Origin of the sequence: Arthrobacter sp. UYCo732 (assembly GCF_040547265.1) — a bacterium.
Taxonomy (GTDB): domain Bacteria; phylum Actinomycetota; class Actinomycetes; order Actinomycetales; family Micrococcaceae; genus Arthrobacter.
Genome location: NZ_JBEPPJ010000002.1, coordinates 1 through 56,095, shown reverse-complemented (window position 1 = coordinate 56,095; position 56,095 = coordinate 1). Strand labels below are relative to the sequence as shown.

Sequence of the window (56,095 nt, the reverse complement as noted above, 5' to 3'; positions counted from 1 at the left end):
CAAAGACGGAGCCACCGTCCATCAGGACGGGCCCGAAGAGGACCGGCTGCCCGTCCAGCGTCCCGCCATCTGGTGGTAGCCGCACACAGACAGGGCATGACCGAAAACATCACGCGGCAGCCCGCCGGCATTCCCGTCGGCGGGCAGTTCGCTCCTTCAGCCCACGCCGAGGCATCCATCACTTTGACGAAGCCGCCCGGCTACGACCCCGAGCAGGTCGCCAAGGGCATCCTCAATGACCTCCGTGACATCCCCGAGGGTTGGACGCGCGAGCTGTTCTACGGCACCCATGAAGCGGTCAAGGCCGGCAAGACCACCTACCCGCACTTCCTGGACGGGCTGATCGCCAGGAACCGCGGCGGCCGCTGCGAACGGCACGAACACGATTCCGGCCACTCCCCCGAGCAGTTCTGCCACGACTGCCACATCTCCTTCATGGTGGAGGCCCGTACCAACCCCAGGCCACTCCCGGTCCCCCGCGGAGTCATCCCTGTCCGCCAGGAAAACCACCGCCTGGAAGGCCAGGAGATCAGCTCCGACTACGACGAAGAGTTCCGCATCTCCAACACCACCAGGAAGATGACCGGCGACGAACGCTTCGAAGCTGCGGTCCGGCGCCTGTTCAAGGCCCCCGCCGACGCCGAAGTCGAAGTGATCGAGCAAGAGACGGAATCCGGGACCGACTGGACGAGGGAGACCTCTACCGAACTCACCGTCAAATGCGGAGACCGTAAAGCGACCTACGAATACATGGGCTCCTTCATGCGGGCCCTTGACCGGGCTGAGCAGAACCCCCAGGCAATGGCATTGCGTTTCATGCAGGCCACCTCGGCTGAACGGCCCCTGCTGAAAGGTATCGCCGCCGTCTACGTCTCCAAAGGCGAATTCTCCGACCCCGTCCCGGTGTACGGGAAGATCCGCAACGTCTTCGCCGGCGGCTCAGACCCAAGCATGGACTTCCTGCATCTTGACGGCCGCCAGGAGTACCTGAGCTTCAACCGCGTCGTGGACATTCTTGAAACCGACCATTCCAGCCAGTACATCGAGAAGGACTCAGAATGAGCCCTGAGCGCCAGCCCAAAGGAATACCGGCCGGCGGCCAGTTCGCCGCGACCGCCCACACCGAGGCGGGCATCGTCCTGGAAGAACAGGCCGGTTCGCGACTGGAGTTGCCGGACGACGGCTTCCTGGGCCGGCACGCCCGCTGCCCCGAACCCCGACCTGCGGAATGGGTCTTCGGTGAGGATGCATCCGTCGACGCCGCTGTCGGAACCGTCATGGACGGACCGCTCTCCCGAGGGGTCGTCAACGCCCAGCGCCGCGAGGCCTTCCAGGCCTGGCATGAGTGGGCCATGAACCGCTACCTCGAGACCAAGAGCCCGGACTACATGCAGTTCGCGATGGGGCTGCGCACCGGCGTCAGCTCCCTGTATGAGCGGCGGCTGGCGCACTATGAGCCCGGTCTTGACCGGTTCAACCAGTCCGGGACCCCCGTGTACGTTGCCGACCATGCCGTGCAGATTTCCGGAACCAAACGCGCCTCCATTGAAGATCGTGAGCACTGGCGCAAGCTGCTGAAACTCACCCCCGATGAAGCATGGCACCGGGGGCATCTCGCGGCTGGCCTCATTGTCTCGGGTGCGGAGGGATATTGGGGTCTTCGCGGTGACCCGGACGCCGCAGCGCTCGGACCAGAATGCACTGGCTGACAGAGGTCGTGGTGCCGCAGTTCCTTCGAGCTGGAGGGCCGGGCAAAGATGGCTCAGTCTGGACTGGCGCTACATCTGTCGAGCCGCACACAAACTGGGCATGAGCATATCCACAGCACGTCAGCCCAAGGGCGTCCCGGTCGGCGGACAGTTCGCCGCCACTACCCACGCCGAGCCCGGCATTGTCCTGGCCGGCGGCCGGGCCGAGTTCGTCACCGAACGCCATCTCTACGCACGCGAGCTGGAAGCCCTGGCTGGCCCCGATGCGGACATCGAGGAGAGGTACCCGGACACCAAGTCCGAGGCACGCCGCCTGCTGAAGAACACCCGAGGTGAAGCAGACGGCAAGATCCGGATGGTCCGCTTGGAAGCTTACAGCTCCCCTGACACGGAGCCCGGAGAGCGCGTGGACGTTGTCGGACCAAAGGACGGCCGCCCCATCATTGTCGACGTCCGCTCGGGTATTCCCAACCTGAAGGTAGTGTCGGGCACGGCAATCATCCGTCCCCTTTCCAACTGGGGGAACTCCGTGGATGTCGGCCCGGGTGCCGAAGCAGTCATCATCGCCGATTCCTCCTACAAGATCACCACCAGGTGTGACAAAGGGGGAAAGGTCACCTTCGTGTGCCCGACCGAGAAAAACTGGTTCCGTCCTTTCGGCGAGGGAGAGATCTACCTCTCTACCGGCACGGACATCGACCGGATCCCTTACGAGCGCCCGGTCTACGAGTAGACCCTCACGCGTGGCGAACTGGCCGCACACAGATTGTGTATGACCGACACCATTGCACGCCAGCCGCAGGGCATCCCTGTCGGCGGCCAGTTCGCCCCCACCACCCATGCCGAACCAGGCTTCGACCTCCACGACTCATCCCCCGCTGTACCGGTTGCTTTCCAGGGCTCCATCGACTTGCGTGAGAGCGCCTACGGCAGCCTGCCGCCCCTGCCGGCCAGCGTCGGCACCCCGGAGGTCACCTTCGATTTCAACATCGACGGCAAGCTCGAAACCCACGTCACGGTGGACGGCAGCACGCTGACGTTCTGGAACGACGACATGGCCGACGAGATTACGAACACCATCGAATCCGGCCGCAGCGGCGAAGACGAATCCGCTCCCTGGTCAAACATCGCCGAATACGAGGACTGGGAACAGGCCCGCACCTGGGCCGAATCAGTGCACGAGCGCATCTACGGAGCGAACCTCGACGTCATGACCACGGCGGCAACCCAGGACGCAGCCCGCGCCTCCATCATCAGCTTCGCCACCTGCCGCAGCAAGCCGGCGCCCGACCTGACCCCGGAGCAGTCCTCCGCGAAGCGCGCCGCTGCGGCCGTCGCCATTGTGGATGAAGGCCAAGGCAAGGAGTACGCGATGCGGGATCTGTTCACCGATCTGCGCCACTACGCCGACAAGCACGGCATCGACATATACAAGGCCATGGACGATTCCCTCGGGCTCTACCAGCACGAGACGACCGACCCTTCCTTCAAGGAAGGTTACTGATGGGGACCGCTCGCCAGCCTGCCGGCATCCCCGTCGGCGGCCAGTTCGCCGCCACCACCCACTCCGACCCGGCTGTGACTCTGGACGAACCGGCTGCAACCCGCCAGCACAACCCGGACCATCACGCTTTGCTGATGAAACAGGCATGGAAACGTCAGGTGGAGGTCGCCCATCTGCTCAGAGATCAGGACAGAATCTCAATGGAGGCCGTCAGCTCGGCGATCCTGCGTGACTTTCCAACCGCCACGGAGCTGCGCGTCAGGCAGAACTTCGGGGAGAGGGGTAAGAGGTACGACTCGACCATTGTCTGCGTCCGCGACAAGGATGGGGTCAACATCACCGAAGGGATCAGGGCGTGGGACCTCGAGCCTGGCCCCACCGGGGGTGACTCCGCAGCCAATGCGTTCAGTCTTATCCGTTCGCAGTTCTTTGACTACGAGAACGACTTCGACTTCGACCGGGACAACGGCGAGATCATCGTTCCGCTGAACCGGGACTACGCCCTGGGCATCCCGCTCATCTGATGCCAAGTGTGCGGCCGTCGCCAACACGGGCCGGCCGCACACACATAGGACATGACCGAAACGATCGCACGCCAGCCGGCCGGAATCCCCGCCGGCGGACAGTTCGCCGCCACCGCCCACGCCGAGTCACACATCACCCTCCCCGCTGCGCCGCCGGAACTGGCCGCACTGGGCAGCTATCAGGTGTCCGCTCCGGCGCTCCAGGCCGCCCGCGAGGTGGAGTCCGCCCTCGAAGGGGTTCCGGACTGGAGGCGTCACGAGGCCGCCGAGGCATGGGCCAAGGAGCGCGGCTTCGAGGCCGACACCTGGGACCACTACCGGGAAGCCGATCAGGCCCACGGGAACGGCGTCGTGCTGGTCCACGACTGGGGAGCAGCCGTGACTTTATCAAGCCAGGGCAGGCGGAATTTCTCCGTCGACCTCGACGGGGAAGACGACACCCTCGACACCGGAGACGACGACGGCTCCATCTCCCCTATCACCTTCATCTACGTCCAGCCCTAAGGAAAATTATGCAGACCGCCAACCGTCAGCCGCAGGGAATTCCCGTGGGCGGCCAGTTCGCCGCCACCACCCACGCCGAACCAGGCGTGTCACTGGATGCCGGGGTACCGGCCTACGACGATGACGCCCAGAAGGCGCGCCTCGCAGCCATTGCCGAAAAGAGCAAGGCCATTAGCAAACTGCAGGCCGAAATGGATCTCCTGAACATCGACGCTGCCATTGGATCTGTCCGTAAGCACTTCCCCGATGCGGCTTACCTCTGCGTTGACCGTGCCCGGCACGGCTGGACCGGCGCAGCGCTGGACGAGTACGCCCCGAAGAGCCTTCAGGACAAGGAAGGCAACGAGATCACCGCAAATGACCCGAAGTGGTTCTACCGTCGAGATCCAGGCGACGACAACATCGACCCCGGAGTCTCTATCCACATGTCAAGGCTCGGCAGGAGCTTCTTCAGCTACGAGCACGAAGGAATCCGCTACGACCCGGAAACCGGCAACCACGTCATCGACATGAACCACAAATTCGCCGCCTGAACAGCACCGCCACCACAGAAAGAAGCACCATGACAGCAATTCCAGCCCGCCAGCCCCAGGGAATTCCCGTCGGCGGACAATTCGCCGCAACCACCCACGCGGAACCTCAGATCACGCTTCCGGCCGGTGCTTCCAGCGCCGAAGACTTCGTGGCTCGGCGTGATGCCGTTCGGGAGCGCCGCGACGAAGCCCATGACCAGCATGAGGCCCTTGACCAGCTTTCCCAGCGGCTCTCTGTCATTGGCGTCGCGGCAACCATCCTGACCAAGTACCCGGACGCCGCCACCCTTAGGGTCGTCGAAAACCAGGATGGCGAAAACCAGTTCGACGCCATCTCCATCACCGACACCGACGGGTCAATCCTCGAGCACACCGATAACGACGGCGGCGAATGGGCCGGACAGGAGATGACGCCTAATGGGCCCAGCATCCAGGAATTCGTCTGGGACTTCGACACGCGCGATGACAGGTGGGCCCACAAGGTCGCAGAAATCTCCGGCAGCCGCCGGCACGGCAACCGGTCCATCGACATCGACCTGCAAGCTGCACTGAACGCCTCGCTCCCCGAGGAGCAGGTAGTCTGACCGGCAACCGGGCATAAGTGCCGGGGTGTCCTCGCCCCGGCACTTTTCCCACCCGCCGCACACATTCCTGGCATGACCACAGACATCGCCCGCCAGCCAAAAGGCATTCCCGTCGGCGGCCAATTCGCCGCCACCACTCACGCCGAACCTTCCACCTCGCTGGTCCCGCCGAAGCGGAAGACTGTCACCGAGCATTTCCTGGACCGAGAATCCGTCCGCAATTGCCGGGAGCGCCTGTACGAACAGCTGGAACGGACCGAAAGGATTCAGGCGGCCCATTCCCTCCGCAGCGTTGCTGCCACCATCCTCGCCCGCTTCCCCGGCGCCACCACCCTGCGGATCGGCGAGGACCCGGACGGGCACGACCCCTATGTCCCTGTCTCCATCGCCAACGCCGATGGCGGGCTCCTGCAGCTGGACCTGCCCGATGACGGTTACGACAGCGAGTGGACGTTCGAGCAGATGGTTCAGGACGGGCCGGACATCCGGGAACTCGTCGCCGACCTCGACCACCGCGACGACAGCTGGGCTGAGGGGATCGCATTCATCCACGGCACCGGGAAGGGCCAGAGCAAGAGGATCGACATCGATCTTCAGGCAGCCCTTATCGCGCCCGACCCGTTCATCGGCGAAGAGCACGACCCGCGCACCCGGACCCTCTCCCTTGATGAACAGACTGACCTCGTCGAAGCCGCCAACCACGGTGTGATCGCCATCGAAGACATCCTGGATGCCAACAGCTTCGACGAACACCGACAGTACGAAGTCATGGAGAACCTCAAGGACCGCGTGGACACCCTCCTGACTGTGACTAAGCAGCCAGAATAGTCAGCAGAAACGCAGCACCCGCCCAGCACGACTGGACGGGCGCTGCGTTTGTCTTCGGGCTAGACCGGCTTGTACTCCTCCACGGCAAGCGTGGCGAGGTCCAGGGACACCAGGTTGCCGTCGTGGAACTCCCGGTCCAGAACATGCGCACGGGTTTCCATGCCTGGCATCAGCCCGGTCCGGCGCTGATGCCAGTGCCCCGAGAACACGAGCTTCGGTTCCGTGATTCTGACGGCGTCCCGAAGCAGGGACCGGACGATATACGACTCCCGCTCGATCGCCTCGGGAAGCCGAAGCGTTGTTTCAACATCGATGCCGGCCGGTACGTCATGGGTGATGAGCACATCGAGGGTCGCAGACCCGAGTGTTTCCACGTCTGATGGAACGACTTCCTCGCCTTCGAACCAGTCCCACCCAGGGGTGAGGAACGCCTTGTCGATCGAATAGGCACCGCCGAGGGCTCCGAACCGCACTCCCCTTATGCTCCAGCGGTGCCCGCGTGGGGCGTACAGCAACCTGTCACTGATGACACCGAACCCGTCATTGTTCAGCGTCAGCTTCCGCAGAATTGGGTGTGCGTCATGGTTCCCGTCGGCGAAGATGAGCACCAGGCCCAGCTCCTCAAGGTCCGTGGCCAGGTCCGCCGTAAAGCACCCGGGCTCGGGAAAATCGGGGTACTCATCCGGCCAAAGGACCTTCAGATCACCGACATGGATGATCGCCTTGTAACCGTCACGGGCTGCGCACGCCAGGACCTGCCGCATCCACCGGGTGTTGCCGTGCCAGTCCCCGGCGACCAGGACCTTCGTGATGTCTTCCGGCGCGATGCCGAGCTGAGCAATCGTCTCCATTCCCTTCATGTGTGCGGCAGCCGGGGACGCCGGCGCCGGGCATGGCGCAGGGTTCGTCGTCCATACCAGCCTCATGCCGCACACAAAAGGAGCATGAGCACTGATACTGCAGCAAGACAGCCCAAGGGCGTGCCCGTCGGCGGCCAGTTCGCCGCCACCCCCACTCCGAACCGGCTGTGACACTTGACGTGCCCCGGCTGAAACTCATCGCTGACTTCGGTTACACCCTCTCCCCTGAACATCGCGCCGCCCTCGACCATTGGCACGGCCGGCTCCAGGCAGCAGGTGTCGCCGGTGAACTCGAGATCCTCTCCATTGTCGGTGCCGACAGCGACGCCGGCGGACCGACCGTGACCGGCACATGGCGCAGCCCGGAAGGGATGGACTTTGGTTTCGCTGTGGATCACAAGGACGTAGAGATCTCCCGTGGCGTCGACTGGAGCCTGGACACAGCGCATCTCGGCGACACCGCGTCGACTAGGAAGCTCAGCGGTTCGACCATCTCGGATGAGGACCTCACCGACACCTTCATCACACTCAGGAACCGGGCCCGCATCGCTGACGGCTGGGCGGCCCGATCTACGGTGCGCAGCAACGACAAGTTCCGCTTCGCCATCCCACAGCGGATCTCCGAAGGCCCGGGCCACGAAGCCGGCCAGCTGGAAGTCACTGCGGCCAACGGCGATGAATACGTGCTCCGCATGGACCGCGGCACCTTCGAGGCCCGCGTTTATGGCCCGCACGAGGGACAGCTCAGCGACCGGATGGCCGCAGCGTTCCTGACCGACGTATCCGAATCCTGCGGCGGCAACACCGATCCTGAGGACCTCAAGTACGCACTGCTGTATTCCATTGAGGCCGGCACCGGCGAGAAGTGGTAGCCGCGTGTGCGGTTGGCGAGAAACCGTCCAGCCGCACACCTTCCGGGTATGACCACAATTACCGCAGCCAGACAGCCTAAAGGCATTCCCCTCGGCGGCCAGTTCGCCGCCACCACCCACGCCGAGCCGGGCGCCGTCCTCGCCGCGCCGCGCAGGATTCACGAACAGGCCCACCTGGACCTGATGGGAGACCGGCTGACCCCGGAAGAGGAGTCTTCCACTGCCCGGGCAGCTATCCATGAAGCAATGGCCGGCGGGGATTTCGGCGAGGATGGCATCGCCGTCCGTGACCTTGCCTCAGATGATCGCTTCGTCCGGCTCGCCGTGGACCGCTATGTGGTCACCGAGAGCCAGGAGCCAGGCACGCTCCGGCCGGAGGACGCCGGCTACCGACTGGGCAGGATCCTCCTCGATTTGCAGAACGAGGATATTGAGGACGCCGTCTACGGCCTCGAAAGGGATGAACTGTGAGTGCAACCCGGCAGCCCAAGGGTGTTCCCGTCGGCGGGCAGTTCGCTGCCACCGGCCATGCAGACCCGTCCCTCCATCTCCGGCTGCTGAAGCAGGCCGAGGACGTGTTCGCATACTCCCCCGGCACCCGGGTGATGACCGGCAACGAGTTCGGGACCATCTCCCATGCCGGCAAGGACGCCAACGGAAACGTTGCCGTGGAACTGGATCAGGGCGGTACCCTCCACCTCAAGGCAGACCGGGTTGTTCCCTGGGAGGCCCATCTGGACAGCGTCATGCCGGTGCCGGAGCGCAACCCTGACCGGTTCACGGACGCGGTGCCGCAGGCCGACGCCGACCGGCAGCTGCGGGCAAGCCTGGCCAGGCTGCGCAATGCCAGGGAGACCAGTGGACAGGCCGAGACCCCCTACTTCGACGGGATCGCCGTCGGCGAGGCCGAAATCTGCGCTGCGCTGTCAAATGCTGACGCCGATCCGGAGACCATCCAGCGGCTCCGCGGGGATTTCCTGGCCACGGACCTGGATGAGTTCACCGTTCCCGAGATCAAGAAGCGCAGCGCCGCTCCCCTCTCGATGGTCCGGGCCCGCCGGCTGGCCGGATATTTCACCTCGCGCGCGGTGGAGATGCAGCAGGAGCTGGGGTCCAAGCCGTCCAACGACTGGCGGGATGCTGAGTGGATCAAGAATGGGGCGAAGACGGCGTTCACGAACGCTGCGGTCCGCTTTGCCAGTGCGGCTGCCCCGTCTGATAACCGGTATCACGAAGAGCGGTTCACGAGACTCCTGGTCGAGGGCGAAACGAACACCGACACAATCATCGGCGAGACGTTCGACGAGCACGCCTGGTAAATCGATCGTCAGCGGCGCTGTGTGCCCGCCGGAGGCCCTGGGAAACTATGTCGGCGCGTCCGCTCATTGTGGGCGCCGGAGGACCCACAGGGGCTCTCAGGCGCCCGGTTCACCGGCGCTGCATGGAGCGGCGGAAGAGGTTTTCAGCAGAACGGGCATTTGGCCTGGTCGCTGACGACCCAGCCGGACTTTACGGCCGCCCTGATGGTCGCAGCCATCGTAGGGGAGTCGAAGACCGCCAGAGACCCTTTCCCGCAGAGTCCCGCTCCCCCGCCGTCGCACGTCAGCGTGGTCCGGTAACTGACCTTGATGCTCAATGATCCCCCTGCAAATACGCGGCAGAGTACCTGACCGCAATCCGATGTCTGGAAATCAATCTAGGCCTGCGCCCAGGTCCTTTGACTGGTTCGAGCTGAATTCACCCTCGCTTTCACCCGCCCCAGCTCGGTAGTACCAGTACCACACCAGCAGCACACCGGTACCGACTCTCCCGCAGCTCCTGGGCACTGACGCCCTGCCAAGAACCGGAACCGTGCCAACACCACACCGGGACCAACACCACATCAGTACCGCACCAGTACCGGCCCCACACCAAGGCCAGCACCACATCAGTACCGCACCAGTACCGGCCCCACACCAAGGCCAGCACCACATCAGTACCGCACCAGTACCGATGCCACACCAAGCCAGCACCACATCCGTACCGCACCAGTACCGCACCAGTACCGGCCCCACACCAAGCCAGAACCACATCAGTACCGCACCAGTACCGATGCCACACCAAGCCAGCACCACATCAGTACCGCACCAGTACCGCACCAGTACCGACACCACACCGCTCCAGCACCACATCAGTACCGCCACCACACCGATCCAGCACCACATCAGTACCGCCACCACACCGGACCAACACCACATCAGTACCGCCACCACACCGGACCAACACCACATCACTACCGCACCAGTACCGGCCCCACACCAGTACCGGCACCACACCAGTACCGCACCAGTACCGGCACCACACCAGTACCGCACCAGTACCGCACCAGTACCGCTGGTCGATGATTGACGGCAGTCAAGGGGGATCGGGCCCGTGAATGAAGGTGGCACACCGGTGTGAAACCAGTCCGGCACCACACCGGTACCGCACTGGTTACCAGTCAGGCGATTTGAGGCGGAGCCGGCAAACGGCAGCTGGGGGAGGGGCAGGCAACCACGGCCCGGCACGGGTCGTCATCGAGAAACGAGACAGCCCGGCGCCGTAGAGGGGCCGGGCTGCTGGGGGAGTGGAGCTACTTGGCCCCGGATCCGTATTTCTCTTCCAGGACCTCCCAGACGAGTCGTTCCAGGACCTTCTGCTGGCTGATTTCCTCAACCAGGGCTGCGGTGCGGAGCAGGTCGAGCTGCGATTCGCTGGCCCGGAAGTTGATGCCACCGGTCTTTGGCTCCCGGTTGCGACGCTTCCAGTCGGCCATGGCAGGGGCCAGTACTGACGGGGTGGTGCGGGCTGCCTTGCGAGGCCGGGCTGCCGCCGGTTCAGGCGCAGTCTTGAGGGCAGGGGGTTCTGCTGTAGTGGGGGAGGGGTCAGCGGGTGACTCCTCCGGAGTGAGGGCCGGCACGGCAGCAAGTGGCTTTTCAGCCATTGCCGCGAAAGCTTCGATGTCCTTTTCGGTCTGGAGGTCCGTACGACCCCGCCGGTTTACTGCCATGCCAACACCTCTTCCGTGAGCAGCTGGATTTCCGCTTTGGCTTTGGAGTCTTTCATTTCTACGACACCCAGGCCCTCGGACAGGCTGGACTGGTATGCCTTGCGCTCGTGAAGCCTGGTGTTTGCGATTCGCAGCTCCGGATAGTCGGACAGGTAGGAATGCGCGTCGGTGACCGAGTCGGAGAAGACGTTGGTGGGAACCCTGTTCAAGACCGCCAGGGCCTTTAGGTCCGGGTTGAAGTCTTTTGCCTGGTTGATGGTGACGACGAGGCCCTGAGTCGTATCCAGATCCGGCTGGGTTGGCTGGATGGGCACCAAGATCATGTCGGCCGCGGTCATGGCGGTACGCATCTCTGAGCTGTCCTTGCCGGGAGCGTCGACGATGACGACGTCGTACTTTTTGGCCAGGTCAAGGAGCGTCGCACGCAGGTTGCCGGTCTTCTGGACCGTCTGGATGGGGGAGTGGCCCCCGTCTTCACGATCCTTGGCCCAGTTGCTGGACGTGAACACAGTCGGGTCAGCCTCGACGATGATGACGTCTTTTCCGAGGGCCGTGAATTGCACCGCGATGTTCACGGCGACGGTGGACTTGCCAACGCCGCCTTTCTGATGGGCTACGAGGATTATCACTGCAGTACCGTCCTAGTATGGTGTCGGTGTGGTACCACTTTGGGGCCAAAAAAGCCCCTGGGTGGGGTGGACAAAAACTTCAGCGTCCGGCCCGGGGGAGTGCTCCTTCAGAAAACAGAAAGGGCACCTGACCTCGGTCGAAACACCGGCAGTGAAGGTACCCAGGAACGAGACCTGTCCCCTATAGACTGGTCCCAGCAATCCAGCGGGTGCCACCGCTGCTTTAGCTTCGAAGGCCCTGCGATTACGCGGGGCCTTCTTCTTTCCCAATGATTCCGGAGCAGACCACGCGGCGCACGGAGGCGCGCCGTGCACCGATCCGTGAACTCTGCGTTCCGGGGTCGCCAGCGGGGGAGCGGCCGCCCAAAAATGGGCAGACCTTCGGCGCAGACCTTTAGCCGGCTCTGGTGAACGCCATGTCAGCCAGGGCCCAATCATCCGGTGGACCCTCGAACATCTCCCATGGGTAGTCTTCGCCAGGGGAGAGGAGCTCGGCCATGGTGCTGACGTTCTTGGACAGCCATTCTTTCCAGAGAATCCGCTCAATCCTGTAACGGTGGAGCTGCGCTGCAACGGCCTCCATTACACCGAAGTGTTCGGCGAGTTCCTTCAGCGAAGTCGAGGCCACAACAGCCCATTCCCGTGCGGCATTCCGGGAAATCATCTTCCAGGCAGCCAAGACCTCCAGTGCTTCAGTGACCGAAGTGCGCGACAGCTTGGTGGCCCTAACGAGTTCCATCGTCGGCAGGGGAGTGGCGGACTGTTCCAATGATTCGTAGACGAACGCCGCCGGCAGTCCTAGTTCGCGGAAGACGGGGCGCAGGGCGTGGATCTTGCCTTTCTGCCAGGTAAGGTCTTCGGCAGCGGGCCTCACGTCTTCCGGGACAGTCAACATGTAGAGGTCTCCCTTGGTGCCGCGACCTTGTTCCACCAGAGTGACCAACGGGTCCTTCTCGCTGCGCAGAGCTCTCAGGTGGAAACCGACCGTCGTATGATCCAGGCCGGTCGCCACGGCAATGGAACGGTCTCCGAACTCAACGAACCGCGACGCCGTCATATGGGCTGCTTCACCCAGTGCTCTAAGCACCATTCTCCGTGCCAGACCGGTTCGGGAGTCTTTGTACGAATGTTCCTTTAGCCGCAGCGCATTCCGCCAAGTTCTGATGTGCCGATGCTCAGCATCGGCATTTGTCGAAACGGAAATCCCCTGTAACCCCTGCGCCTGTGTATTTGGCTGGCTTGTGGGGGATATGTGAACGTTGTCTTTCTTCCTCGTTTTTCCTTGGTTTTTGTTCAGGTACACGACCCCGTTTGCCCAGTCTCTTTTCAGTGCCGGCACGCGGTGTCGGGACGGGTAGCGGGCGTAGAAAGATGCAAGCCCTGGCCAGATGCCCTGCAACATCCGGCGTTGGACGTCCACGAGCTCCATCCCGGCGGCCGCAGCACTGACGATGACTGCCTGTCGGGCGTCCGAGTCGGTGGCGTACCGGTTGACGTCGTAGAGGCCGGTCAGTGCCAGCTGCTGCATCGCCCTGGACATCCTGCCGGCCACCTGCTGCGCCTTCGGTGCCTCAGTTGTGGATGGGATGAAGGACTGCTCCAGACGCAGGGCGCGGACCGCGGCGATCTCGTCGGCCAGGTCAGCGTTCATCCCGGCCCACACGGCAGGGCTGTTCGGGCGGCGCACAATGTCGTAGGCCTTGGTCAAGCTCATGGCCAGCTGCTGGTGGCCGCCGCGCTTATGCGGGGAACCGGGTGTGCGCATACAGCCGTGAAGAAGGTTCTGGTGCGGGGTCTTGTCCAAACTCCGGTGGCGGTTGCCCAGGGCTTCGACGAGATCACGCGCTTCGGAGAACGTGACGCGCTGTTCCAGCGGGATATAGACGTGCCGGCCGCCATTGGGGGAGTAGTCCTCAATCCAGCGGGCGCCTACGGAGTGGAGCCAGGTCTGCAGCGCGCGGACGTCAGCCTCGACCCAGTCGGTGCCGGCGACGGAGGAGTCGAAGTCCAGGAAGATCGCTGAGCAGGTGCCGTCTTTGCCGAAGATGCGGACGGCGGCAGGAACCGACGGCAGCGCCTCGGTGAGGTTCCGTTCGTGCTTCTGCGGATACGTCTTACCGGCGTCGCGGGAGAGACGAACGCGGGGCTGGCCGGCAAGGAGGGGAGCCAACGCAGCCCAGGCGAGGGCAGGGGAGTTTGACTCGCGCGACACGCCAGACTCATGTAGGGCTGGCAGCACGCGCGCGTGCTGATGTACGATGGGGACAATCCTTTCGGGGAGATCCTGTCGCAGGGATAACAAAGGACCGGCCCGCCAAGACCGGTTTCATAGCACAACAATGGTCGGCCTGTGAAGGTCCACCACTCGACTTACTATCTGTCAGCCGCCAAGCAATCCAGAAGGTAAGTCTCAAATCTTCGAAGGCCCGCCAAGTGCGGGCCTTCCTTTTTAACTATGAAGCAAGCTGCTCGAGGGGGAGCGGCTCCTGATGGCGGATCTTACTCAGATCCGACCGATCAATTCGTTCAGACACCACGTGGGCCACCCAGTCGCTGACGTGCTCATAGCCCTCGGCATCGGCGAGCTCGCGGACCAGGTCTGCTTTTTGGGTCGCCAGGCGGAAGCCGATCAGTCGACGTTCACCCTTGCTGTGACGACCTGCGCGTCGGTTGGTTGTTGCCATGATTACTCACTGTCCTTTGAACTCCAGCGTTCCGTGGAACGGCTCGATCACTTATCGACGGGACATCGGGGCCGGGTGGCCTCAGTAGTGCAAATGTTGCAATAACTGATTTCGTTTCCGAATACTCCGAAAATACCATCGCGGCAGGTCAGGTGACGGGATTAAGCAAAAACAGAAATTGTCGCGTGTCGCGTGTGTCCCAGCGGGAACATGCCGACCGACGCAGTATCCACCGCATCAAGGTCCTCTTCCCGAGGTCTGAACTTGAATATAGGCGGGCTGGAGTACCCAGCCGGACGATTGAGACTCCTTCACCCCGGGTTTAACCCCGGGGGTGGCTAACCTCACCTCGCGCCGGCGAGGGCTTCTAAAGCCTGCAGCTCCGGAGGAGACAGATTTTTCTTGAGGTAAAAGTCCTCACTTACCTGGATCGCCCTTAGCAGCTCCGGGTAGGACTGCGCGGCCTCCATGACGGAGGGGAGTGGGCCGTTGGGGTTCCGCCAAGCGGACGGCACCCACGGGTTTTCCTTCTTGCCCCTCGGCGCTGACTTGTCCCAGCGCGGTTTACCGCCCAGGAGGGCCGGGGCCCAGGCAATCAGCAGAGGGCGGTGTTTCTTTGTGGTGTTGCAGCGCGAGCATGCCGGTGTGATGTTGTAGAGGGCGTGAGGCCCTGCGCTGGTCTTGTGCAGGGGAACGATGTGGTCCATATGGAGGTCCGCCGGCTCGGTTACACGCCCGCAGTAGGTACAGCGGTATTCGAGCCGCTCGGCAAGGTCCAGCCAATCTGCGACAGTGAACGGTACGCTTCCGGGGTTCTCCAGCTTCTGCGCTTTGCGCAACGCCTCCGAGATGCGTTTACGGATCCGGATCGTCTCAATGTTCCGGGCAGTGCTCGCATCCTGGGTGCATTTCAGGCTGCAGTACTTTGCGTTGCGGCGTGCCGTGGACATGTCGGAGCCGCAGTGCGGACATAGTCGGATCCCGAGCTCGCGTGCACGTGCCTGCGCCCGGGTGAAGCGGAGGTAGTGCATGTTGCACCGGCCAGCCGTGAACTGCTTGCTCGGGTCTGTATCCGGTGTGACCTCGCAATCCGATTCCATGCACACGGGCAGTTCAAAAGAGCCGTAGGTGCCCAGGAGATTCCAGTGCTTGCGGCAAAGGCCCTCGTAGAGCTTGTTCTGGACACCGCAGTCCACGCCGACCCGGCACTTTTGTTCGCCGGCCTCGGCGACTCGCTTAGCCTTCCTGAACCTCTGGTCGTGCATGGGGCACCTGCCGCCAACGAACTTGTTTGCAGATGCCGTCGGAACAACGTCGCAGTCCGCCTCAATGCAGGGAAGTGCATTCGCGTAGAAGCGGTGGTGTCGGCACATTCCCCCATGCAGGCGGGTCTGCGGTCCGCAGTCCTCCTTACCGACCGAGCACAGCAGCTCGTAGGGGCCATGGTCCTTCATGCGCTTGTAGTGCTTGCCGCAGACGTCGCCTTCGTACAGCTGGCCGGGGTGCAGCTGTCACCGCCGACGCTGCATAGCTTTTGTGGGGGAGTGGTCACCTGTCGAGGCTATGTGCGGCCGCTGACAATTTCCAAAGACACCGGCATGCGGCGTGACAACTCCCCGCCGGGGGCGCCTATTTGGCCTCGTCCGGATCCCAGTCGTCCTTGTCCCGGCTTCTCAGTGTTTCAAGGAGCTTCTCAGACTGTAGGTCAGGACGGTCGGCAGTAGCGGCCGCGTACTGGTCAGCGATGTCCCGCCACACCCCGGCCATCCACGCCATCGGGTCCGTGCCGTTTTCGCGGATAAAGGCATCCAGGGCGGACCGGCGGTAAACCAGGCTCCGGCCGCGTTTCTCCACGACCGGCCCACGGCCCAGAGACTTCAGGTTGTACATGATCTTCTGGTTGATGGCGAATCCGACGGGACCGCTGAGGTAGGCAGCGGCCTCCTTGGTAGACATCTCCATATCCTGGCCTGCGTCGCCTAGTTCGTCGGCGTTCATCTGAGCTGCTCTTCTCGTTTTTCGTTCACTCCGCGAGCCTAAATGGGGCCGCCATCTGAAGGAAGCCGCGCTTACCCTGGCGCCCGTTCACCTGCATGTAATCCAGTGTCGACATCGGCGAAATTTCCTGGCACAATGATGCGAAACTCAGGGCTGATTTGTCCTGCCCAGGCCCCTTTCCGGCGCCAGGTTTACATAACCTTCGTTATCGGCGTTTCAAAATGGCCGGGGGAGAGGCGGAAAGAGCCCTGGGATCACCGGATTATTGCGCTCACCAGGTTCGGTTTTTGTAGAGTTTCCCCAGGCAGTTCAGTCCTGCACGTAGGGCGGAACGCTGGAATGGTTGAAGGGCTGGAACCATTGTTCAAACCGTATGGGCGTGATGCGGAACTGGCCCAAAAACGCCTGGTCATCCTCGAAGCCGTCCAGGCTGCGGTCGTACAGCATGTCGTAGTCGAAGTCTTCGACCAGTGCGTCCTCCAGGTCGCTCCGCCAATGCGTAGGGACGTCCAGATCGTAGGCTTCCACGAGGACTTCGGCCTCATCCAGTAGACATCTGACGGCCAGTTCGCCGGCGACACAGTCGGGTGATCGCCACTCCCTGGCCAGGGTGGCGGTGACGTCCGCCGTCACGACAATGAACATCCGGACGAACATCGGCCCATACCGATGGGCGAATCGGGCCGGAAGGTTGGCCAGTATCCACGTCTGGTCGATGTCGCGTTCCGTGATCGTTTCCAGCTCAGAGACCGCTTGAAGGTCCTCGAACAGCTTGTCGACCATGATGACCGAGGCGGTCCACAGGACGCCGGCAAGGAGTTTCGCCTGATGCAGGTGCAGCTCACGTTCGGCAGTGCTGAGGCGGGCGAGCTCGTCAAGGTCTTCGAGCTCAAACTGCTCCCTGTCATCCTCGGTCATGGTGGCCGGGTCAGGGTCGGCGCCCAAATCCTCGAGCCGGATGCCTTTCAGGAGGGCCGCGTGGGACAGGAACCGCTCGATATTCTCAGCCGTGTCATTCGCCATACCCGGATACTATCGGCCGGGCCGGCACCAGACCGGTCTGAACAGGTCAGCTGTTGCGGTCGCCGTGTTCCACAACCTTCAGGAGGTCCCGGAGGGCGAGCTCCAGGGCGTCGTAGCCGCTCTGGTAGAACATGGCGTCCATCTCCGTGGGCGCCGTGTCGTCGAGCCGGTCCAGCAACGCCTGGGCGTCTTGGATGATGTCCTCCCGATTGAAGCTCCCAGGGTGCTCTGAAGGACCATCGGCAGTGTCTTCATCGTCTTGATCACTGTCGAACCACCGGACCACTGCGTTGCCGCCATAGGCGCGGCTGACGGTTTCCTGTAGCCCGTCCGCCTGCTGCACCGCCAGGTCCAGCTCGGTCACGGCGGTCATGATGCCTATGGTGCTCTCATCGTGGTCTTCTTCGAAGTGCCGGCCAGCCTCCGCAGCCCGGTGCCACTCCATGAGCTGCCCGAGTGTTACCTCCAGGGACCGGAGCGAATCCAGGACGTTGCCCACGATGGAGTAGCTGTCTGAGGGCCGGTCGATTTCATCGGCGGATTGCATGAGATCGCGTGCCGCCCGGGACAGCCTGCCTGCGGCGTGGTACGCCTCCCGCCCCTCGCTCATGCAGCCACTTCGCCTACGAAGTCCCAGCATTGGATATGCAGCCGCTCGGGCTGCCCCGGGTCGTCGCCCCAGATGACCACAGCGATGTCCTCGGCGCTGGTGTGGATCCGGGCCACCCCGTCAAGGTAGACAGTCTGGATTTCAATCAGCCGGCGCCGGGAGTGGAGCACACCGTCATGGAGCAGTATCAGCTCCGGATCATCCGGCCGGCCTGCGCCAACGGTGACGTTCACCTTCCCGTCGGCGTCGTGCAGCACCGCCACTCCCCACGCGTTCGGGCTGGTCCAGAAGTTGGCAACACCATCGACGTCCGGAATGTCCAGGTGACGGCCTTCGTCGGCCATAAGCCACAGCAGTCCGTTAGGGAACGCGACGGCGGCCTCGAAGGCGGCGCTCATTCGGCCGGTTCGATCAGCTCGTGCCCGTTGTTACGGACGCTGTTCACCCGAGTACTGACGATCCGCGGGGTAAGGACCGGTTCCGGGACGGCGTCCAGGAGTTGCTGGACATCGCTCTTATCGGTGGTGCCGGGGTCGAGCCAGTCGGCGAACATGTCCGGCGGGATGATGACCGGGCTGCGTTCGTGGACGTGTCCCAGGGAATCCTGGGCGGTCGTGGTCAGGATGGTGCAGGTGAGCAGCCAGCGGCCCGGGTCATCCTCCGGCAGGGACGGGTCCGGCCAGAACTCGTACAAGCCGGCGAAGGCGAGCAGGTCCGCCTTCTCCGAGTAAAGGTAGTTGGGGATCTTCTTCCCGTCCTCGGTCTTCTGCCACTCGTAATAGCCTTCTGCCGGTATCAGGGCTCGGCGCTTGACGGCCGCCGAACGGAACGACGGCTTCTCCAGGATGGTCTCGCTGCGCGCGTTGATGAGCTTGGAGCCGATCTTGATGTCTTTCGCCCACGATGGAACCAGGCCCCACCGAGCGACCACCAGGCTCCGGTCGATAGCGCCCTCATCAAGCCGTTCCGCGATGATCGGAACGGCTTGGGTGGGCGCCACGTTCCAGCTCGGCGGTGGCGGGCTACCCTCCACTTCCTTGGCGTCGAAATAGCTCAAGAGGTCACCGGTCGCTTTGGACATCACGTATCTGCCGCACATACGCCCATTCTGCACCAGGGCCTGGCCGTTGCGGATGAGCAGGTTCATACCACCCGGGACCGGCCGGACCCCGAGAAGCCCCGGACAGTATCTGCAAGGGGCTTCTCGACGCTCAATCAGCTTTTGATGTAGCTGAAGATCGTGCTGCCGCCCTCAGTCCAAAGACCAACAGTCCTTGCGCCAGCTGCGGTGGACCCGCCGACTGAGACCGGTGAGAACGTCTCGACGTAGCCGTACTCATCGGACCCTGGATCAGTGGATTCCCATGTGCCCCAGCAGTACGGTGCCTCGTTTGCGATGACGCAGACGTGGTTGTCGCCCATGTCGACATGCGTGACGGTCTTACCCGACAGTGCCCCGCTGGTATCAACGGCTTGAGGCACCATCTGGTAATTCGAATCGTACGGCGCATCGTAGCTATACGGGTGCATCGTGCCGTCCCCGACCATGTTGGCGTAGTCCCCGGTGCGGTTGCCCCAGCAGTAGGCGGCTCCGTCCGCTACAGCACAGGTGTTGCTGTAGCCGCCGGCAATGGCCGTGACGGTCATACCTTCCAGCCCCTGGACTGCAACCGGCAGCGGGTTTTCCGTGAGGCGTGTGCCGTTACCCATGGTCCCGCTGTCACCGCGGCCCCAGCAGAAGGCGGCACCGTCAGCGATCGCGCACGGCCCGCCGTTTGATGCACCAAGGTCAGTAATAGTCTTGCCCGCAAGTGCGCCGGACGTGTTGACGGCGACGGGTGTGTAGCTCTGCACACCGTAGGTGCCGATGCCAAGTTCACCCGAGTTGTTCGCACCCCAGCAGTACGGCGTGCCGTCGGCCAGGACGCAGGCGAACTGGTTTCCGCCGACGAGCTTGGTGATGGTCTTACCCGCGAGGACACCCGCGGTGTCCACCGCAGTTGGTACGACGACGTTGTCATCGGAAATCAGACTGTAGCTTCCCCAGCAATATGGAGCGCCGTCGGCGATGGCGCAGGTGTTGTACCCGTTGGTGATCACCTGGCTGATGACCTTGCCGTCGAGCCCGATGACCTTAACCGGTTCGGATTCCTCGGTGCGATCCTCTCCGATGCCAAGCTGGCCGCGCCAGTTGTCACCCCAGCAGTACAGCTCCCCCGATGATTCAAGGGTTCCACATGCGTGATATGAGCCGGTGTTCTCAGAAAGAAGACCAATACGCTGGCCTGCCAGCGCGCCCTGGATGATGGATCCGGTGGCTGACTGGGTATCGGCGGTCGTGCCCAACTCGTGGGCCCAGTTTCCGCCAAAGCCGGCAAGTCGCTGGTTGGTTTCAGCACGGTCGCCGTCCCAGTCATAAGACGTCGGGGTGCCTGAGGTGCCTCCTGGAGCGGCCGTCGGATCTCCAGATGGCCCAGCCGCCGGGAGGCCTCCAATAGCGTTGATGATCGTGCCGAGGCTCGCCGGATCGACGCATTCGGTGTCCGTGGTGGCGGTCAGCAACTTAGGCTCGGTGACTTTGTTCGTCGAGAAGTACACCTTGCCGGTTCCCGATTTGCTGACCCCCACGTAGCAAGTGCCATCGTCGTCCGCAGTGACGCCCAGACTGGGACTGTCCCCCATGAGACTGTTGCTCAGCAGGCCCGCCTTGTTTTTGAAGCCTCCCAGCTGAGACTTGGCGACGCCCTGGGCTGTCCTGACCGCGTCAAGGTCCTGCTGCGCCGCCTTGTCCTGGGAGAACGGGATGACCCCGAAAATGGCGGCGAGCACGCCGGCGGCGAGAATGCCGACCACGACGACGCCAGTGATGATGGATGGCAGGTCGAAGGCGCCGGCCTGGGACCGGAGCACCTTCCAATGATTCCGGGCAGTCCTGCCCCGGCTGTGTACTTCGGTCACTGCAAAATTCCTCTCAAGCGGATGATTCCCCGATTGAGAACATGCGTAGATGTACGCGACGTTAGCGTGGTTTCATCACGCTTCAGGTGAGACAGAAGACCGGCACCCCAGAACGGTTCCGGGGTGCCGGTCTTCAAGGTTGATTACTGGAGGGTGATGTCCAGGTGGCTGCTGTTGCCCGTTGCCGTAATTCCGCCGGCCCCCGGTGAAGCCGCGGCCGAGGGAATGTTCATCGTCACGGTGAAATTGCCGTTCATGTCGGTGTAGGCGTAAACGTCAGACCAGTAAGTGTCGTCATACAGGTTCACCCTCGTGTAGGGGGCGTAGCCCCTGCCCACCACGGTGAAGTCGGAGTCCAGGGTGACAGCCGCGGGTGCGCTGATCTGTTCAGTGCTGCCTTCCACCAGGGCGCTCCACGGGCCAGGGGGCGTAGGAACTCCGACGGCGCCCGCCGGATTGATCCTCATCGCGGTAACAGTGAGCGGCCATTCATCTTCAACGACGCCAATTCCCCAGTTCCATGGCTGGGTGCTGGCCGGGATGTCGATCGTCGTATCGAAGTTGCCTGCACCGTCGGTCTGGACAGATCCGCCGTCGAAGTCCCTCCCGTCCCATCCAAGGGCACCCCCAAAGAAGATAGTCGGAGTGACGGAGGAGTTAGGGGCAAAACCCTCACCCTTGATCTGGACGGTATCTCCGACTGTGGCGGTTGCCGGAGAGGCGATACGACGTGCGGCAACAGCCTGGCTCGGGGAGGCGTTTTCTGCACCGGTCCAGGAGTAAATCCAGTTCGCATTTGAGAGGTAGGACCCGTCGAAGTTCGGCTCATAGCCTGAAACAGACGGTGCGTCCGGCGCTGAGCAGTTCCACTGGCAGGGGGTGCCGGCGACGAACACCCGATCGACATGCATCGTAACTGACTTCCCGTCAGGCACGCCCGCCTGAATTATCAGGTAAGTGTTGGTGGTGGAAGTATCCACAGGCGCAACGAAGTTGTTTACGTAGTCAATCCGCTCCCACTCGTTCGCACCCAGGACACCAGCATCAGATATTGGTCCAGCGCTGCCAGCCCCGGTAGGGACACCTGACTTGTCGGTGGTGATCACACCGGCGCTCCAGTAAGAAGGTGAACCCCAGGCACCGTCAGGTGTGCTGATGTGGAAGGAGAAGGCGCTCATAGTGGCGACATCGATGGGGAAGTAGACAGTGGCGCGGTTATGGCCTGCACTGCCGGTGGCGGTTATTTCAAGTTGTCCCGCGTCCCCGTTGTATCCGCCGAATGCGTAACCGACAGCGGTTGCCGCGTTATCGCTGTATCCCATGATGTTGTCAGCGGTCCACCCTGTGATGCCCTTCTTGAAACCGGGATCTGGGTAGAGGTTGGTGACCTTGCGCTCGGACCACGTGTTCGCCGCCCGGAAGGTAGAGCCACCCTCACCGTTGGGTGTGGGATCCTCGCTGTCCGGGATACCGTCACCGTCTGTGTCGATGGGGCCGCCGGCCACCGGTCCGGATCCGAGGCCGCCGATTCCGGCGATAATCGCGTCACGGGTGGCGGCATCGATGCAGCCGGTGTCCAAACCTGCGGTCAGGAGTGCCGACTGGGTTGTCCGGTCCGAGTTGAAGTACACCTTGCCGGTAGCAGATTTGCTGATGCCGACGTAGCAACTGCCGGCGGCGTCGGTGCCAACGCCGACAGAAGCGCGGTCCCCGGAAATCAGTCCGCCTGTGAGGAGTCCGTTCTTGTCTTTGAAGCCACCCAGCTGGGCTTTGGCAACCCCCTCGGCCGTCCGTACGGTATCAAGGTCCTGCTGCGCCGCCTTGTCCTGGGAGAACGGGATGACCCCGAAGATGGCCGCGAGTACGCCGGCGGCAAGGATGCCAACCACGACGACGCCGGTGATGATGGATGGCAGGTCGAACGCGCCGGCTTGCGACCGGACCGTCTTCCAGAAAGCCCGGGCACCCATGCCCTGGCGGTGTATTTCGGTCACTGCATGTTCCTCTCAAAAGCGGATGATTCCCCTTCTGAGAACATGCGTAGATTCCGGGAGCGTGGCGGCACGGTCGGAGATCTCTGGGTTCGGCCGGCGACTGCCCCTTGGGCCAAGTGGACGGACGATGAAGCATGATAAATCCCACTGGCCCGTGACTATGGAATACCCCCGGCATCCGGTACGTTGCATGTCGAACCCACACCAACCAGAAGAAACGAGAAGTACCCCCGTGGCAACCGACTACGACGAGCTCCGCTCCGACGTCAAAGAATCCCAGCACAACTCTCTGGAAGCACTCCAGTCCGCTAACGCCCCGGATGCCCGCAGCGTCGTCCTGGAACTGGACCAGGCCGATGGTCTTGATCTTGAGGTTCCCGGCGGCGAATTCATCGCCGAAGAGCTGATCGTCCAGGTCATTCCTCAGGCAGACGACGAATTCACCTGCTACTCCTGCTTCCTGGTCCGGCACCGGTCCCAGGTTGCGCGAGAGAAGAACGGCCACGCGTACTGCATTGAATGTGAAGGCTGAGCGGTTCTGGCCGGCCGTCGGTGACGCCGTCTGGGATCGGATTCGGGACGAATTCACCTTGCCGGATCTGGCCGTGGAGGCACGCTTCTTTGAGCTCACCGGGAACCCGGCCCCGCTGATGCGGCAGCTCATCCGGGTGTTTATTGGTGACGGGGTGTTCTGCCCCGGTTTCCAGTTCCGGGAGGGGCTTCCGGACCCCGCGGCCGTAGCGATCTTCGGCCGCGCGATGGACTTGGCAGTCCCCCATAATGTGTTCGCTGCCTGGATGATCACCCCGATGCGCTCCGCCGGCAACAAGCGCCCGGTGGACGCTCTCGGGGATACCCGGCTCTTGGAGTCGGAGCTGGCCGCCTTCGCCGACTGGTACCGCCCCCGCCCCTCTTCCGGCTAAAGGCCGCACCGGCCGGCTAGCGGGCCGAAGAATTCCCGTCCAGCCTCGGTCCGGTCTTCCACGTGTTCCAGCCCGGGACAGCGTCCTGCAGGGCCTGCAGATGCCCGGCCGTGATGTCTCCGCGACTGGCCCGCCGCCGTTGGCCGTGCAGCCAGTTTCCGAGGACACGCTCAGTGTCGGTTCGGGGTGTCCGGTGCGACGGCAGGCGGCCCTCAACCATTGCGAACCTGGCCAGTTCTTCCAGCCTCTGGCGCCAGCGGCGCGCTTCCAGCTGAACCCGGGGAGGCGTCCTCCAATCCCCCACGGCATCCAGTGCGCGCCTGTGCTCTTCATCCAGTTCACCTTTGCCGGCTGCTGCACGCTGCCGCTCCAGCCATCGCCCCAGGCTTGTCTCCTCCGGCGCCTGGGCGGCCGCAAACGGTGGCCTGCCATTGGCGGCCATGAAAGCCGTGAGCTCCTCGCAGCGGGCCTTCCAGCGCTCGGTGACAGCGGCGGCCGGCGGAGCCTTACGCAGGTGCTCCTGCACGATTCCAGGGTCGTTGCGCCGGGCACGGGCGATGGCCCGGTTGACCTGCTGCACGTTGACCCGGCAAAGCTGTGAAATCCGGCCGGCGGTCAGGCCCTGCCGGTACATGAGAACCCACTCCGGCGAGCCAATGTCCCTGCCCATCAGGTCTCCGCGGAGTCTGCTTCGCTGAACTCGCCGCGGGCGATCTTTTCAGCGGTCCGCTCGTACGCCTGGGCGATGTACGTTTCGATGTCGTCCCGGCCGATCCGCCAGACGCCGCGGCTTCCCACCTGGATTCCGCGCAGGTCCCCGGATTTGATGATGGCCCGGATCAGGGGCACGCCAACGTTCAACTCGTCGGCCGTCTGCTCAACGGTGAGAAACCTGTGCGGCGGTCGCGTGTCATCAGTCATCTATTCATCGTATGTGTGGAGGGGATCCTGCCGACTTCGTACCAGCTGCCATAGGCCGTGTCCTCTACGCATGTTTGGGGGTAGAGACATTGGCTACATGAAAGGCCCCACAGCGTGGCTTCCAGCACTGAGCGAATCCGGGTGAAGCTGCCCGAGAAATTCGACCCGAACCGGCACATGGCACCGTTGATGAAGAAGATCACCGAGGCTCACGGTGAAGGGTTCGAGGTTGACTCCATCGTCGACGGCTACGCCGTGGCCACCCGCCAGGTGACCGTCACTGAGATCCGCCAGAACGAGAAGTCCAAGACTCAGGAAGTCCGCCTCCCCCGGTCCGTGAAGCCGACCGACGGTGAGAAAATGGCCGTGAAGCTCGCTGACCAGCACGGGGACGGATGGGAGATGACTAAGTTCGAACCCTTTCTCGGGAAGGCCGTCCTGACCCAGCTGAGCCCGGAAACCGCCCGCTGCCGTGGCGCAGCGGCCCTGGCCCTCGGTGTGAAGCCCTGGGAGGTGCAGGTGGCCCCGCGCCGCGACGGCGGCTTCGATCTGGAACTTCCGCGCACCTACATGCCCTCCAAGCACGATTCGAAGCTTGAAGAGGTAGCCACCGGCGTCGTCGGCCGCGACGGCTGGTACGTGGCGGTGAACGCCCAGAAGCTCACAGCGTCCATCATCCCGTCCGCTCCCCCGACATTTCCGGGCATGATTCCGACCCCGATGGACTCCGTGGTCAAGTTTGACCACACCAAGAAGGAGACCTTCAAGATCCCGCTGGGCATGAAGCTTCCGCCGGCCGGCGAGACCATTGGTGAGACATTTGCTCTGGACATGAACGCGGGTGCGCACGCTCAGCTGGGTGGAATTTCAGGCGGTGGCAAAACTGTCTTGCTCAACTGCTACCTCGCCACCTGGCTGGCCAAGGGCGCTGAACTGGCCATCATCGACCTTCCAACCAAGAGTGCCGACTTCGAATGGTGCAAGGAATTCGTCCGCCCGGGCGGCTGGGGGTGCGCATCGCCGGCACAGTCCGCGGTCGCAATCCGGCTCATCATGGAGGAAGGCGAAAGGCGCTCGACCTACATCAAGAGCCACGGGTTCAACGACTGGAAGGACCTGCCCAAGTCGGCGGCCCTGAAGCCGCTCATCGTGATCGTCGATGAGCTCACGGGCCTGTTCGCACTGGAAGCGGTACCCAAAGCCGGCAAGGACGCACCCCAGCTACTCAAGGACATGGCCGCCGACGCAAACCGGACGAACCTGTTCAAGGAAATTCTGAAGAACGGCATCAAGCGTGTGGCCGCCGAGCTCCGCTTCACCGGTGTCTTTCTGATGCTCGCCACGCAGGTCGCCTCGGCGAACACCGGCATCGAACCTGCTCTGCGGACCAACCTGCACCACAAGCTGCTCATGGGCGCCAAGCCCACCGAAGGTAACCGCCGGCTGGTCTTCTCCGATCCGGACCGGGTCCCGTTGGTCCCGGACAATGTCCGGACGGACAGCGGCGCCTCCCGCGGCGTAGGCTCCACGGAGCCTGAGGGTGATGAGCCCTCGGTCTTCAAGTCCTATTTCGCCACCGTCACGGAGTACCGGGCCTGGCTGGAAAAGCTAGGCGTACCCAAGACGACACAGCCGGAACCGACAAAGGCGCAGATGGCCCAGCTCGAGGACGCTTTCGAAACCCCTGAGGACCAGGACGACGTCGCCACCCGCCGGGCCGCAATGAAGGACCCGATGGCAAACCTAATGGGCGACTCGGGCTTGGACGAGAACGGCCGGCCGCTGAAGGGCGCTGCCCTGGCCGCGTCCCAGTCCCGACAGCTGTCCAACATGGGCGGCCGAGCCTAACTGGTTCAGAACAGCAGAAAGCCCCGGCAGATTATCCTGCCGGGGCCTTCTTTTTCGGATCGAATCCTAGGCGTTCGAGTCTTCCTTTTTGCGTCCGAAGAGCCCGTAGCCGGGCTTAGGGGCTTCAGCCTGCTTCTCTTCGGGTGCCGGGGCGTCGAAGGCCACGTCACCCAGGGCCGGCGGGGTGTCGAAGAAGTTCGGGTCAAGGATGGCGTCGTCTGTCAGGTCCGGGGCCGGCAGGTAGTTCTGCGTGAGCGGCTCCGGGACGCCGTCAGCGTCGTCCGTCGGGAGGGCCTGGAGGAAGTCGTCCTCGGAGGCAGCGGCGGTTGGCGCTTCCTGCTCCGCCGTCTGGATGCCTTGGAAGACGTCGCCGGCGGCCGCCGGAGCCTCGTCGGGGACGTCGACCACAGAGGCACGCACAGGCACCGGGGCGTGCGCTTCCGGGGCTGCGTCCGTCTCGGCCGGGAAGGCCACGGTGAACAGGTCTGCGGCTTCGGCCAGGTCCGGGTTGTCAGCGGCGATCGCTTCGATGATCCTGACTGCTTCGGCGCGGACACCGTTCTGAGCAGTGCGGACACCCGTTGCGAGCCGCTCGTCGAAGGACTTCTCTGCGTCCCGGGCGTAGTCCTGGTGCTTTTCTTCCGCTGCGGTCAGGTTCCTTCCCGCGGCGGCGGACTCATCCTGCAGAGTTTCGATCCGCCTGTCACGTTCTTCCAGCTTCAGCCGGAGATCGGCGGTGGTGCCCTGCTCCGCCCGAAGGTCGGCGGAGAGCGTCTCATTGGTGCGGCGGAGCTCCTCCATGCCGGAACGGAGTTCCTCGATGGTGCGGTCCGTCGCGTCAGTCTCCGTGACGGCAGCCGTGGGCGTCGTGTCTTCTCCCTCCGGAGCCGGAGCCGGAGCCGGAGCCGGGTCAGCAGCGGCAGGTGCCGGCACCTCCAGGTCAAACCCGAAGCTGTCAGTTGCCGGGGCCGGGACCGCGCAGATGTGTTTGCGGGCTGAGTCCAGTTCCAGGGCCTGGTCCCCCACCAGCGATTCCAGCCGTTTCTGTTCGCGGACCGCCTCGCTGAGCTCGAAGCGGACCGCACGGACTTCGCCTTCGTGGGCGTTCTGGAATTCAAGCACCGATCCTTCTAGGCCTGCGACGGATCCCAGGATGGAGGTGAGGATCGCGTTCCGGCCCTCCTGGAAGGTCGCCAGCGGGCTGGCAGTGGTGGCGGTAGCGGTGGTCATGGGACTCCAGTGGGTGCGTCGCGGAAAATCGTTTACCGTAACAGTCTAGCCGTTTAAAGCCAAACGCACCAAGCCACTTAGGCGACGAAAAAGCCCCGCCGCAACATTCTGCGACGGGGCTATCCGGACAGGCCTGCCTAGCGGCTGGACCACGCCTTGGCGACGGCATCCTTGACCGACTGCTTCATGGCCGCCTGGGCGGCAGCAGCCTTGACTTCGGCTTCCTTGGCCGCGGTTGCAGCAGCTGCGGCCGACGCTTCGGCATCAACCTTGGCCGCGCTTGCCTCGCCGGCCACGGAGGCGTCAACGGGAGCGCCGGTAGCTGCGTCCACCCAGGCACCTTCAGCGGTCTGGGTTACTGCCACACCGGTGCTAGGGCTCACGTACGAAGGGGCGGAGGCGACGAAGCCGCCACCTGCAGGAGCTGACTGTGCCGGGACGTAGCCGCCACCGGTTGCGGGGGCGACGTATCCCGAGCCCGAGTTGGCGGGTGCCCTGTTGGTCGGCGCTGCCGGGGCCTGGTAGGCGGGCGCCGGAGGAACGTACACCGGCGGAGCCACATAGACGGGGGCCGGTGGCACATATACGGGCGGCGGCGCGCGGTCCGGCACCGGGGCCACATAGACAGGTGCCGGCGGGGCGATGGGCGTGCCGTAACCGGGGGTGCCGTTTCCGCCGAGGTTGCCGCCGGTATTGCCGCCGGTTCCACCACCGCTGGAGTCGGGCGAGCAGTAGCCCTGGCCCCCACCGAAGTCGTTCCAGTGCTGGCCCGCGGGGCAGTTCGCAGCAGAGGCCGCGCCCGCACCGGCGAACAGGGCACCGCCGAGCAGGGCCGTGGTCCCGATTCCGGCCATAAGGCGCTTCAAATTCTTCTTCATGCTCGTGACGTTACACGCCGGAGTGCAAACCGTCAACACTCGTCTCTCATTTCGTGGTAGGTGCGTACGTAAATTCCATGTTCATCTGATCCCCGCTGGCCGACATCGCCCGGGTCAGGATGCTCTCCGTCTCCGAAACGTCCCCTGATGCTGCCCGGTTCCACGCCGTGACGTCGACGACCGCGGTGAGGCTCGCGCCCGGCACGGCCTTGACGGCCGCCGGCTGCCCGGAGACGCCGAGCGCGCCGTCCTTGCCATCGATCTTGATCGATGCGGCGGCCAGCACGGCACTGGGTCCCGGGTCGGTGACCTGGTAGGAGGTCTGTGAGTTCTTCCCCAGCGGGCCTGTTGCCTGCGCCAGGACCTTGCGGGTTTCCATCAGGGCGCTGGAGGCTTTGGCGAAGTCAACCTGTTCGGTCCGGACGCCGCCGACGGGGAAGGAGCCCTCCCAGGAGTCTCCGTCCTTGCTTGTTCCTGTCCAGGCAGTTCCGGCTGCGAAACCGAATCCGTGCTCGAGCGTGGACCGGAGCGCCTTGGCTGCTTCGGTGTCGGCTCCCCCGGTCAGGGTGGTGACCTCACGTTCGGGGCTGAACCACATGGAGGCCTGGGAATCCGTGACGTCGGCGGTGAACGCGCTGCTTGCGGTAATGCTCTGGGACGGTGCTGGATAGTCGGTGACCCAGACCGGAGTGACCGCCAGAACGCGACCGTGACGGTGGACGGTCCGGTAGTCGTACCCCGGGGCGTTGTCGAGCCATTGCTGGACCGTCGCCGCTTCGGAGTCGCTGGGGGCTTCGACGTAGAAGATGCGCAGGGGCCCGGTGTTGGCGACTTCGCGCTCGGCGATGTCAGGGCTGCGGGAATACCCGATGTTCTCAATCGGGAGGGCGTCCCCGGTCTGGGCCGGCGGCAGCATGAGCTCCTGGGGTGCCATCGCGCCCACCTTTGACCACCAGGACGCCGTGTACGGCGCCACGACAACCGTGTCGGCGTCGGCCGGGACGTACCGCGGGATCTCCGAGGCGCGTGGCTGGTTCGATCCGTGAGTGGCCAGGAAGACGGCGAAGCCGCCGGCGATGGCCAGGACCGCGGCGATGCCGACGATCAGGGCCATCACACGGCGGCTGCGCAGTGGCGGTGCGGTGATTTGCTTCATGATCTTCCTATGCCTTGAAGTTCACGACGGGCGGCTCGCACTACCCGCTGATCCACTTGGGCCGGTTCCACCACTGGACGGTGGAGCAGTTGGTGCCATCGAAGGAGTAGCAGGCGTCCCTCGGCTCAATCAGGTTGTGACCGGTCTGGCCGCCGCCGGCGCAGCCGTCCTGGTAGGTGGCGATGACTTGGTTGGTCGGGGTGATGTACTTTGAGTCCGGCTGGACGTACTTCTGGAGCTGGCCGGTGTCCGTGTTGGTCAGGTCGAAGGTGATGCCGCGGGTGACCACGTCGAAGCCGGACGTCGCGCCCTGGTAGTACGGGATACCCAGCCCTGCAGCCATCGAATTGCCTCCCCATTGGCCGTCCAGGTGGTAAGCCCATCCGGTGTAGTAGAAGTTCTTCGGGCTGTAGTAGTTGTCGCCCTGGCTCTGGATTCCGTAGTAGTCAGTCCCGCGGGAGAAGCCATACCGGGCCGACCCGTCCAGGGTGTTGGCATTCTGCCCGTCGTTGACCATCTTGGTGCCAATGACCTGGCTGCCGTACTTGTTCGAGTAAGCACCCCGGTAGAAGGAACCGTCGGCGGTGTTGCCAACCTGGGCGGCACTGAACTGGCGGGTATCCGTGCCGGAGCACGTCGAGATCATGACGCCTGCCTTGGCGGTGTCGGCCGGGGTGATGATGGGCTGGGACTTGATCTCGCGGGCCAGTCCGTTGTCGGCTGTCGCTGTCACCGTGTACTGGAAAATGGCACCGGGCGAGGCGAGGTCATCCCAGACTCCGGCGGCACCGTTCGTGTACGTGTTGATGCGCACGGCGCTGCGAGACAGGCCGGATGCGTCCCCGTTGGGGCTGACCGTGTCACCGCCCAGGGAGTTGCGGACCACCTTGACGTTGCTGCCGCCGGGGACGCTGCCCCAGCGGACAGTGGTCGCACCGTTGGACATGGCGCCCAGGTCAATGTTGGTGACATTGAGCCTGTACCGTGCCTGCTGTCCTCCGCCGGCGTCGCCGATCTCACCGCGGACAGAGAACTTGCCCGGGTAGGTCTTGACCGTTGTGGTGGTGGCATCGCTGTAGCCGCCGTTGGTGACCGCCTCGTTCTTGGACTTGGCCGTGAAGGTTGTCGTGGAGCCGTCCGGGCTGTCAGCGCCTGTCCAGTTCACGTTCGCGCCGCTCTGGGTGTGGTCAGTGCTGACGATCTTGGTCGTGCTCTTGTACAGGTCGTATTCGCAGGTGGCGGCGGTGCAGAAACGGTTCGGCCCGGTGTTGCCGGCGTCGGCGTTCTGCACGACCCGGAAGTCGGCGGACCGGTCCGTGAGGCTCGGAGCGCGGACAACTTCCAGGGCGGGGGCTGCGGGCCGCTGCGTGAGGGTTTCCTTGGCGGAGAACTCCACGCTCAGGCCGGTGGCGTTGTAGGCGATGACCGCGTAGTCGGACTGGGTGCCCTGGGCGGCGTTGTCCTTCAGTGTGGTCGCCTGGATCCCGCCGGCGGCGGAGGTCCCGCACACCTGAGTCAGGCAGGTCTTGGCGCCGGATTTGTCGAACCGTGCGACCTGGTAGCCCGTGGCCGAGAGCGTCGGGTTCCAGACGAGCTGGTTGTAGCCGTCGTAGTCCCGGGACTTGTCCTCATCCGGGACCGGCGGGAACTGCAGCTGCGTGGCCGGCTTCGGGTCAGGGGCCCCCGGAGTGGTGGAGGCGGCCCGCTCGAAGCTCACCGGGGTGTTCCCGGCGAACGCCATGGTCGAGATGACTGCGCCCCCGCCTGCCGGTGCCTTGTAGGAGACGGTCGGCATCAGCCCCGTTGCGCTGGTGACCCCGGCTTCGGGGTTGGCTGAGGAGGCCTTGCCGCTGCTGTTGCCGCGGGGCCCGTCGTTGATGGCAGCGATGTAGTAGGTGGTGGTCGTTCCGTACGGGACGGATTCCGAGAAGGTCCGGGCTGAGGAGGCCATCACATTCGTCATGAAGGTGACCGGGCCGGAGTTGCCGCTGACGTACTTCCACACGTCGTAGGACACCGCCGTCGGCGAGGCATCCCAGGTGACGACGTTGGTCCCGTGCGTCAGGCGGGTAGCGCCCGTTCCGTACTGCGGTGAGATCTTCACATTTTGCGGTGCAGGCGGGTGAGTAAGGGTGACGATGTGGGCGGACTCGGCCGACTGGCCCTGCCCGGCGCCGGCGTTGGCTTTGATGAACCACTCGTACGAGGATGCCCAGCCGCCTTCATCCCAGGTGAATGTGGTGGTGGCCGCGGGCAGTCCGACGGCCACGGCGGTGAAGCCGGGGGTCAGCGGGTTGCCGGTCGTCGGGTCCAGTTCCCGGTACTTGAGCTCGTAGCTGGTCGCACCTGCCACGGCGGCCCACTTGAGGACGATCCGCGGTTTCTTCAGGGCAAGGGCCTTGTCCACGCCGTCGGTCCATTCGTGGGCCTGGTCGGCGGTCGGCAGTACCGTGGAGTTCTTGAACACGGGGGCGTCGATCTGCGGGGACCATGCCTTGGGCATGCAGGAAATGCTGGCGACGGTGCCGTCGGCGTTGCGGGCGTGCACCCGGTACTGGACGACCTCGGCGGGTCCGGCTGTGACGGCTGCATCGGTCCAGGACTTCTGGGTGTCTGAGGCTGCGGCCGTGACGACAGCGACCTGGGTTCCGTTGCGCAGAATCTGGTAGCTGGTGTAACCGGCGAGGGTCGACCAGGTCACGACGGGTTTCCCTGCAGCGTCGGTGCTGATGGAGACCGCCGGGCACATCGGAGGAGTCGTATCGAGGCCTGTTGCCTTGCCAGAGACGCTGCGCGGCGCGGCGGACGTCTTGGCTTCCACGACACCGGTCCTGCCGCCGTTGGCGGTGGTTCCGGCCTTGATCGCCAGGTTCACCAGAGCAATGTCGTAGGTCCGCTTGCTGTCGGCAGGGTTGGTCCGGCCGGTTTCGGTCAGGGCATCCTTGGGAGCCTTGACGTCAATGAGGGTGCCGTCCTTGTCGGTGTAGGAGAACAGGTCCCCGTCCAGCTTCAGGTCATCAACGACTGTTGAGGTCACGGACGTGTTGGAGACAGCCGTGGTCCGGTTGTAGGCGGCAGCCTCGGTCGCGCCGGCACCGGGGCCGCTCCAGGTCTGGCGGTACAGCGTGGTGCCGTTGACGAGCCAGCGGGTCACGACGGGCACGTCGGCCTTGCCCTCCTCGATCTCCATCGATCGGGTGACGAGTTCGTTGGGGCCGGCGTAGGCGATGGTGTTGGACGCCTGGATGTTGGCGACCGCCCGGTCCAGAGCCTCGGAGATGGCAGTGTTCTGGGACTGGGTGGAGGCGCCGCCGGCGGCGGCGTTGTTGACGGTGGTGAAGTAGACGATGGGTCCGCCGATAATGACGGCGGCCAGGCCGATACCCACGACGGCGTCAACGATGCCCATGCCTGCATCGCGGCGGCGCTTCTTGTACCGGTCAATCAAATTTTTCAAGGCCATACCTTTCCTGTGTGCGGCAGATGGGTTTTTCGACGGTGGGCGTCGGTCCGCTTACGGGGTACGTGACCCGGCAGGCTGCTGGTAGTCGGCGAGGTACCAGACGGTGTTGTCGAAGATGTCGTCACCGGTGGGAAGGATGGGACCCTTTTTGCCGGGATATTTGGTGTCCAGGGTGTCCCCCTGGCGGAAGGTCCCTGCGACCTTGACGGTTTTGCAGGCCAATGACCCGGAGAAGTCCAGGCTCTTGGTTAGCGACCGGAAGCCGCCTGCCGCGGTGGTCGTGGTGCTGCACACGCCTTTCGGTGCGTACACGAACAGGTTCCGCACCGTCAGTGAGGAGCCGCTGGCTTCCTCGGTCGGGAACCCGAGGTTGCCGTTGGTGTAGATGTTCAGTCCCGTTCCGGTTGATGCGCTGATGTTCTGCCGGACCGTGACCCCGCCGCTGACGTAAGCGTTGAAGGATCCGCTGCCCTGGATGACGGTGGGGACATCGAAGTCCATGGAGGCGTAGCAGCCGACGTTGCCGGGGCTGCTGGCGGTCAGGACGCCGCCGTTCTGGGATGCCTTCCATGCCGCCGGCGTGGCGCCGCCGCAGCTGGCCATGTTGTCGGTGATGAACTGGGGATCCAGGGACAGTCCGGCCGGGGCGCGGACGCCGTCGGCGACGGTCAGGGACGTCGCCTTGGGCCCGTACTGGAAGAAGTCAACATTGGCTTTGGAGGTGGTGCCGGCGGCAGCCTTCACATCCAGGGCCGAGCCGAGCAGGCCGATCGACCCGGTGATGAAGGGGTCCGCCCCGCCGATGCCGTTCTGGGCGGTGACCGACGTACCGACCAGGGTGTGGGTGAACGCCGTGGACGGTGCCACCTGGTAGGTGATGGAGTCATCAGTTTCGACCTTGAAGCCGCCTACCCGCGAGCCTTGGGCGGTGGCCTGGACTTTGCGGATGGTTCCGCGGAAGGTGCCGGTTGCGTGCAGGACGGTGATTTTGCCGCCGTCGCCCATGGTCACGGGGTCCGCGTACCATTCCCAGGCGCCGTCGTCGACGGTACCTCCCTGGCGCGGGGCGGCCTTGGCTGGCAGGGTTGCCGGCTTGGCCTCGTTGAGCTGATACATGGCGTCCTGGATGGCTAGGTCGGCCAGCTGCCCGGACTGGACGAAGTCGCTCGTCTGCACGGAGCTCTTGATCGTCCGCTGGGTGCTCGAGATCAGCCAGTACACCGTTCCGCTGACCATCACGAACAGCATGATGGTGGAAATGAGGACAAAGCCTTTGTCCCGGACGCCTTTCCGGCGCATGTCTTCGAAGCGGTTCTTCATCCAGTCGCGCATCAGTGAAGTTCCACCGTTCCGTTTTTCCACAGAATGTAGCCGTTCTCGTAGTCAACGCGGGGCATGCCGTTCCAGATGTACTCGGTGTTTTTCGGGTAGCCGAACTTGCTGTTTTCGGCGCCGAGGCCCATCCAGGTGTTGCCGATTCCGCCGAAGACAATGACTGCTCCGTAGGCCGGGGTCCAGTACATGTACCCGCCCTGGAAGTTCTGCTTCCTGCCGCCGTCGCGGAGGGCAATCTCCCCACTGGTCGGGTAGCCAAGGAAGCTGTCCTGGGCGCCCGCGTTCACCCAGCCGGTCCTGATGCCGCCACCGATGGTCTGGGCTCCCGTACCAGATGACCAGACGATACTGCCGCCTTCGAAGGTCTGAAACTGGCCACCGCCTTTCAGCCCGGTGATCAGATCGGAGGTCGGGTAGCCGAGCCAGCCGGATTCGAACCCCAGTGAGCCCCAGAGCGTGCGGACCGGGCCGGTCATACTCACGGCAGCGCCGGTGGCCGGGGACCACAGGATGCAGCCGTTGGCGTAGCAACGGTATTTGCCGCCGCGGACCAGTCCGGTGACTTCTGCTGCGGAGGGGGCGCCGAGGAGGGCCGGGCCGTTGATGGCCTCGTATTTGTTGTCGATGTCTGTGTAGTTTTTCGCCGGCACGGTGCTGCCGAACTGGGCGTTGTAGCGGTAGAAGAAGGCGGCCATCGCGTCACGGTTGACCGAACTGCTGGGACGGTAGGTGCCGTCTGCCCATCCGCCGGAGATGTTGGTGGACTTCATCCACGCCATTTCCTTGTAATAGGCGTCGGTCGTCTTGACGTCGGTGAACGGAGAGGTCGCCGGTGGCGTGTAAGCGGGCCGGCCGGCCATGCGGTACATCAGGACAGCCATTTCCGTGCGGTTGACCAGGGTGCCTGCCGAGAAGGTTGCCGTATCCCAGGGCAGGATGCCCTTGGACACGAGGTAGGTGATCTCCTTGTAGAACGCGCTGCCCGTGTTCAGGTCAGTGAACGGTGAGGTGCCGGGCGCACTGTAGGCCGGCGATCCGAACTGGCGGTAAATGAAAGCCGCAATCTGGTCGCGGTTGGTTCCCTCTGTTGGCCGGTAGGTCCGTGTTCCGTTGGGCTCTACCCAGCCGGTGCTGATGCCGTTGGTGTACATCCAGAGGATCTCGGTGAAGAACGTGTGGGTGACCGGCACATCTACGAATGGGGACACAGGCGCCGGAGGAGGCGTCGGCGTGGGAGTGGGTGTAGGCGTGGGCGTAGGCGTGGGGGTGGGTGAAGGGGTCGGGGTTGGGATGACCGGGGCCACCTCCACCGAACCCCGGATCCCGGCCGGGACTGCCTCGCCGATGCCGGGAGTGATCAGGACCTGCTGGGACTTCTTGTGGGCTGTCGTGGCGTCGCCGGTGACGTCCTGCCAGGAGACCTCAACCATCACCAGCTTGGTGCCGAAGTCTGAGGGTCCGGCCGGCTTTTTCTGCCAGCCGACAGCGTTGCGGACGTTGAGCTCCAGCCCGCGGACCGTCGACGTGCCCGCGTTGGCCGGCAGTGACCCGCCGGTGATCTTGTCCACTCCCGAAGGCAGCGCAACAGTGGAGGCTACGTCGGTGCCGACGTTAGCCCAGTTGGTGGCCTTGGCCTTCTCCAGGGCGTCCTGGGCTGCCTGGGCCGCGATCGAATCGTTGACCGCGGTACGTTGGGTGATGCTGGCGTTGGTGCTCACGCTGGTGTAACCGAGCGTGAGCATTGCTATGATGCCGAGGCTGATGACGCCCTCGAGGATGATCGAGCCTTTGTCCTGCTTCATGAACCGACGGAAGAAACGGTTTCCTGCCCACGCGCCGTTCATGCGGTCATCTCCGCGAAGTCGATGGTCCTCGGGGCCGTGAGCCCGGCGTCGATGGATTCGAAGGATTCGATGTCTCCCCAGACGGCGGCGTGGCGGTCGTGAACCCAACGGCGTGAAGGCAGCGTCTTCAGCAGGGACGCACCGATGCTTGCGACGGCCTCAGGCAAAGTGCTTTCCGTGGAGGGTTCGTGCGCCGACATGGTGGGCCTTTCGCTGAAGCTGGTGTGAGCCGTTAGCGGCCGGGAACATGGAGTTCCCGGCCGCGTGGTACTGGCTGTCTTACGGGCAGACGGTGGCGGGTGTGGCCTTCGGCGTGACCGACAGGCCAGCCGCGGTGCCCTGGCTGGTGTACTTGACGCAGTAGTTGGTCACGTCAGGGCTGGTCGCCTTCAGCACGTAGCCGTAGCCGTTGGCGTCGATGGTGGACGTGACTGCCGCAGCGCCGAGGTTGGATGCTGCGATGGAGGCGGTCACGTTGGCTGCAACGTACTTGGCCTTACCGGACAGCGAGTAGTCGGACTCGACGGTCAGGGCGACGTCGGAGACCGTGCCGGAGAGGTTCTGCACGGCGGCGCGCTCGAAGTACTTCGAGAACTGCGGCAGGATGGCCAGCGCCAGGATCGCGATGATGGCCATGCCGGCCATGATTTCGATCAGGGAGAAGCCTGCGTCACGACGCTTTTTGCGAACCGGCGAGGAGATCTCTCCGCGAACCATCCGGGCGCGGGCTTCCTGCGGGTCCAGGAGACGGGCGATATTGCTCAAGGTGGAACCTTTCTCAAGTCGGGCGTTTCTGGGCCTGCCCGGATGCTGGTGTGTAGCTGAAATTCGCCTACAACAGGGAACATGCGTAGATATTCACGGCAGGCCCCCTCAGGGTCAGAAATTCCGAAGAAATCGGCCGCACCAATGAACATGCGTAGATTCGGCAGGGCCCGGCACCCGGGGCGCAAAGAAAATCGGGCCGCTCCCCCTCCGTGTGAGGGAGGAAAAACGGCCCGATTGTGGATGAAGCGCCGCATAATGCGGATGAGAGCCACGAGCTATCGCGATTAGCGGCGGCGGGGTTTAGTACGGGGAAACAGCGTCTCCGAGGCTGAAGTACGGGAGGTAGATTGCCAGCGCGATGATCAAAACCATGCACGCGATCCCCACCAGGAAGATCGGCTGGACGTACGCTTCCATGTTGTTGGTGGTGTGGTCCACGTCGCGGGCGTAGAGCTTGCCCACTTCGGTCAGCGACTCCGCAGTTTCGCCGGTGTCTTCGCCCAGGGCCAGGAACTTGATCAGCATCTTCGGGAACAGCGGTTCTTCGCGCAGTGGCTCCATGATCGACTTGCCCACGAGCTTGCCGTCCCGGGCCTTCAGGATGGCTTTCTCCATGACCACGTTCCCGACGGAGCCGGCGGTGATGGTCAGCGCGTCGGTGATGTGGACGTGGTTCTCTGCAAGGGATGCCATGATGCGGCAGAACTTGGTCAGGGCGATGTCACGGAACAGCTTTCCGAAGACCGGGAGCTTGAGCTTGAGCGGATCCACGAACTCCCGGACGTGCATCTCCTTCGAATTCCGTTTGTACCAGAAGGAACCAAACGTGCCGATGACGACCAACAGCGGGACCGCCCAGGCCATCTGTTCCGAGGCGGCCATCACCATCCGTGTCAGGGCAGGCAGCTGGGCCTTACCCTTGCTGAGCTCCACGTACATGGCGCCGAACTTGGGCACCACGTACATCATGAGGAAGATGAAGATCGCTGAGGACAGGACAAGCACGACCATCGGGTAGGTCAGTGCCTTCTTGACCTTGGCGCGCTGTTCATCCTCGGCTTCCAGATCGTCCGCGACCTGGTTAGCTGCCTTGGCGACGAAGCCGCCCTTGTCGCCAGCGGCCAGGGTCCTGGTCATGAGCTCAGGAAAAATGTAGGGGTGCTTGGCCATGGCATCGTGCATCTTGATGCCCTCGGAGCTCATATCTTTGAGCACCTCGGTGAGGCCGTGGGCCAGGACAATGTCGCCGATTTCACCGTCGTCCAGGATCTCGGTGATCGCGGCACGTTCGTCGTAACCGACCTTGAGGTACATGGCCAGCTGCCGGCTGGCGGCCACCATGGCGCGCGCCTTGGGCCTGGCCTTCTTGCCGACGGCGGTCGTGCCGGTCTGGCGCACCTCCAGGATTGAGGTGTACTCGGGGTTGGCGGCCAGTTTGGCGATCGCCGACTCGCGGGAGGACGCAACTGCCCTGCCGGTCTTGGGCTTGCCGTCGGCACCCTCGGCCCGGAACGCGAACGTCTGGTTCTTCTTAGCTGGCGCTACCGCGGTGGTCGTCAAGGGTTGCTCCTGGGTCGATGTATCCCCGCGGCATCGGGCTACGGGCGGTCGTCTACCTGGGAACATGCGTAGACGGCGCCGGCAAGGCCGGGAGCCGGATACTTCAAACCGCTAGAGGACCAGTGCCCCTGCCAGGGTGGTGCCGACCAGGCCGGTCAGGATCAGGACGGCCACGACCGCGGGGGCGCTGCGGCGCACGGTTTTTACCGCGGTGCGCAGGGCCCGTCGGACGGTGATACTCATGGGGGTGCTCCTGTTCATATAGGGGAACATGCGTCGATAATCGGGGCAGGGCTTGCAGAGGCTTCGCGGGCCTGTCCGATCGTCTGGCCGGTGCGCCCGGACCGGCTTCCGGCGTGGAGACTGTGAGTCTCCGCCGCACACATATGGGGCGCAGGGCACCACGAACCCGAACCGGTTTCAGCGGTGACAGAGGCGGCGGATTCCGCACACATTATGGGAGTGAAACAGGGCATGAAAAACCTGACAATCCACCCCGAAACGGGTAGTGATAAAACGGATGCCGCACACATTAGAACTGTGACGGAGACCGGTAAAGGAAAGGCTGTGGACTACTTGGCAGATTCGCTCGGAGCGGCAGTCGGGGAAGCCGAAGAAGAAGCCGGGAAAGTGATAACCCAGGCGCCATCACGGAAAACCAGATCGTTGACCGAGTCAGCCAGGGCGTCGCTGTTAGCCACCTTTGCACCGCCGACAGTCACCGAGACGGCTTCGATCGGAACCGACGCCTTCTGACCGTCCACAACAACCTTGGAGTCATCGACATCCACGGAAACGGCAGCCTTCGGGTCAGCCATCTTCACCAACACAAAATCGGAGACGGTGTTCTGCACCGTTTCGGAGGCGGCGTCCTTGTCCAGGAACTTCACGGCAGGCGCGAACGTCTCCGCTGTAGCCTTGTCGGCAACAGCGGCGGCAACCTCATCGGAGGTGCTGGCTACAACGAAACCCTTGATGGCCTCGGCTGCCTTGCCGCCGGTGAGCTCCTTGGCGTCAACGGTGGGGCTCGGTGCTGCGGCCGGCGTGTTCTGTGCGCAGCCCGCTGCGCCGAAGGCCACGGCGGCCGTCAGTGCGAGTACGCCGAAACCCTTGGTGATGCTCTTCATGATGAATCCTTTGTTTGTCAATAGCGAAAACTTCTTAAATGACAAACTACGTGAGAGATTTGACGTTTTGCAAGTCCGCGTGTAACAAGTTGGGCACCGTGCCGGAATTTCTTCCGCTGCACGGTGCCCTTTTGCTTGCAATCAGGACCCGGTTTGCCCTGAAATCCCCGAAATCCTGGGCTTACTCGCCCTTCGGCTCGACCAGCGGTGCGGCCAGGAACGTTTTTCCGCTGATAGTCACGTGATACGCACCATCCTGCTTCTCCACCTGAAGTTCGTTCATCAGGATCGGCCGTTCGAGGGCTTCCATCTTGACGATGAAAGCCTGCACTGCCTCCAGACTTCCCTTGCCGTTGATCTTCAACGTCACCGTGCCAAGCAGCGCCGTCGTTGAAGCGGCCGTCTGATCCGTGGTGTTCTTCGGGACGGGTGCCGGTCCGGGAAGCGCGCTGCCTTCCTGGGCAGACTGCGAGGTCGCGGCCGCCGGAGCGGGAGCGTTCTCCTTATCGGCTTCCTCCGGTTCCGGCACGTTCGGGTTCAGCGTGGTCAGCGTGACACCTGTTGAGTCAGCTGCCGCTTTGATCGCATCGATCATGTTCTGCTGCGCCGCGACCGACGGGAAGGACTTCGAGAACCCGTCCACCTGCGATTTGAGCGGTGTCAGGTTCTTCGCAATCGCCTCCAGCTTGTCGGCCTTGTCGGTGAGCGCAATGTTGCTGATGTGCGCGTTGGCTGCGGATGCGACCAGGGCCTTGGATTCGTTCATCTTCGGGACGAAGAACATCGCATAGGCGATGATGATCAGGAAAACCGCGGCGATGCCCGCAACGATGTACGGGGCGATGTTCTTGGACGTGGATCCGTTCACTTTGCTGCTCCCTGGGTTGCCGGGCCGGCCGAGGCGGGGCCGGTGGCTGCGGTGGGCGTTTGGATGGAGGCGAGCTCTTCAGGCGAAGGCTTGAACTTGTCGCCCTTCTGGGACAGCGCCTGACTGGTGTGGCCGACGACGAACTTGAAGGAGACGCCGTCATCTTCCTTGACCGACTCGAGCAGGTACGGCTCGGCGAGCATGTCCTTGTTCTTGTTCAGCGAAGCCACCAGCTGGGCGACGGCTTCCACGGTGGGTGCTTTGCCGGAAACATCCAGGCACCCCAGGGAGGATGAGGGCAGGAACGGGCTCGATGACATGCACGGGGAATCCGGTGCGGCGGTCTTCATGGAGGTGAAGATGGCGCCGACAGAGTTCGCACCATGGATCGCCTGGACCACCCGGGAATACGCCACATCCGATCCGAGTGCGGCGCCCACCGCAGCCTTGCGCTCCACGAACCCGTCGGCGTACAGCTGGACATCCCGGTTTTTGGCCAGGTACTGGCTCGCCTGGGCTGTGATGGCCGTTTCCTTGTCCAGCTCGGCCTGGGCTCCGGCCGTCCCGGCCAGGACGACGACATAGGCGCCCGCGGTGAGCCCGAGCAGTCCCAACGCCATCAGCATCGACTGGCGGACGGCACGACGGCGCGCCTTGAGGCCGCGGGCCTTCGGCGGCAGCAACACCAAGGCCGGTTTGATGGGTGATGCCCACGTCGGTGCCGGCGGAGTCTTCTGGACCGGGGCTTTGGGGGCCTTCGGTTCCTTGGGTGTTTTCGGGCGCGGTTCAGGCTTGGCCCGTTTGGCCTTCGCCGGGCCGTTGTCCGTGGTGATTGTTGCCATCAGGCTGTTGCTCCCATCGCCAGGCCGACAGCGGCCATGTAGTCAGTGCTGAGGATCGGACCGAGGTAATGCCGCTCAGGCTCGCCGCCGATGTCGATGGCGTACCGCCCCGTCATGGTCCGCAGGCCGGTGGATTCCTGCAGCGTGGCCGGCAGGTTGGTGACCAGGGAGCCACCGCCGACGAGGGTGAGTCCGGCGACCGGGGCCCGTTCGGGCCGGGTGCTCTGGTAGCTTTCGATGGCGCCGGAGATGGTGGACGTGAGCTTGAAGGCGTAGTCGTCCATGGCCTGCTGCACCGCGAAATGGCGGTTGTAGCTGACCTTCTCCTTCACCACACGGTCCAGGTCATCATCCTGCAGACCCTTGGCGATCAGCTTGTTCAGCTCGCCGCCGGCCGCACCGCGGTGCAGGGTCAGGGCGTAAGGTTTCCCGCCTTCATGGATCAGCACGGAGGTGACGTCTTGCCCGATGTCGACCAGGACGTCCAAGACACCGGGCGCACGGGAGGCGATCCAGCTGGCCCGCAGCGAGGCCATGCCGGCCAAGTCCGCGCCGGCGGCGTTCAGTCCCGCCTTCTGCAGGACCTCCAGCTGGAGCTCCACCAGCTTCTGACCGACACCAATCAGCAGCGCATCGATCTTGCGCTTGTCCTCGGCGTCGGTGAACTCGCCGAAAACGACCGCGTCGAGGATGACCTCAGAGGGTGCGCCCAGGAGCAGTGAGTCCTCAGCGATGATGTCGAACCCGATCGCGGTCTGGAAGTTTTTCGGCTCATGCCACGGGGTGATGGCGCGGTTGACGTACACGTCGGACGCGGAGTTGATCCCCATGACGGCGTCTTTGGAGGTGAACTTGTTCGCTGCCAGGAACGCCTTCAGCTCGGAGGCTACGACCTCGACATTCTCGGCCTTGATCCCGCCACTACTGATGACCCCGGGATCCAGCGGCAGGTACGCCTGCTTCTCCACGGTGACTGCACCCTTTTCGATGCTGACTTCGGCGATTTTCAGGCCCGTTGACCCGAAGTCGATGCCAATGACTTTTTCAGCCAATGCAGGTTTCCTGCTTCCTTGTTGAAAACGCTCAGGACTCTTCAGCAAGGAACATGCGTAGACGCTGCGGGACGGCCGTGCCCGGCGGGTCTACGCATGTTTGGCACTGACACCTCAAAGAAGTCAGGAATGCCACACAGACATGAGTGCCCTCACCACCACCAGGCTCGAAACGTACTTCGTGACCCGGAATATCCTCACGGCTGAGGAGTTCGGGGCAGCCGAAGTGAATGCGGCCGCGCAGGGACTGAAGGTTCTCGCCTTCCTGAGAAAACAGGAGCGGATCACCCACCAGCAGGCCAGTGGCGCCCACGCCTTCCAATACGGCTGGACCTACCAGCCCCTGGACGATGACCTGGTCCTCTCCGAAGACCTCATCAACCTGCTCGAGTTCCAAGTGGCCCGGAAATTCAACGTCATCCCGATCTCCCTGGACGGGGACGACCTGACCGTCGCCTGCGTCAACCCGCTCGACGTGAACGTCACCAAGCAGCTGCAGACCAAGACCGGCAAGAACATCGTCCCGGTGTACTCCTCCTCGAACGAGCTCACCCGCGCCGTCGGCAAGTTCTACTCGACTTCCATCGAGGCGGCGCTGGCCGGCAAAGCCGCCGCCAAGGAAGTCAGCACCGAGGCCGCCAAAGCCTACCGGCCTTCATTGGTGGTCGCCGGGGACGAAGGCAACATCGTCAACACCCTGGACGCCATCCTTGAAGGCGCCCTCGAAGCCGGCGCTTCGGACATCCACCTGGAACCGGCATCCACCCACCTGACCGTCCGTTACAGCGTCGACGGCAAGCTGCGCAACGAACCCCACCAGCCCAAGGAGCTCGCCCCACGTCTGGCCGGCCTGATCAAGACCCGGGCCCGGCTCTCCTCCTCCGAGCTGACAAACCAGGACGGCGCCATCAGCCACGAGTACAAGGGCAAAATCTATGACCTCCGTGTCGCCGTCCTGCCGGCCGTCTGGGGCGAGGCGATCACCCTGCGTATGGGCGCATCGGAAGCCTGGAAACTGTCCCAGATTGGGTTCGCCGAAGACACCGAAGCCAAATGGCGCCGCTCCATCAACCAGCCCAACGGCATCTGCCTCGCCGTGGGGCCTATGGGTTCAGGCAAGACTTCTCTGCACTACGCCTCCCTGGATGCGCTCATGGGCCAGGGCCGCAAGATCGTCTCGCTGGAAAATCCGGTGGAAATGAAGCTGGCATCCGGCATGACGCAGGTGAGCATCAACGAAGGCCAGGGACTGACCTGGGACGGCGGTATGGAAACCGTGCTGCGGTCCGCGGCTTCTGTCCTGTTCGTCGGTGAAATCAACAAGGACGCTATCGCGCACACCGCGGTGACCGCCGCCATCACCGGCCACCTCGTCCTTTCTACCCTGCACACCAACGACGCCCCCGGCGCCGTGCTGCGTCTGCGCGAAATGGGCCTGCGTCCCTCTGTCCTGGCCGACTCGATGCGCGCCGTCTGCGCCCAGCGTCTGCCCCGCCGCCTGTGCGTGCACTGCAAGGTCATCACGGTCCCCGACCGGGACATGATCGTGGACTTCAAACTCACCCACGAGGACCTGGCCGAGGTGGATCCGGCAACCGGCAAATCCATCTGGTACGGACCCTCCGAGCACGGCTGCCGGGAATGCAACGGCATCGGTTACAAGGGCCGGCTCCCCATCCACGAGCTCATGACCTTCCCGCGGCGCATCCGGGACCTCATCACCGAAGACGTCCCCAACCGGGTCCTGGCCGAAGCCGCCAAGGAAAACGGGATGCTCACCCTCCAGGACGACGGGCTCCTCAAAGTCCGTGAAGGACTCACCAGCCTGGCCGAAGTCCGCAGCCACATTCTGATCGATTAGGAAGGACCCTCATGACAGCAACAGCCGTCGCCCCCGTCCAGACAGCAGCCACTCCCCCGGCAACGAGGAAAGCCAACGCCGTGGACTTCCTGCTGTATAGGACTCTGGACATGAAAGGTTCCGACCTGCACCTGGTCGCCGAGACCACGCCCTGGGCCACCGTTCACGGCAAAACCGTTCCGCTCGAGGGCCTCACCCGCCAGCTGGATCCGGCCACGTTGCGCGCCACGCTGCGGCAGATGGTCACCGAGGAGGACTGGGCCCGATTCTGGGAGAAGAAGCGCCTCGACTTCTCCTACGAAACCGATCGGGCCAACTTCCGTGGCCACTTTGCCATTGCCGGCGGCGAACCGATGGCCGTGTTCCGGACCATCCCCTCGGTCGTTCCGGACTTCGATGACCTGGGCCTTCCCGAGGTGATCCGGTCCTTCATTGACGCCGAGGCAGGCCTGTACCTGTTCATCGGTGTCACCGGCTCAGGCAAGTCCAGCTCCCTGGCCGCCCTGATCAAGCTGGCCAAGAACAAATACGCCAAGAAGATCACCACCATCGAGGCGCCGATCGAATTCCGCCACACCCACGGCAGGTCCTTGGTCGTCCAGCGCGAAGTGGGCCGGGACGTGGACTCCTTCGCCCTCGGGGTCGAGGATGCGCTGCGTGAAAACCCCGACATCATCCTGGTCGGCGAAATGCGTGACCCGGAAACCATGTCCGCGGCGCTGTCCGCTACCAGCTCCGGCCACCTGGTGTTCTCCACCCTGCACGCCGGCTCCACCGCCGACGCCCCGTCCCGCATCCTCGAAGCCATGCCGGCAGACCGTGTGGCCGACACCCGAGCACAGCTGGCCCGGTCCCTGAAAGGTGTCGTCTACCAGAAGCTCCTGCCGGTCAAGGGCGGCCAGGGCCGAGTCGTGGCCACCGAGGTGCTGATGATGAACCAGGCCATCTCGAACATGATCAAGAACAACAACACCGAGGGTATCGCCGGTCAGCTGCTGGCCAAGGACTCCGGATCCATCCCCTTCGAGGTCTCCCTGGTGAACCTTGTCTTGGACGGCATCATCAACGAGAGCACCGCACTGGATGCCGAGATCACCAACGGCTCGTACCTGCGCCAGAAGGCCGCCGGACGCCGCAACTGACAGGAACGGCCCCGTCCTGTTCCCGGGACGGGGCCGTCACTTCGAGGTCTTAGGACAGGTAGGAGATGGATTCCCAGTGGACGGGTTTATCGGTGAGGTTGACCGCATCGTGGATCCGCCGCGCCTGCCGTCCGGCTTCCGTGATGTCCGCCGGGATGCCCTCGGCGGCAAGGGCGTCCTCGGCGAGCATCAGCCCGGTGCGCAGAGCTGCGAGGTGGACATCTTTCAGGACCGCCGCTTCGGCGCAGTAATGCGCGGCCAGGCTCGACCGGTCGGCTGCCTGGGCGCTGCGTCCGGCCGCCGGGTAATCCCCCGCGGCGTACAGCCTGCTGGCCAGGGCAGCGAACCGTGCGGCCCGGGCGGATTCGGCGGCCGCGAAGGCGGCAAGGTCACGGCCAGCCAGCCACTCCCGGGCGAAGGCGCCGGCTTCTACCGGGTCCAGCGGTGCGTCCGGCAGGTCAATGGCGGGCAGCGCCCGGGCCACGGTGCCGGAGATACCCCAGCTGTCCAGCCCTTTCAGCAGCTGATGACGGTAACCGGCGGCCACACCGGCAAGGCCAGCTTCGGGAAGTTCAAGGGCCCGCAGCGGACTCAGGTCAAGGAGGGACTGCGGGGTCTTCTCCATTTCAGCGGCGATGGAGAGCGCGTCGCCGGCCAACTGGGCAGTCAGGGCATCCCATCCAAGGCCGTCAGCGGCTTTGCGGCCGGCAATTCTGTAGAGGGTTTCCGCGGTGGCATTGCCCATAGTCGCTGCAGCTCTTCTCCTGCCGGATGGTCCCCCGGCGATCGTCAGGTCGGCACAGACACCGACATACTTAGTGTAACAGTTTGCGATTTTCCAACCAACGCCGCGCTACCACCCATCGCCGCCCTGAGCGCCACACAGGCAGCACTTCCCGAGGAGCTTCATTGACCATCCAGACCACCCCTGCAGGCACGCCGATGCCCGATGCCGTCACCGAGGACGATGTGGAGATCCTCCCGGATGTCGACGAACCCTGGCTGCCCTCCGTCCTGACCCTGGAGACCGGGCTTCCTACGGCTGCTGTGGCGCTTGGCGCCGGGCTGCTCGGGATCTGGGCCAACTCCGGCCGGGGGCCGCTGGTGGCGACGATGATCGGCATCCTTGCGGCCGCCCTGATCGTCCTGGCCGTCATCGACTGGAAGACCCACCGGCTGCCGAACGCCATCGTCCTTCCGATGTACCCTGTCTTCGGTGTGGCCATTGCAGTAGGTGCCTTCACAGGAGCCATCACAGCGACCGCCGCGATCACCGCTGCCGTCTCGATGGTCGCCGCGTACGTCATCCTGTGGTTTTTCGCCTTCTTCACTGGCGGCCTCGGCTGGGGTGACGTGAAGCTCGGTGGAATTCTTGCCCTGGTCTGCGGGCTCGAGTCCGGGTATGCCGCAGCTCTGGGTGCGCTGATTCTTCCGATGATCCTCGGTGGCCTGGTGGCACTGCCGATGATGTTCGCGGGACGCCGGAAGCACGAGCTGGCCTTCGGCCCCTACATGGTGGCCGGCGCCCTGCTGATCCTCCTGTTGCCAGGGGTGCTGGAGCCGATCAGCCGGGGCTCGATGATGTGAGCTGCTGAGGCACCAAAAAGGCCCCGCCGCGGACTTCTCCGGGCGGGGCCTTTTCGGTGCCGTGTTACTGCTTGGTGACGGCGGTGGTCCCGGTCTGGACGGGTGCCAGGTCGATGACACCGGTCAGGGACAGGGCCATGACGACCAGGGCCACGCCCAGGATGACACCGAGGACGATGCGGCTCTTGGCGGACGTGTTGGCCCATTCACTGCGAAGGCGATCCATGGATTCTCCAATGTTCGGTGGCCCGGCATTTCGCCAGACCGGATGTGTTTTGCAAAACGGTTACCGGTTATCAGCAGGAACCGGTCCGGCCCTTGCCTCTACGCAGGAACATGCGTAGACGCAGGCGGGTCAGCTGTTCGGGGGCACCGTTTCCCCGTCGCAGACCACAGTCCGCGGCAGGGTGATGGTGCATTCGACGTTCTTTCCGTTCACAATTGCTGCGAACGGAATCCCTTCCTTGAGGCCCTGTTCCGGGATAGCTGACTGGACGCCGTAGTTCTTGGCCAAGGACGCCCAGACGGCCATGTTGTAGTTCCGGTCATGGCTGGCGAGGATGTTCACCAGGAACGCCGAGGTAACAACCCCCAGCACCGCTGCCGCAACGGCAACAGCGAGGGATCGCCGCCACAGAGATGTCCCGCGGTCCGAACGTGCTGTTCCCCGACCCGCCTGAAACGAGGCATAGAAAAACACGCCGGCGACAGCCACCAGGATGGCCACCATCGGAAAGACCGGGACGGGGGCCGGGATCATGCCCTGGCTCCGAGGTATTCCTGCTTCATGGTCTTCCCTATGCGCCCCGATGGCTGGCGGGCGTCACCGGGTGCTGGACAGCCCGGATCAAGGGCCCGTGGGTGAGCGGGTCGGCTTGTCGTCAAAATGCCGGTGGCCTACAGTAAGTAGGGACTTTACTGGACAGGGGCAGGACCGCCGTGGCACGACCGAAAGACCACCTCCCCATGCCTCCGGCGCAGGTGAAAACCCTGGTGGCGACGTTCACCGACTTTCGTAAAGCCCTGGACCCCGGGGACCCCTGGGCCAACAGCCGCCTCGCCATCGTTATCAAGGCAGCAGACGCCGCCGGCTGGTCCCGTCGTGCCACCGCCTCGGCACTGGGCATCTCCCGCGAACGGCTGCAGCGGATCGCCAAGTTCCCGCCCGCTGCCAAGCACCGGATGCCGGCCCACGAACTGGGTGCCGCCTTCCCGGCCGCTTCCGTGGCGGCGTTCCGCAAGCATGAGGACGAAATCAGCCTCCGCCGGAAGCGGGCCGAAGCGGCCGTCGTGGCCGCCATCCGTTCCGCGCACCACACCGCCGGCTGGCCGTACAACGTCCTGGGGGCCTTGGTCGGCACCAGCGGTGAACGGCTCCGCCAGCTCGCCGAGACTGACCTGGACACCGGAGGGGAGCCGGCGCCCTCGTTTGAACCCTTCACCCGCCTGCTCAAAGAGACCAGCGCCCAGCCACGATCCGCCCGCGCCCTTGATTTGGCCGAAACGGAGAAGCTGCGGCTCCTCGCGGACCGCGCCCGGAAGGCGACCAAAACGGTCGGCAAACGGCTGGGGCACAACCCAAGCCCCGAAAAGATCCGGGCCCTTGAGGCCGCGCTGGAGTACCGGCTGGCCTCCGAAGAGCTCTCGGCCCTGCTGATCGGGCTCAAAGCGGAGAACGTCTCGTGGCCTGATCTGGACACCGCCTGCGGGTACAAACCAGGAGGGGCAAGGGCGCGGGCCATCCGCCACGGCTACGCCCAAACCCCGCCGAGCATGAGCCCGTACACGCCGACCCTGTTGCCCGGCTGGCCGGAACCAGCACAAATCTCTCAGTTGACAGATTCCGCTAGCGTGTAACGTGTCCTAGGTGTCAGGTCACCCACAGAGAGGCGTTTGCCATGGTTTTACCGTCCCCGGCCGCTGATCCGTGGGTACAGCTCGCCGACCTGCAGGCCAAGGCGCAGGGGGATGAAGCGTTCCGGGCGATCTACAGCGCCGCCCTGCGCGATTTCCACGAAGCCGGCTGGACCTACCGGCAGCTTGGCAAAGCCTGCGGAGTCTCGCACGAATACGTCCGGCTCGCGATCCTGGACATCCCCGAGGACGTCACCTCCTCCGGGCTCACCGCTCCCCCGCGGCCCAAATCACTCAGCGCGATCCCGTTGCGGGACCTGGACGCGCAGGTGGCCGCCATGTTGAAGACCCGGCTCTCCGAAGCTGTGCAGGCTGACCCTGCCGAACGGACCGGGTCCGGGGTCAAGCCTGCCGTGGCCAACTACTTCGCCGCCCTGCAGCGCGCGGTCGGCGCCGGCTGGGACGCGCACTCCATAGCCCACTCCCTTGGGTCGCACCCAAAAGCGGTCTTCAAGTTTGTCGCCCAGCAGGAACGCTATGGCGAAGGAACCAGCCCCCGGCTCCCGGACGCACCGCACCGGGACGCACCGACGCTCTGGCGGGCAAGCCGGCCGTCCCTGCCGCTGGTCGTCGTGCCGGACAGCGATGTCCGGCAGATGCATGATCTGGAGAAGTCCGCATACGGCGACGCCCCGGCGGCCACTGCGCTCCGGTTGTATGAGTCTTTACTGGGCGCCTGGTATCTCCTGGGCGCCAACCGGGAGGAGCTGGAACGGGCCACCGGCCAACAATGGGAGACCATCCGCAAACGCCTCGTCCGCGCCGGCTATATGTCCGGCAAGCCACGGTCCTCAGCCAAGCCAATCACCTAAGCCGCCGATCCCGGCCGGAGTCCACACGACACCGGCCGGGATTTTTTTGTGTCCAAAACCAGGACCGCACCGGTTCAGGCGCTTTGGTGAAGGCGGCAGTTTGACCGCCGCGGAAGTGCGCCGGCGCGCAAAAAGGCCCGTCGGCCGCCGACCTGCATAGGAACTGCCGTAAGCCAACCGGCGGTCTCAACTTCAGGTGCAGCTTTCGTACCCAGAAGTCCTACGCCGCGCAAAAATTCCGCCGCAGGACAACGGTGTCCGCGAAATCTACGCATGTTCCTTGACGGGCCGGGGGGTGCTCAGAATCCGTCACTTGCGCCGAAGGGAACGAATTGCCTGTCCTGACCACAACGGGTCCTCTGTCTCGTGTCTCCGAGGAATCCCAGGAGCTTTTGCGCGTCCTGGCAGCGATGCCGATGTCCGACCCGGCCTACGGCAGCTGGTGGGCCACCGAACAGGGTGCCTGGTTCTACGAAGAGATCACCACCAGGATCGGCAGCCCGCTAGCCGCCTCGCTCCGCACTAAGTACGGCGTCGCCTACGAATGCGCCGACGTCGCCAACACCGCCTTCACCGTCCTCCGCCAGGACTTTGTTCATGCCTATCTGCTGCGCGCCGACGATCCCTGGGCGTACCTGTCCCAGATGCTCAAACGCGAAATGCTCAACGCCGCCGGCGCGCACTTCCGGGTCGAACTCACCGACGAGGCGCTCTTTGAAGCGTCTTCACCCGTGAGCGGCCGTTCGATCGTTACCGTGCAGGACGCCGCAGCCCTAACCTATAACGCGCTGGCCCCGCTGGTGCCGGCACAGTACCGGGACAAGCTCCGCAACGCCATCAGCTACTTCGCCGAGCCCGGCGGAGTCCGCATCAGCCACCTCTACACCCATGCCAGCAACGACCCGGAACTGACCGGCCTCGGACTGGTCCGCGAAGAGATCCTGGCCATCGCCAACGCCGTGCTCGGCAGCAGGCCCAACAACGGTCAGAACTCACTGATCGTAGCTTTCCTGCACGACGCTGACTTTGACCCACGCTCCTCCATCCTGCACCGCCGGGCCCTGAACAAGTTCGAGTCGCGCATGGCCGGCCTGACCAAACAGGAGGCCCTCGTTGGCTAAGTACGTCACGGAGCGGCGCACGTCCGAATTCCCCCGACACCGGGCCGACTCCAAGTTCGCAGACCGCAGCCTGCCAAACGTGGCATTGCTCGCCGCGGCCGGTGACATCGACGAATCCGACATGCCGTTCATCGGGCCCGTCAACGCCCCCGCCCCGGTCGCGGAAGTCCAGGAAGACGAACTCCCGGAGAACTACTTCCAGACGGACCCGGACAAGGACACATGGCTGGAAGAAATCATCCAGGAATGCATGCGCATGGGCGCCTCGGACCTCCTGCTGAACCACGACGACAGGCGTCTTATCCTGACCGCCTCGGCCCGCGTTGACGGCCGGATGCGCCCGGTCCGCCGCGTTGAAGGCGTCAAAAGCAGAATCATCATCGGCAAGTTCAAGGCCGAATCGAACCTCTCCACCGGCGGCCGGTTCGCCCCCGAAGAGACCATCTACATGGTCGACGTCCACGGAGACAAACGAAAGGCGCGCGTCGCGGCCTTCCGGACCGCCGACAGCGGCGACGCGATCGTCATGAGGCTGCCCCCGACCGGCCCGCTGCGGCGGCTTGACGAATTGGACTTCTCACCACTGAACCTGCAGCTGTTCTACGACCTGCTCGCCGCCGCCAACCGGATGATCATCATCGCCGGCCCCATGGGCTCAGGAAAGACCACGACCGCCCACGGCGCGCTTGACCACGTCGCAACCGCCACCCGGACCGTATGGACCGTCGAGGACCCGGTTGAACGTACGCTGCCAGGGCTCATCCAGCTCGAAGTCGACGAAGCCAACGGTGCAGGTTTCGACACACTGCTGCCCGCGCTGGTCCGGTCCGACTACGACACGCTCTTCCTTGGCGAAATTCGTGACCAGGCCACAGCGGCCGCCGGCGTCCGCCAAGCCAAGGCCGGCCGGCAGGTCATCACCACCATCCACGCCAACAACAACGTCACCGCCCTGCTCCGTCTCATCGACCTCGCCGTCGACTCCCCGCTGTCCGTCATGGACTCCGTGAAAGGCGTCGTCTCCCAGCGGCTGATCGGCAAGCTGAACCCGGACTGGGACGGCCGGAGCCAGCTGACCAAGTACAAGGGCCGGGTCCCGATCCACGAAGTACTCACCATCACCGACGAGCTGACCGAAGCGATCATGACCAACCAGCCACTAAGCAAGCTCCGTCAGCTCGCCGAGACGAACTCCATGTCCACCTTTGCCGCCGACGTCGAACGCCTGGTTCTGAAGGGCATCACCGACGAGGAAGAAGCGCGGAGGGTCATCGGTGAATGACCTCCTCACCCGGCGCGGACAGCGGGAGCAAGAATCCGCGGCTGCAGGATCCGCGCTCACCGCATCAGTCCTGCAGGCCGTCCAGACCGGCCCCGCCCTCGTCCGCTCCTCCGTGCCCCTGGCACGGCTGCACACCCTCATCAACAGCTGCGGTGACATGCGCGTCTCGGACATGCACATTCACCCGGACAAGCCGGTCCGGCGGCTCCGCAGCGGCAAACTCGTCATGGACCAGGGCCCCGAAGGGATCTTCTCTGCCGATGACATCGGCGTTTGGCTTGCTGACGCCACAGACGGGCACCCCTCGCCGCTCGAACCGCGCGGCCACGCCTCCGTCGCCATGGAAACCGACAAATACCGGGTCCGCGGAACCTTCCGCAAGTCCCTGGCCGGTATCACCGTCACGTTCCGCCTGATCCCGACCGTCGTACCCACCGCCGAGCAGGTCGGGGTGCCCCAGATCATCCAGGACCTCATGCACCGGGATTCGGGCCTGATCATCATGGAAGGCCCCACCGGGTCAGGGAAGACCACCGCCATCGCCGGCCTGGTCAAGAAGGTCAATACCGAATACGACAAGCACATCTACATGGTCGAGGACCCCACCGAATTCGTGCACGAGGAAATCGGTGCGACCTCCATCGTGCAGCGCCAGATCGGCACGCACGCCCTGGACTACCCGACCGCCATCGAAGATGCCCTGCGGTCCAAACCGAACATCATCGTGATCGGCGAACTGCTCAACGCGGCAACGGCCAAGGCCGCCCTGCACGCGGCCACCACCGGGCACCTGGTCATAACGACCGCTCACGCAGGGTCCATCACCGAGGCGCTGGAGTCGTTCATTGGTCAGTTCACCGCAGATGAGCAGTCCCAGGTCAGGTCGCGCCTGTCTCAGTCGCTGCTGGCCATCATGGTCCAGAAACTGGTCCCCGCAGTCGACGGAAGGCTGCAGGCGGCCCGCGAGGTCCTGGTCAACAACCTGAACTTCAGCGAGCTGATCCGCAAGGACTCCGCACATCTGATCCGGGCCCAGATTGACGGGGACAAGGAAGACGGCAAGCAGCGCAGCTTCACCCTCGAAAGCAGCCTCCTGCAGCTCGTGAGGGAAGGCAAGATCACCGTTCAGACGGCCATGACTGCCGCGAAGGCACCGGACGACATGAAAAACGCGCTCAAAAGGGCCGGACTCTACAAAGAATTGGGACAGGCAGCATGAGCATCGACTTCGAAAAGGCCATCCCGCCGACAGCTGACGTCCAGATCCCGGTCGAAGACATTCCCGACACTCCGACAGTTCGCCGCGGCTGGGGCGCCAGGAAAGCTCCCACGGCCACCACCGAGGTTGCGTTGACGGGCGAGCCAAAGCGGGCCGCCAAGCAGGCCAGGGAGAAGCGGGCCAAGGACAAAGTACCGGCCGCCAAAGCCAAGAAGGCCGAGAAGAAGGCCAAGAAGGGCGACCTGGGCTTCGACGAGAACGGCGTCCCGCTCAAGAAGGCCCCCACCTTCGTTTGGTACAAGGGCAAGAAGTCCAAGCCCGAGACCATCGCTCGGTCCTTGCGTGCGCTGACCATGGTCCTGCGCGTCGGCGAATCCGAAGCACGTGCCCTGGAAATCGTCGGAGAGCAGTACCACAAGTTCGAAATCGGCCGGGCCTACGAGAACGCGGCCAAGACCATGCGCGAGGATGGCGCCGGCTTCAAGCAGGCCCTCATGGCCGAAGAGGTACTCCCCCGGACCGTCCGGGAGCTCATCGAAGCCTCGCACACCTCCACGGCCCTGATGAAGAACCTTCAGGTCGCGGCCACCCTGGTGGGTGAGTCCCAGAACGTGAAGAAGAAGCTGCTGATGGAACTCATCCAGCCCGGCTTCATGATGGCCATGTGCATCGGCCTGCTGTTCGTCGCCGTGACCCTGATCATCCCAGGCTTCGTGGCCACCTTCGCGTCCCTGGGCGCCGAGACCCCGCATATGACGATCGTCATCCTGGAGGTCGCCGAGATCACCAAATGGGTGCTGGGGATCCTCATCACCCTGGTGGTCCTGTTCATGTGCTACTGGGTCACGCTGGGGCGCAAATCGGAGCGGTTCAAGATCATGATGGACACCATCTCCATCCGGGTCTACGGCATCGGGCCCATCGTCCAGCTCGCCGCTACCAGCCGGCTCTTCCAGTTGCTCTCCGCCAACCTCGACACCGGCATCGGAGAGCCCGAGTCGCTCAAGAGCGCCGCCAACGGCTGCGGCAACGAAGCGCTGAAGCACCACTGCATCACCCACTCCGAAAAGATGCTCAGCGACGGCCTGCCACTGAAGGACTTCATCAAGACCAAGCTGGTCCCCAGCGACGCCCGGAACCTGCTCGGCTCGGCGCCGTCCATCAAGCAGGAAATCGAAATCATGAACGAGCTCGCCCCGGAATACCGGAACGAAGCCAACGTCCAGCTCGAGACGCTCTCCAAAACCCTGAACCCGATTGTCAACTACATGGTTTACGGCGTCGCCGGCCTGCTCATCATCTCTATCGTCCTGCCCATGTACGCCATCTACCCCGCCCTGATGAAGATGGGCGGCGGCTAGACCACCCCGCCGCACACATTCCCGGCAGACCCGTCCCGCTCCCCGCATTAAACAGATTGGAACTCCATTGAGCACCGTTCTCACCGACACAGCCCCCATCGACATCCAGGCCTCCGTCACCTGCCCGGACGAGCCGGCTACTGAGGTTGCAGCTTCCCGGCGCACCGAAGCAACGACAGCCGAAACCGCCGAGGCGTACACCGAGCCCGCAGCGGAATCCGGGGAGCCCTCCACTGCGGCACACCAGAAGGTTGAGGAGGATAAGTCCGGCTTCAACGACTCCGGCCTCCGCGAACTGACCAGCCAGGACTGGCTTTTCGCCGCGACATGGGGCATCGCCGGAGCCCTGGCCACCACCGCCGTGTCGGTTCTGTTCGTGCCTGTCCACCTCATGGCCCTGACGTTCGTCCTCGGCGCCGGACTGGGCATGCTCGGCTACCTGGACTACTGCACCCAACTGATCCGCAACGCCCACAACATCGTGTTCGGCACCTTCGCTGCCATTCTTCTGATCGCCACCCTGATCATCAGCCCGGCCAGCGCGATCCTCCTCCCGGCGGTCATCGCGGCCGCAGCATCCTTCGTCTTCATGCTGGTCCTGGCCATGTACACCGGGTTTGCCGGCGGCGGCGACATCAAGATCTCGCCCATCCCTGCAGCCCTGCTTGCGGCCATCTCCCCGATCACAGCCATGATGTGGCTGCTGTTCACCTTCACCCTCTGCCTGGCCGCCATGATCTCGGCACGGCTGACGGGCAGTAAGCGCAAGCACGTGGCGATGGCCCCGTTCATGGCTGTTGCAGCCGTCATGGCGATTGCCATCTACGGGCTGCTCGCCCAGGTCCTGGGCATCTAAGAACCGGAGCCACTCAGGGCGGCCCGCCGATGGTGCGGGCCGCCCTTTCTGTGGGCTGAATCACCGGATCATTGCCGGTTCAACAAAGTTTCCGCATTCTGTCCATTTTTGCGCGGCATCCCACTTCTGTATGTGAGCCCAAGAAAAGGCAGACCGGGGAAAGCCCGGGACGCCGGCTTCACCCTCTTCACAGAAACGGAAATACCTTGACTCAGGCTTTCTCCCGCATCGAAGCTTCCAAGTCCGCCGCTAAGGTCCGCGTGGCTGACGCATTCAAGAACGA

At 64.0% G+C, this 56,095-nt stretch carries 61 protein-coding genes (1 of these 61 cut by a window edge); 27 read left to right on the top strand and 34 right to left on the bottom strand.

The window, feature by feature from the left end; all coding sequences use genetic code 11:
• The 10 genes from ABIB45_RS03265 to ABIB45_RS03220 form a co-directional block, all read left to right on the top strand.
• Positions 1-79, top strand: partial view of a hypothetical protein gene (locus tag ABIB45_RS03265; protein WP_354214498.1) — the final stretch only. 641 nt of this gene lie to the left of the window's left edge; the window shows 79 of its 720 coding nt (coding positions 642-720); its start codon lies off the left edge, out of view; its stop codon occupies positions 77-79.
• 17 nt (positions 80-96) lie between these two features.
• Positions 97-1,062, top strand: a complete 966-nt coding sequence (locus ABIB45_RS03260) for a hypothetical protein (protein WP_354214497.1) — start codon at positions 97-99, stop codon at positions 1,060-1,062.
• Positions 1,059-1,709 carry a hypothetical protein gene (locus tag ABIB45_RS03255; RefSeq protein ID WP_354214496.1) on the top strand — a complete coding sequence of 217 codons (651 nt, stop codon included), beginning with the start codon at positions 1,059-1,061 and terminating at the stop codon, positions 1,707-1,709. Before ABIB45_RS03260 ends, ABIB45_RS03255 begins: the two co-directional genes overlap by 4 nt.
• Positions 1,710-1,809: 100 nt before the next feature.
• On the top strand, positions 1,810-2,442 hold the full coding sequence (locus ABIB45_RS03250) for a hypothetical protein (protein WP_354214495.1): 633 nt from the start codon (positions 1,810-1,812) through the stop codon (positions 2,440-2,442).
• Between the two features lie 39 nt (positions 2,443-2,481).
• Positions 2,482-3,213, top strand: coding sequence for a hypothetical protein (locus tag ABIB45_RS03245; protein ID WP_354214494.1), 732 nt, complete (start codon positions 2,482-2,484; stop codon positions 3,211-3,213).
• The gene (locus ABIB45_RS03240; RefSeq protein WP_354214493.1) at positions 3,213-3,737 is read left to right on the top strand and encodes a hypothetical protein; all 525 of its coding nucleotides are present in this window, start codon (positions 3,213-3,215) and stop codon (positions 3,735-3,737) included. The genes ABIB45_RS03245 and ABIB45_RS03240 overlap by 1 nt, the downstream gene beginning before the upstream one ends.
• Positions 3,738-3,788: 51 nt before the next feature.
• Complete coding sequence (locus ABIB45_RS03235; protein WP_354215043.1) at positions 3,789-4,241, top strand: hypothetical protein; 453 nt, start codon at positions 3,789-3,791, stop codon at positions 4,239-4,241.
• Positions 4,242-4,249: 8 nt separating this feature from the next.
• Entirely contained in the window at positions 4,250-4,774 is a 525-nt protein-coding gene (locus tag ABIB45_RS03230) for a hypothetical protein (RefSeq protein ID WP_354214492.1), read from the top strand.
• A 29-nt stretch (positions 4,775-4,803) separates the two neighbouring features.
• Positions 4,804-5,358, top strand: coding sequence for a hypothetical protein (locus tag ABIB45_RS03225; RefSeq protein WP_354214491.1), 555 nt, complete (start codon positions 4,804-4,806; stop codon positions 5,356-5,358).
• Between the two features lie 72 nt (positions 5,359-5,430).
• Positions 5,431-6,186 carry a hypothetical protein gene (locus ABIB45_RS03220; RefSeq protein WP_354214490.1) on the top strand — a complete coding sequence of 252 codons (756 nt, stop codon included), beginning with the start codon at positions 5,431-5,433 and terminating at the stop codon, positions 6,184-6,186.
• A gap of 59 nt (positions 6,187-6,245) precedes the next feature.
• Here ABIB45_RS03220 and ABIB45_RS03215 read toward each other — a convergent pair whose 3' ends face one another.
• Positions 6,246-7,037: a metallophosphoesterase family protein gene (locus ABIB45_RS03215; RefSeq protein WP_354214489.1), complete on the bottom strand. Its 792-nt coding sequence runs from the start codon at positions 7,035-7,037 to the stop codon at positions 6,246-6,248.
• Positions 7,038-7,213: 176 nt separating this feature from the next.
• Between ABIB45_RS03215 and ABIB45_RS03210 the strand changes: the two genes are divergently transcribed.
• The 3 genes from ABIB45_RS03210 to ABIB45_RS03200 are packed head-to-tail and all read left to right on the top strand — an operon-like array spanning position 7,214 to position 9,237.
• Positions 7,214-7,918 carry a hypothetical protein gene (locus ABIB45_RS03210; protein ID WP_354214488.1) on the top strand — a complete coding sequence of 235 codons (705 nt, stop codon included), beginning with the start codon at positions 7,214-7,216 and terminating at the stop codon, positions 7,916-7,918.
• 48 nt (positions 7,919-7,966) lie between these two features.
• A complete protein-coding gene (locus ABIB45_RS03205; RefSeq protein WP_354214487.1) occupies positions 7,967-8,389 on the top strand; it encodes a hypothetical protein in 423 nt (140 codons plus the stop codon).
• Positions 8,386-9,237 carry a hypothetical protein gene (locus ABIB45_RS03200; RefSeq protein WP_354214486.1) on the top strand — a complete coding sequence of 284 codons (852 nt, stop codon included), beginning with the start codon at positions 8,386-8,388 and terminating at the stop codon, positions 9,235-9,237. Before ABIB45_RS03205 ends, ABIB45_RS03200 begins: the two co-directional genes overlap by 4 nt.
• A gap of 143 nt (positions 9,238-9,380) precedes the next feature.
• On the opposite strand, the gene ABIB45_RS03195 is transcribed toward ABIB45_RS03200, so the two are convergent.
• Positions 9,381-9,554 carry a hypothetical protein gene (locus ABIB45_RS03195; protein WP_354214485.1) on the bottom strand — a complete coding sequence of 58 codons (174 nt, stop codon included), beginning with the start codon at positions 9,552-9,554 and terminating at the stop codon, positions 9,381-9,383.
• A 356-nt stretch (positions 9,555-9,910) separates the two neighbouring features.
• On the opposite strand from ABIB45_RS03195, the gene ABIB45_RS03190 reads away from it, so the two are divergent.
• Positions 9,911-10,306 carry a hypothetical protein gene (locus ABIB45_RS03190; protein WP_354214484.1) on the top strand — a complete coding sequence of 132 codons (396 nt, stop codon included), beginning with the start codon at positions 9,911-9,913 and terminating at the stop codon, positions 10,304-10,306.
• A 223-nt stretch (positions 10,307-10,529) separates the two neighbouring features.
• Here ABIB45_RS03190 and ABIB45_RS03185 read toward each other — a convergent pair whose 3' ends face one another.
• The 12 genes from ABIB45_RS03185 to ABIB45_RS03130 form a co-directional block, all read right to left on the bottom strand.
• Positions 10,530-10,946 (bottom strand): hypothetical protein, encoded by a 417-nt coding sequence (locus ABIB45_RS03185; protein ID WP_354214483.1) that lies wholly within the window; start codon positions 10,944-10,946, stop codon positions 10,530-10,532.
• Positions 10,937-11,575 (bottom strand): AAA family ATPase, encoded by a 639-nt coding sequence (locus ABIB45_RS03180; protein ID WP_354214482.1) that lies wholly within the window; start codon positions 11,573-11,575, stop codon positions 10,937-10,939. Before ABIB45_RS03180 ends, ABIB45_RS03185 begins: the two co-directional genes overlap by 10 nt.
• A gap of 394 nt (positions 11,576-11,969) precedes the next feature.
• On the bottom strand, positions 11,970-13,787 hold the full coding sequence (locus ABIB45_RS03175; protein ID WP_354214481.1) for a MarR family transcriptional regulator: 1,818 nt from the start codon (positions 13,785-13,787) through the stop codon (positions 11,970-11,972).
• Positions 13,788-14,028: 241 nt separating this feature from the next.
• The gene (locus ABIB45_RS03170; RefSeq protein WP_354214480.1) at positions 14,029-14,259 is read right to left on the bottom strand and encodes a hypothetical protein; all 231 of its coding nucleotides are present in this window, start codon (positions 14,257-14,259) and stop codon (positions 14,029-14,031) included.
• A 344-nt stretch (positions 14,260-14,603) separates the two neighbouring features.
• Complete coding sequence (locus ABIB45_RS03165) at positions 14,604-15,524, bottom strand: HNH endonuclease (RefSeq protein WP_354214479.1); 921 nt, start codon at positions 15,522-15,524, stop codon at positions 14,604-14,606.
• 364 nt (positions 15,525-15,888) lie between these two features.
• The gene (locus ABIB45_RS03160) at positions 15,889-16,215 is read right to left on the bottom strand and encodes a helix-turn-helix domain-containing protein (RefSeq protein ID WP_354214478.1); all 327 of its coding nucleotides are present in this window, start codon (positions 16,213-16,215) and stop codon (positions 15,889-15,891) included.
• Positions 16,216-16,566: 351 nt separating this feature from the next.
• Positions 16,567-17,280, bottom strand: a complete 714-nt coding sequence (locus tag ABIB45_RS03155) for a hypothetical protein (RefSeq protein WP_354214477.1) — start codon at positions 17,278-17,280, stop codon at positions 16,567-16,569.
• Between the two features lie 46 nt (positions 17,281-17,326).
• Complete coding sequence (locus ABIB45_RS03150) at positions 17,327-17,890, bottom strand: hypothetical protein (RefSeq protein ID WP_354214476.1); 564 nt, start codon at positions 17,888-17,890, stop codon at positions 17,327-17,329.
• Positions 17,887-18,288 carry a hypothetical protein gene (locus tag ABIB45_RS03145; RefSeq protein WP_354214475.1) on the bottom strand — a complete coding sequence of 134 codons (402 nt, stop codon included), beginning with the start codon at positions 18,286-18,288 and terminating at the stop codon, positions 17,887-17,889. The genes ABIB45_RS03150 and ABIB45_RS03145 overlap by 4 nt, the downstream gene beginning before the upstream one ends.
• Positions 18,285-18,989, bottom strand: coding sequence for an SOS response-associated peptidase (locus ABIB45_RS03140; protein WP_354214474.1), 705 nt, complete (start codon positions 18,987-18,989; stop codon positions 18,285-18,287). The genes ABIB45_RS03145 and ABIB45_RS03140 overlap by 4 nt, the downstream gene beginning before the upstream one ends.
• Before the next feature lie 116 nt (positions 18,990-19,105).
• A complete protein-coding gene (locus ABIB45_RS03135) occupies positions 19,106-20,848 on the bottom strand; it encodes an RCC1 domain-containing protein (RefSeq protein WP_354214473.1) in 1,743 nt (580 codons plus the stop codon).
• A 143-nt stretch (positions 20,849-20,991) separates the two neighbouring features.
• The gene (locus ABIB45_RS03130; RefSeq protein WP_354214472.1) at positions 20,992-22,842 is read right to left on the bottom strand and encodes a hypothetical protein; all 1,851 of its coding nucleotides are present in this window, start codon (positions 22,840-22,842) and stop codon (positions 20,992-20,994) included.
• 232 nt (positions 22,843-23,074) lie between these two features.
• On the opposite strand from ABIB45_RS03130, the gene ABIB45_RS03125 reads away from it, so the two are divergent.
• Together ABIB45_RS03125 and ABIB45_RS03120 are read left to right on the top strand one after the other, a co-directional pair.
• Positions 23,075-23,374: a DUF4193 domain-containing protein gene (locus tag ABIB45_RS03125; protein ID WP_354214471.1), complete on the top strand. Its 300-nt coding sequence runs from the start codon at positions 23,075-23,077 to the stop codon at positions 23,372-23,374.
• Complete coding sequence (locus ABIB45_RS03120; protein WP_354214470.1) at positions 23,364-23,765, top strand: hypothetical protein; 402 nt, start codon at positions 23,364-23,366, stop codon at positions 23,763-23,765. Before ABIB45_RS03125 ends, ABIB45_RS03120 begins: the two co-directional genes overlap by 11 nt.
• A 16-nt stretch (positions 23,766-23,781) precedes the next feature.
• Here the strand turns inward: ABIB45_RS03120 and ABIB45_RS03115 are convergent, their stop codons facing one another.
• Both ABIB45_RS03115 and ABIB45_RS03110 read right to left on the bottom strand, forming a co-directional pair.
• Complete coding sequence (locus ABIB45_RS03115) at positions 23,782-24,435, bottom strand: helicase associated domain-containing protein (RefSeq protein WP_354214469.1); 654 nt, start codon at positions 24,433-24,435, stop codon at positions 23,782-23,784.
• A complete protein-coding gene (locus tag ABIB45_RS03110) occupies positions 24,435-24,686 on the bottom strand; it encodes a helix-turn-helix domain-containing protein (RefSeq protein ID WP_354214468.1) in 252 nt (83 codons plus the stop codon). Before ABIB45_RS03110 ends, ABIB45_RS03115 begins: the two co-directional genes overlap by 1 nt.
• A gap of 114 nt (positions 24,687-24,800) precedes the next feature.
• Between ABIB45_RS03110 and ABIB45_RS03105 the strand changes: the two genes are divergently transcribed.
• The gene (locus ABIB45_RS03105; protein WP_354214467.1) at positions 24,801-26,534 is read left to right on the top strand and encodes a cell division protein FtsK; all 1,734 of its coding nucleotides are present in this window, start codon (positions 24,801-24,803) and stop codon (positions 26,532-26,534) included.
• 66 nt (positions 26,535-26,600) lie between these two features.
• Here ABIB45_RS03105 and ABIB45_RS03100 read toward each other — a convergent pair whose 3' ends face one another.
• The 14 genes from ABIB45_RS03100 to pilM form a co-directional block, all read right to left on the bottom strand.
• A complete protein-coding gene (locus tag ABIB45_RS03100; RefSeq protein ID WP_354214466.1) occupies positions 26,601-27,764 on the bottom strand; it encodes a hypothetical protein in 1,164 nt (387 codons plus the stop codon).
• A 137-nt stretch (positions 27,765-27,901) separates the two neighbouring features.
• Positions 27,902-28,642, bottom strand: coding sequence for a hypothetical protein (locus tag ABIB45_RS03095; protein ID WP_354214465.1), 741 nt, complete (start codon positions 28,640-28,642; stop codon positions 27,902-27,904).
• A 46-nt stretch (positions 28,643-28,688) separates the two neighbouring features.
• A complete protein-coding gene (locus tag ABIB45_RS03090; RefSeq protein WP_354214464.1) occupies positions 28,689-29,798 on the bottom strand; it encodes a hypothetical protein in 1,110 nt (369 codons plus the stop codon).
• 40 nt (positions 29,799-29,838) lie between these two features.
• Positions 29,839-33,261 (bottom strand): phage tail protein, encoded by a 3,423-nt coding sequence (locus tag ABIB45_RS03085; RefSeq protein ID WP_354214463.1) that lies wholly within the window; start codon positions 33,259-33,261, stop codon positions 29,839-29,841.
• 51 nt (positions 33,262-33,312) lie between these two features.
• Positions 33,313-34,593 (bottom strand): hypothetical protein, encoded by a 1,281-nt coding sequence (locus ABIB45_RS03080; RefSeq protein ID WP_354214462.1) that lies wholly within the window; start codon positions 34,591-34,593, stop codon positions 33,313-33,315.
• Positions 34,593-36,440 (bottom strand): S-layer homology domain-containing protein, encoded by a 1,848-nt coding sequence (locus ABIB45_RS03075; protein ID WP_354214461.1) that lies wholly within the window; start codon positions 36,438-36,440, stop codon positions 34,593-34,595. The genes ABIB45_RS03080 and ABIB45_RS03075 overlap by 1 nt, the downstream gene beginning before the upstream one ends.
• Complete coding sequence (locus tag ABIB45_RS03070; RefSeq protein WP_354214460.1) at positions 36,437-36,640, bottom strand: hypothetical protein; 204 nt, start codon at positions 36,638-36,640, stop codon at positions 36,437-36,439. The genes ABIB45_RS03075 and ABIB45_RS03070 overlap by 4 nt, the downstream gene beginning before the upstream one ends.
• Before the next feature lie 79 nt (positions 36,641-36,719).
• A complete protein-coding gene (locus tag ABIB45_RS03065; protein WP_354214459.1) occupies positions 36,720-37,205 on the bottom strand; it encodes a prepilin-type N-terminal cleavage/methylation domain-containing protein in 486 nt (161 codons plus the stop codon).
• Between the two features lie 303 nt (positions 37,206-37,508).
• Entirely contained in the window at positions 37,509-38,768 is a 1,260-nt protein-coding gene (locus tag ABIB45_RS03060; RefSeq protein WP_354214458.1) for a type II secretion system F family protein, read from the bottom strand.
• 111 nt (positions 38,769-38,879) lie between these two features.
• Positions 38,880-39,011, bottom strand: a complete 132-nt coding sequence (locus ABIB45_RS03055; protein WP_354214457.1) for a hypothetical protein — start codon at positions 39,009-39,011, stop codon at positions 38,880-38,882.
• Positions 39,012-39,340: 329 nt separating this feature from the next.
• The gene (locus ABIB45_RS03050) at positions 39,341-39,895 is read right to left on the bottom strand and encodes a hypothetical protein (protein ID WP_354214456.1); all 555 of its coding nucleotides are present in this window, start codon (positions 39,893-39,895) and stop codon (positions 39,341-39,343) included.
• Positions 39,896-40,076: 181 nt separating this feature from the next.
• Positions 40,077-40,763 carry a hypothetical protein gene (locus ABIB45_RS03045; protein WP_354214455.1) on the bottom strand — a complete coding sequence of 229 codons (687 nt, stop codon included), beginning with the start codon at positions 40,761-40,763 and terminating at the stop codon, positions 40,077-40,079.
• On the bottom strand, positions 40,760-41,605 hold the full coding sequence (locus tag ABIB45_RS03040) for a hypothetical protein (protein WP_354214454.1): 846 nt from the start codon (positions 41,603-41,605) through the stop codon (positions 40,760-40,762). Before ABIB45_RS03040 ends, ABIB45_RS03045 begins: the two co-directional genes overlap by 4 nt.
• Positions 41,605-42,657: a pilus assembly protein PilM gene (gene pilM / locus ABIB45_RS03035; RefSeq protein ID WP_354214453.1), complete on the bottom strand. Its 1,053-nt coding sequence runs from the start codon at positions 42,655-42,657 to the stop codon at positions 41,605-41,607. Before pilM ends, ABIB45_RS03040 begins: the two co-directional genes overlap by 1 nt.
• Positions 42,658-42,799: 142 nt before the next feature.
• Here pilM and ABIB45_RS03030 point away from each other — a divergent pair, with 142 nt between their 5' ends.
• Both ABIB45_RS03030 and ABIB45_RS03025 read left to right on the top strand, forming a co-directional pair.
• Positions 42,800-44,518: a GspE/PulE family protein gene (locus tag ABIB45_RS03030; protein ID WP_354214452.1), complete on the top strand. Its 1,719-nt coding sequence runs from the start codon at positions 42,800-42,802 to the stop codon at positions 44,516-44,518.
• Positions 44,519-44,529: 11 nt separating this feature from the next.
• Positions 44,530-45,660 (top strand): type IV pilus twitching motility protein PilT, encoded by a 1,131-nt coding sequence (locus ABIB45_RS03025; RefSeq protein ID WP_354214451.1) that lies wholly within the window; start codon positions 44,530-44,532, stop codon positions 45,658-45,660.
• A gap of 49 nt (positions 45,661-45,709) precedes the next feature.
• On the opposite strand, the gene ABIB45_RS03020 is transcribed toward ABIB45_RS03025, so the two are convergent.
• A complete protein-coding gene (locus tag ABIB45_RS03020) occupies positions 45,710-46,405 on the bottom strand; it encodes a hypothetical protein (RefSeq protein ID WP_354214450.1) in 696 nt (231 codons plus the stop codon).
• 164 nt (positions 46,406-46,569) lie between these two features.
• On the opposite strand from ABIB45_RS03020, the gene ABIB45_RS03015 reads away from it, so the two are divergent.
• Positions 46,570-47,247, top strand: a complete 678-nt coding sequence (locus ABIB45_RS03015) for a prepilin peptidase (protein ID WP_354214449.1) — start codon at positions 46,570-46,572, stop codon at positions 47,245-47,247.
• A 64-nt stretch (positions 47,248-47,311) separates the two neighbouring features.
• Here the strand turns inward: ABIB45_RS03015 and ABIB45_RS03010 are convergent, their stop codons facing one another.
• Both ABIB45_RS03010 and ABIB45_RS03005 read right to left on the bottom strand, forming a co-directional pair.
• Positions 47,312-47,473, bottom strand: coding sequence for a hypothetical protein (locus ABIB45_RS03010; RefSeq protein WP_354214448.1), 162 nt, complete (start codon positions 47,471-47,473; stop codon positions 47,312-47,314).
• Between the two features lie 129 nt (positions 47,474-47,602).
• Positions 47,603-48,007: a hypothetical protein gene (locus tag ABIB45_RS03005; RefSeq protein WP_354214447.1), complete on the bottom strand. Its 405-nt coding sequence runs from the start codon at positions 48,005-48,007 to the stop codon at positions 47,603-47,605.
• A gap of 179 nt (positions 48,008-48,186) precedes the next feature.
• On the opposite strand from ABIB45_RS03005, the gene ABIB45_RS03000 reads away from it, so the two are divergent.
• The 7 genes from ABIB45_RS03000 (at position 48,187) to ABIB45_RS02970 (ending at position 55,812) form a co-directional block, all read left to right on the top strand.
• Positions 48,187-49,104, top strand: coding sequence for a hypothetical protein (locus tag ABIB45_RS03000; protein ID WP_354214446.1), 918 nt, complete (start codon positions 48,187-48,189; stop codon positions 49,102-49,104).
• Between the two features lie 41 nt (positions 49,105-49,145).
• Positions 49,146-49,973, top strand: coding sequence for a hypothetical protein (locus ABIB45_RS02995; protein ID WP_354214445.1), 828 nt, complete (start codon positions 49,146-49,148; stop codon positions 49,971-49,973).
• A 332-nt stretch (positions 49,974-50,305) separates the two neighbouring features.
• A complete protein-coding gene (locus ABIB45_RS02990; protein ID WP_354214444.1) occupies positions 50,306-51,094 on the top strand; it encodes a hypothetical protein in 789 nt (262 codons plus the stop codon).
• On the top strand, positions 51,087-52,376 hold the full coding sequence (locus tag ABIB45_RS02985) for a GspE/PulE family protein (RefSeq protein ID WP_354214443.1): 1,290 nt from the start codon (positions 51,087-51,089) through the stop codon (positions 52,374-52,376). Before ABIB45_RS02990 ends, ABIB45_RS02985 begins: the two co-directional genes overlap by 8 nt.
• Positions 52,369-53,595 carry a type IV pilus twitching motility protein PilT gene (locus ABIB45_RS02980; protein WP_354214442.1) on the top strand — a complete coding sequence of 409 codons (1,227 nt, stop codon included), beginning with the start codon at positions 52,369-52,371 and terminating at the stop codon, positions 53,593-53,595. The genes ABIB45_RS02985 and ABIB45_RS02980 overlap by 8 nt, the downstream gene beginning before the upstream one ends.
• Positions 53,592-54,956 carry a type II secretion system F family protein gene (locus ABIB45_RS02975; RefSeq protein ID WP_354214441.1) on the top strand — a complete coding sequence of 455 codons (1,365 nt, stop codon included), beginning with the start codon at positions 53,592-53,594 and terminating at the stop codon, positions 54,954-54,956. Before ABIB45_RS02980 ends, ABIB45_RS02975 begins: the two co-directional genes overlap by 4 nt.
• Positions 54,957-55,023: 67 nt before the next feature.
• Positions 55,024-55,812: an A24 family peptidase gene (locus tag ABIB45_RS02970; RefSeq protein ID WP_354214440.1), complete on the top strand. Its 789-nt coding sequence runs from the start codon at positions 55,024-55,026 to the stop codon at positions 55,810-55,812.
• 68 nt (positions 55,813-55,880) lie between these two features.
• Here the strand turns inward: ABIB45_RS02970 and ABIB45_RS02965 are convergent.
• Positions 55,881-56,095, bottom strand: a 215-nt coding sequence (locus tag ABIB45_RS02965; RefSeq protein WP_354214439.1) for a hypothetical protein, incomplete at its 5' end; no start/stop codon positions are given.

Bases quoted from the DNA above. Each gene is read 5' to 3' on its own strand.
- ABIB45_RS03260 (WP_354214497.1), top strand. From the start codon at position 97: ATGACCGAAAACATCACGCGGCAGCCCGCCGGCATTCCCGTCGGCGGG.
- ABIB45_RS03255 (WP_354214496.1), top strand. From the start codon at position 1,059: ATGAGCCCTGAGCGCCAGCCCAAAGGAATACCGGCCGGCGGCCAGTTC.
- ABIB45_RS03250 (WP_354214495.1), top strand. From the start codon at position 1,810: ATGAGCATATCCACAGCACGTCAGCCCAAGGGCGTCCCGGTCGGCGGA.
- ABIB45_RS03245 (WP_354214494.1), top strand. From the start codon at position 2,482: ATGACCGACACCATTGCACGCCAGCCGCAGGGCATCCCTGTCGGCGGC.
- ABIB45_RS03240 (WP_354214493.1), top strand. From the start codon at position 3,213: ATGGGGACCGCTCGCCAGCCTGCCGGCATCCCCGTCGGCGGCCAGTTC.
- ABIB45_RS03235 (WP_354215043.1), top strand. From the start codon at position 3,789: ATGACCGAAACGATCGCACGCCAGCCGGCCGGAATCCCCGCCGGCGGA.
- ABIB45_RS03230 (WP_354214492.1), top strand. From the start codon at position 4,250: ATGCAGACCGCCAACCGTCAGCCGCAGGGAATTCCCGTGGGCGGCCAG.
- ABIB45_RS03225 (WP_354214491.1), top strand. From the start codon at position 4,804: ATGACAGCAATTCCAGCCCGCCAGCCCCAGGGAATTCCCGTCGGCGGA.
- ABIB45_RS03220 (WP_354214490.1), top strand. From the start codon at position 5,431: ATGACCACAGACATCGCCCGCCAGCCAAAAGGCATTCCCGTCGGCGGC.
- ABIB45_RS03215 (WP_354214489.1), bottom strand. From the start codon at position 7,037: ATGGAGACGATTGCTCAGCTCGGCATCGCGCCGGAAGACATCACGAAG.
- ABIB45_RS03205 (WP_354214487.1), top strand. From the start codon at position 7,967: ATGACCACAATTACCGCAGCCAGACAGCCTAAAGGCATTCCCCTCGGC.
- ABIB45_RS03190 (WP_354214484.1), top strand. From the start codon at position 9,911: ATGCCACACCAAGCCAGCACCACATCCGTACCGCACCAGTACCGCACC.
- ABIB45_RS03185 (WP_354214483.1), bottom strand. From the start codon at position 10,946: ATGGCAGTAAACCGGCGGGGTCGTACGGACCTCCAGACCGAAAAGGAC.
- ABIB45_RS03170 (WP_354214480.1), bottom strand. From the start codon at position 14,259: ATGGCAACAACCAACCGACGCGCAGGTCGTCACAGCAAGGGTGAACGT.
- ABIB45_RS03165 (WP_354214479.1), bottom strand. From the start codon at position 15,524: ATGCACGACCAGAGGTTCAGGAAGGCTAAGCGAGTCGCCGAGGCCGGC.
- ABIB45_RS03160 (WP_354214478.1), bottom strand. From the start codon at position 16,215: ATGTCTACCAAGGAGGCCGCTGCCTACCTCAGCGGTCCCGTCGGATTC.
- ABIB45_RS03155 (WP_354214477.1), bottom strand. From the start codon at position 17,280: ATGGCGAATGACACGGCTGAGAATATCGAGCGGTTCCTGTCCCACGCG.
- ABIB45_RS03150 (WP_354214476.1), bottom strand. From the start codon at position 17,890: ATGAGCGAGGGGCGGGAGGCGTACCACGCCGCAGGCAGGCTGTCCCGG.
- ABIB45_RS03145 (WP_354214475.1), bottom strand. From the start codon at position 18,288: ATGAGCGCCGCCTTCGAGGCCGCCGTCGCGTTCCCTAACGGACTGCTG.
- ABIB45_RS03140 (WP_354214474.1), bottom strand. From the start codon at position 18,989: ATGTGCGGCAGATACGTGATGTCCAAAGCGACCGGTGACCTCTTGAGC.
- ABIB45_RS03115 (WP_354214469.1), bottom strand. From the start codon at position 24,435: ATGGGCAGGGACATTGGCTCGCCGGAGTGGGTTCTCATGTACCGGCAG.
- ABIB45_RS03110 (WP_354214468.1), bottom strand. From the start codon at position 24,686: ATGACTGATGACACGCGACCGCCGCACAGGTTTCTCACCGTTGAGCAG.
- ABIB45_RS03100 (WP_354214466.1), bottom strand. From the start codon at position 27,764: ATGACCACCGCTACCGCCACCACTGCCAGCCCGCTGGCGACCTTCCAG.
- ABIB45_RS03095 (WP_354214465.1), bottom strand. From the start codon at position 28,642: ATGAAGAAGAATTTGAAGCGCCTTATGGCCGGAATCGGGACCACGGCC.
- ABIB45_RS03090 (WP_354214464.1), bottom strand. From the start codon at position 29,798: ATGAAGCAAATCACCGCACCGCCACTGCGCAGCCGCCGTGTGATGGCC.
- ABIB45_RS03085 (WP_354214463.1), bottom strand. From the start codon at position 33,261: ATGGCCTTGAAAAATTTGATTGACCGGTACAAGAAGCGCCGCCGCGAT.
- ABIB45_RS03080 (WP_354214462.1), bottom strand. From the start codon at position 34,593: ATGCGCGACTGGATGAAGAACCGCTTCGAAGACATGCGCCGGAAAGGC.
- ABIB45_RS03075 (WP_354214461.1), bottom strand. From the start codon at position 36,440: ATGAACGGCGCGTGGGCAGGAAACCGTTTCTTCCGTCGGTTCATGAAG.
- ABIB45_RS03070 (WP_354214460.1), bottom strand. From the start codon at position 36,640: ATGTCGGCGCACGAACCCTCCACGGAAAGCACTTTGCCTGAGGCCGTC.
- ABIB45_RS03055 (WP_354214457.1), bottom strand. From the start codon at position 39,011: ATGAGTATCACCGTCCGACGGGCCCTGCGCACCGCGGTAAAAACCGTG.
- ABIB45_RS03050 (WP_354214456.1), bottom strand. From the start codon at position 39,895: ATGAAGAGCATCACCAAGGGTTTCGGCGTACTCGCACTGACGGCCGCC.
- ABIB45_RS03040 (WP_354214454.1), bottom strand. From the start codon at position 41,605: ATGGCAACAATCACCACGGACAACGGCCCGGCGAAGGCCAAACGGGCC.
- ABIB45_RS03030 (WP_354214452.1), top strand. From the start codon at position 42,800: ATGAGTGCCCTCACCACCACCAGGCTCGAAACGTACTTCGTGACCCGG.
- ABIB45_RS03025 (WP_354214451.1), top strand. From the start codon at position 44,530: ATGACAGCAACAGCCGTCGCCCCCGTCCAGACAGCAGCCACTCCCCCG.
- ABIB45_RS03020 (WP_354214450.1), bottom strand. From the start codon at position 46,405: ATGGGCAATGCCACCGCGGAAACCCTCTACAGAATTGCCGGCCGCAAA.
- ABIB45_RS03010 (WP_354214448.1), bottom strand. From the start codon at position 47,473: ATGGATCGCCTTCGCAGTGAATGGGCCAACACGTCCGCCAAGAGCCGC.
- ABIB45_RS03005 (WP_354214447.1), bottom strand. From the start codon at position 48,007: ATGATCCCGGCCCCCGTCCCGGTCTTTCCGATGGTGGCCATCCTGGTG.
- ABIB45_RS02995 (WP_354214445.1), top strand. From the start codon at position 49,146: ATGGTTTTACCGTCCCCGGCCGCTGATCCGTGGGTACAGCTCGCCGAC.
- ABIB45_RS02975 (WP_354214441.1), top strand. From the start codon at position 53,592: ATGAGCATCGACTTCGAAAAGGCCATCCCGCCGACAGCTGACGTCCAG.